This window comes from Cellulomonas sp., from assembly GCF_017744555.1.
Taxonomy (GTDB): Bacteria; Actinomycetota; Actinomycetes; order Actinomycetales; family Cellulomonadaceae; genus Cellulomonas.
In genome coordinates this window covers 1-57671 of record NZ_JAGIBD010000010.1, presented here as the reverse complement: position 1 = coordinate 57671, position 57671 = coordinate 1, and the positions used below count along the sequence as shown (strand labels likewise).

48 protein-coding genes (1 of these 48 running past the window's edge) are annotated in these 57671 nt (G+C 73.3%); 11 read left to right on the top strand and 37 right to left on the bottom strand.

The genetic code is table 11. The features are described 5' to 3' along the window. Positions 1 to 83, bottom strand: partial view of a peptidoglycan-binding protein gene (locus tag J7523_RS08705; RefSeq protein WP_291885005.1) — the beginning only. 1663 nt of this gene lie to the left of the window's left edge; the window shows 83 of its 1746 coding nt (coding positions 1-83); the start codon lies at positions 81 to 83; its stop codon lies off the left edge, out of view. A 208-nt stretch (positions 84 to 291) separates the two neighbouring features. Between J7523_RS08705 and J7523_RS08700 the strand changes: the two genes are divergently transcribed. Beyond that, positions 292 to 2691, top strand: a complete 2400-nt coding sequence (locus tag J7523_RS08700; protein WP_291885002.1) for a TIM-barrel domain-containing protein — start codon at positions 292 to 294, stop codon at positions 2689 to 2691. 9 nt (positions 2692 to 2700) lie between these two features. Here J7523_RS08700 and J7523_RS08695 read toward each other — a convergent pair whose 3' ends face one another. The 3 genes from J7523_RS08695 to J7523_RS08685 form a co-directional block, all read right to left on the bottom strand. Then, positions 2701 to 3267: a TetR/AcrR family transcriptional regulator gene (locus J7523_RS08695; RefSeq protein WP_291884999.1), complete on the bottom strand. Its 567-nt coding sequence runs from the start codon at positions 3265 to 3267 to the stop codon at positions 2701 to 2703. 35 nt (positions 3268 to 3302) lie between these two features. Continuing rightward, a complete protein-coding gene (locus J7523_RS08690) occupies positions 3303 to 4553 on the bottom strand; it encodes an MFS transporter (RefSeq protein ID WP_291884995.1) in 1251 nt (416 codons plus the stop codon). A gap of 318 nt (positions 4554 to 4871) precedes the next feature. Then, entirely contained in the window at positions 4872 to 6341 is a 1470-nt protein-coding gene (locus J7523_RS08685; RefSeq protein WP_291884992.1) for an NAD(P)H-quinone dehydrogenase, read from the bottom strand. Between the two features lie 53 nt (positions 6342 to 6394). Between J7523_RS08685 and J7523_RS08680 the strand changes: the two genes are divergently transcribed. Beyond that, a complete protein-coding gene (locus J7523_RS08680) occupies positions 6395 to 7231 on the top strand; it encodes a purine-nucleoside phosphorylase (protein WP_291884989.1) in 837 nt (278 codons plus the stop codon). A gap of 15 nt (positions 7232 to 7246) precedes the next feature. After that, positions 7247 to 9094, top strand: a complete 1848-nt coding sequence (locus J7523_RS08675; RefSeq protein WP_291884986.1) for a phospho-sugar mutase — start codon at positions 7247 to 7249, stop codon at positions 9092 to 9094. 143 nt (positions 9095 to 9237) lie between these two features. Here the strand turns inward: J7523_RS08675 and J7523_RS08670 are convergent, their stop codons facing one another. From J7523_RS08670 to J7523_RS08615, 12 genes are all read right to left on the bottom strand, one after another. After that, a complete protein-coding gene (locus J7523_RS08670; protein ID WP_291884983.1) occupies positions 9238 to 11523 on the bottom strand; it encodes a DUF6055 domain-containing protein in 2286 nt (761 codons plus the stop codon). Positions 11524 to 11755: 232 nt separating this feature from the next. Further along, positions 11756 to 12442, bottom strand: coding sequence for a deoxyribose-phosphate aldolase (gene deoC, locus J7523_RS08665; RefSeq protein WP_291884980.1), 687 nt, complete (start codon positions 12440 to 12442; stop codon positions 11756 to 11758). 33 nt (positions 12443 to 12475) lie between these two features. After that, positions 12476 to 13675, bottom strand: coding sequence for an adenosine deaminase (locus tag J7523_RS08660; RefSeq protein WP_291884978.1), 1200 nt, complete (start codon positions 13673 to 13675; stop codon positions 12476 to 12478). A gap of 76 nt (positions 13676 to 13751) precedes the next feature. Beyond that, positions 13752 to 13982, bottom strand: coding sequence for a hypothetical protein (locus J7523_RS08655; protein WP_291884976.1), 231 nt, complete (start codon positions 13980 to 13982; stop codon positions 13752 to 13754). A gap of 80 nt (positions 13983 to 14062) precedes the next feature. Further along, on the bottom strand, positions 14063 to 15355 hold the full coding sequence (locus J7523_RS08650; RefSeq protein ID WP_291884974.1) for a thymidine phosphorylase: 1293 nt from the start codon (positions 15353 to 15355) through the stop codon (positions 14063 to 14065). Further along, the gene (locus J7523_RS08645) at positions 15352 to 15750 is read right to left on the bottom strand and encodes a cytidine deaminase (protein ID WP_291884973.1); all 399 of its coding nucleotides are present in this window, start codon (positions 15748 to 15750) and stop codon (positions 15352 to 15354) included. Before J7523_RS08645 ends, J7523_RS08650 begins: the two co-directional genes overlap by 4 nt. A 1-nt stretch (position 15751) precedes the next feature. Continuing rightward, entirely contained in the window at positions 15752 to 17041 is a 1290-nt protein-coding gene (locus J7523_RS08640) for an ABC transporter permease (protein ID WP_291884971.1), read from the bottom strand. Then, entirely contained in the window at positions 17038 to 18246 is a 1209-nt protein-coding gene (locus tag J7523_RS08635; RefSeq protein ID WP_291885135.1) for an ABC transporter permease, read from the bottom strand. The genes J7523_RS08640 and J7523_RS08635 overlap by 4 nt, the downstream gene beginning before the upstream one ends. Positions 18247 to 18283: 37 nt before the next feature. Beyond that, on the bottom strand, positions 18284 to 19840 hold the full coding sequence (locus J7523_RS08630; RefSeq protein WP_291884967.1) for an ABC transporter ATP-binding protein: 1557 nt from the start codon (positions 19838 to 19840) through the stop codon (positions 18284 to 18286). Positions 19841 to 19945: 105 nt separating this feature from the next. Then, positions 19946 to 21058 (bottom strand): BMP family ABC transporter substrate-binding protein, encoded by a 1113-nt coding sequence (locus tag J7523_RS08625; RefSeq protein ID WP_291884963.1) that lies wholly within the window; start codon positions 21056 to 21058, stop codon positions 19946 to 19948. Positions 21059 to 21296: 238 nt separating this feature from the next. After that, positions 21297 to 22547 (bottom strand): amidohydrolase, encoded by a 1251-nt coding sequence (locus tag J7523_RS08620; protein WP_291884960.1) that lies wholly within the window; start codon positions 22545 to 22547, stop codon positions 21297 to 21299. 10 nt (positions 22548 to 22557) lie between these two features. Next, a complete protein-coding gene (locus J7523_RS08615) occupies positions 22558 to 23604 on the bottom strand; it encodes a PaaX family transcriptional regulator C-terminal domain-containing protein (protein WP_291884957.1) in 1047 nt (348 codons plus the stop codon). Between the two features lie 285 nt (positions 23605 to 23889). Here J7523_RS08615 and J7523_RS08610 point away from each other — a divergent pair, with 285 nt between their 5' ends. Then, entirely contained in the window at positions 23890 to 25224 is a 1335-nt protein-coding gene (locus tag J7523_RS08610) for a cellulose binding domain-containing protein (protein WP_291884954.1), read from the top strand. Between the two features lie 110 nt (positions 25225 to 25334). Here the strand turns inward: J7523_RS08610 and J7523_RS08605 are convergent, their stop codons facing one another. Then, positions 25335 to 26462: a mannose-1-phosphate guanylyltransferase gene (locus J7523_RS08605; RefSeq protein ID WP_291884950.1), complete on the bottom strand. Its 1128-nt coding sequence runs from the start codon at positions 26460 to 26462 to the stop codon at positions 25335 to 25337. 217 nt (positions 26463 to 26679) lie between these two features. On the opposite strand from J7523_RS08605, the gene sdhC reads away from it, so the two are divergent. From sdhC to J7523_RS08575, 6 genes are all read left to right on the top strand, one after another. After that, positions 26680 to 27072, top strand: coding sequence for a succinate dehydrogenase, cytochrome b556 subunit (sdhC, locus tag J7523_RS08600; RefSeq protein ID WP_291884948.1), 393 nt, complete (start codon positions 26680 to 26682; stop codon positions 27070 to 27072). Further along, the gene (locus tag J7523_RS08595; RefSeq protein WP_291884945.1) at positions 27072 to 27530 is read left to right on the top strand and encodes a succinate dehydrogenase hydrophobic membrane anchor subunit; all 459 of its coding nucleotides are present in this window, start codon (positions 27072 to 27074) and stop codon (positions 27528 to 27530) included. Before sdhC ends, J7523_RS08595 begins: the two co-directional genes overlap by 1 nt. A 23-nt stretch (positions 27531 to 27553) precedes the next feature. Next, positions 27554 to 29404 (top strand): succinate dehydrogenase flavoprotein subunit, encoded by a 1851-nt coding sequence (sdhA, locus tag J7523_RS08590; RefSeq protein WP_291884942.1) that lies wholly within the window; start codon positions 27554 to 27556, stop codon positions 29402 to 29404. Next, positions 29404 to 30165, top strand: coding sequence for a succinate dehydrogenase iron-sulfur subunit (locus J7523_RS08585; protein WP_291884939.1), 762 nt, complete (start codon positions 29404 to 29406; stop codon positions 30163 to 30165). The genes sdhA and J7523_RS08585 overlap by 1 nt, the downstream gene beginning before the upstream one ends. A gap of 135 nt (positions 30166 to 30300) precedes the next feature. Then, positions 30301 to 30486: a hypothetical protein gene (locus tag J7523_RS08580; protein ID WP_291884936.1), complete on the top strand. Its 186-nt coding sequence runs from the start codon at positions 30301 to 30303 to the stop codon at positions 30484 to 30486. 99 nt (positions 30487 to 30585) lie between these two features. Further along, positions 30586 to 31347: an aminoglycoside phosphotransferase family protein gene (locus tag J7523_RS08575; RefSeq protein WP_291884933.1), complete on the top strand. Its 762-nt coding sequence runs from the start codon at positions 30586 to 30588 to the stop codon at positions 31345 to 31347. A 12-nt stretch (positions 31348 to 31359) separates the two neighbouring features. Here the strand turns inward: J7523_RS08575 and J7523_RS08570 are convergent, their stop codons facing one another. The 18 genes from J7523_RS08570 to J7523_RS08485 all read right to left on the bottom strand — a co-directional run bounded on the left by J7523_RS08570 (position 31360) and on the right by J7523_RS08485 (position 52878). Beyond that, positions 31360 to 32733 carry an RDD family protein gene (locus J7523_RS08570; RefSeq protein WP_291884930.1) on the bottom strand — a complete coding sequence of 458 codons (1374 nt, stop codon included), beginning with the start codon at positions 32731 to 32733 and terminating at the stop codon, positions 31360 to 31362. 120 nt (positions 32734 to 32853) lie between these two features. Then, positions 32854 to 33861 carry a polyprenyl synthetase family protein gene (locus J7523_RS08565; protein WP_291884927.1) on the bottom strand — a complete coding sequence of 336 codons (1008 nt, stop codon included), beginning with the start codon at positions 33859 to 33861 and terminating at the stop codon, positions 32854 to 32856. A gap of 115 nt (positions 33862 to 33976) precedes the next feature. Continuing rightward, entirely contained in the window at positions 33977 to 35695 is a 1719-nt protein-coding gene (nuoN, locus tag J7523_RS08560; protein WP_291884924.1) for an NADH-quinone oxidoreductase subunit NuoN, read from the bottom strand. Further along, on the bottom strand, positions 35692 to 37236 hold the full coding sequence (locus J7523_RS08555; RefSeq protein WP_291884921.1) for an NADH-quinone oxidoreductase subunit M: 1545 nt from the start codon (positions 37234 to 37236) through the stop codon (positions 35692 to 35694). Before J7523_RS08555 ends, nuoN begins: the two co-directional genes overlap by 4 nt. 16 nt (positions 37237 to 37252) lie before the next feature. Then, positions 37253 to 39238: an NADH-quinone oxidoreductase subunit L gene (gene nuoL, locus J7523_RS08550; RefSeq protein WP_291884919.1), complete on the bottom strand. Its 1986-nt coding sequence runs from the start codon at positions 39236 to 39238 to the stop codon at positions 37253 to 37255. 11 nt (positions 39239 to 39249) lie between these two features. Continuing rightward, a complete protein-coding gene (nuoK, locus tag J7523_RS08545; protein ID WP_291884916.1) occupies positions 39250 to 39549 on the bottom strand; it encodes an NADH-quinone oxidoreductase subunit NuoK in 300 nt (99 codons plus the stop codon). Further along, positions 39546 to 40475, bottom strand: coding sequence for an NADH-quinone oxidoreductase subunit J (locus J7523_RS08540; protein ID WP_291884913.1), 930 nt, complete (start codon positions 40473 to 40475; stop codon positions 39546 to 39548). Before J7523_RS08540 ends, nuoK begins: the two co-directional genes overlap by 4 nt. Continuing rightward, the gene (gene nuoI, locus J7523_RS08535) at positions 40472 to 41149 is read right to left on the bottom strand and encodes an NADH-quinone oxidoreductase subunit NuoI (protein WP_291885132.1); all 678 of its coding nucleotides are present in this window, start codon (positions 41147 to 41149) and stop codon (positions 40472 to 40474) included. Before nuoI ends, J7523_RS08540 begins: the two co-directional genes overlap by 4 nt. A 157-nt stretch (positions 41150 to 41306) precedes the next feature. Next, positions 41307 to 42656, bottom strand: a complete 1350-nt coding sequence (gene nuoH / locus J7523_RS08530; RefSeq protein WP_291884910.1) for an NADH-quinone oxidoreductase subunit NuoH — start codon at positions 42654 to 42656, stop codon at positions 41307 to 41309. Further along, positions 42653 to 45310, bottom strand: a complete 2658-nt coding sequence (locus J7523_RS08525; protein WP_291884908.1) for an NADH-quinone oxidoreductase subunit G — start codon at positions 45308 to 45310, stop codon at positions 42653 to 42655. Before J7523_RS08525 ends, nuoH begins: the two co-directional genes overlap by 4 nt. Further along, entirely contained in the window at positions 45307 to 46647 is a 1341-nt protein-coding gene (gene nuoF, locus J7523_RS08520) for an NADH-quinone oxidoreductase subunit NuoF (RefSeq protein ID WP_291884905.1), read from the bottom strand. The genes J7523_RS08525 and nuoF overlap by 4 nt, the downstream gene beginning before the upstream one ends. Next, complete coding sequence (gene nuoE, locus J7523_RS08515) at positions 46647 to 47582, bottom strand: NADH-quinone oxidoreductase subunit NuoE (protein ID WP_291884902.1); 936 nt, start codon at positions 47580 to 47582, stop codon at positions 46647 to 46649. The genes nuoF and nuoE overlap by 1 nt, the downstream gene beginning before the upstream one ends. Then, positions 47582 to 48931 carry an NADH-quinone oxidoreductase subunit D gene (locus tag J7523_RS08510; RefSeq protein ID WP_291884898.1) on the bottom strand — a complete coding sequence of 450 codons (1350 nt, stop codon included), beginning with the start codon at positions 48929 to 48931 and terminating at the stop codon, positions 47582 to 47584. The genes nuoE and J7523_RS08510 overlap by 1 nt, the downstream gene beginning before the upstream one ends. After that, positions 48928 to 49722, bottom strand: coding sequence for an NADH-quinone oxidoreductase subunit C (locus J7523_RS08505; protein ID WP_291884895.1), 795 nt, complete (start codon positions 49720 to 49722; stop codon positions 48928 to 48930). The genes J7523_RS08510 and J7523_RS08505 overlap by 4 nt, the downstream gene beginning before the upstream one ends. Then, positions 49719 to 50270 carry an NADH-quinone oxidoreductase subunit B gene (locus tag J7523_RS08500; RefSeq protein WP_291884892.1) on the bottom strand — a complete coding sequence of 184 codons (552 nt, stop codon included), beginning with the start codon at positions 50268 to 50270 and terminating at the stop codon, positions 49719 to 49721. Before J7523_RS08500 ends, J7523_RS08505 begins: the two co-directional genes overlap by 4 nt. 45 nt (positions 50271 to 50315) lie before the next feature. Beyond that, on the bottom strand, positions 50316 to 50678 hold the full coding sequence (locus tag J7523_RS08495) for an NADH-quinone oxidoreductase subunit A (RefSeq protein ID WP_291884889.1): 363 nt from the start codon (positions 50676 to 50678) through the stop codon (positions 50316 to 50318). A gap of 46 nt (positions 50679 to 50724) precedes the next feature. Then, positions 50725 to 52020 (bottom strand): geranylgeranyl reductase family protein, encoded by a 1296-nt coding sequence (locus tag J7523_RS08490; protein WP_291884884.1) that lies wholly within the window; start codon positions 52018 to 52020, stop codon positions 50725 to 50727. A gap of 162 nt (positions 52021 to 52182) precedes the next feature. Next, positions 52183 to 52878 (bottom strand): demethylmenaquinone methyltransferase, encoded by a 696-nt coding sequence (locus J7523_RS08485; protein ID WP_291884881.1) that lies wholly within the window; start codon positions 52876 to 52878, stop codon positions 52183 to 52185. Between the two features lie 140 nt (positions 52879 to 53018). On the opposite strand from J7523_RS08485, the gene J7523_RS08480 reads away from it, so the two are divergent. After that, positions 53019 to 54365: an isochorismate synthase gene (locus J7523_RS08480; protein ID WP_291884878.1), complete on the top strand. Its 1347-nt coding sequence runs from the start codon at positions 53019 to 53021 to the stop codon at positions 54363 to 54365. A 138-nt stretch (positions 54366 to 54503) separates the two neighbouring features. On the opposite strand, the gene J7523_RS08475 is transcribed toward J7523_RS08480, so the two are convergent. Both J7523_RS08475 and J7523_RS08470 read right to left on the bottom strand, forming a co-directional pair. Next, complete coding sequence (locus J7523_RS08475; protein ID WP_291884875.1) at positions 54504 to 56147, bottom strand: trypsin-like peptidase domain-containing protein; 1644 nt, start codon at positions 56145 to 56147, stop codon at positions 54504 to 54506. Between the two features lie 130 nt (positions 56148 to 56277). After that, positions 56278 to 57671, bottom strand: a 1394-nt coding sequence (locus J7523_RS08470) for a thiamine pyrophosphate-dependent enzyme (RefSeq protein WP_291884871.1), incomplete at its 5' end; no start/stop codon positions are given.

Sequence of the window (57671 nt, the reverse complement as noted above, 5' to 3'; positions counted from 1 at the left end):
CCGGCAGCAGCCCCGCGCGACGCGCGCAGCGGCGCCTTGGCGGAGGGCTTGGCGTGACGGGGACGGGTGGTGCGTGCAGACATGCGGACTGCCTTCCTGTCGGGAGCCGTCGAGAGGGCTCGCACTGCGCCCATCGGCGGCGATCGCGGTGTCGTCAGCAGTCCAGGGAGTGACGTCACGCGCATTCGGGTGGTCCCGTCGAGTCCCTCGGGTGACACGGCAGGCACTCGGGCGGTCGTCGGGTGGTCCTCGGGTGGGCGGCCGTGCGTCCGGCGGGAGATGCTCGGAGCCATGGATGCCCGGTACCGCCTGCCGTCCCGCCCGGTCGCCGACCCGCGCGCCGTCGTCTCGGGCGACGGCTTCCGGGTCACGGTCCTCACCGACGGCCTGCTGCGCCTCGAGTGGTCGCCCGACGGCGGGTTCGAGGACCGCGCGTCGACGTTCGCGCTGAACCGCGAGCTGGCGGTGCCCGAGTTCCGGGTCGTGGAGACCGACCGGCACGTCGAGATCGTCACCGACCGCCTGCACCTGGTGTACGACCGGGGACCGTTCACCACGAGCGGGCTGTCGGTCGCCGTCCGCGGCGGGGTGAGCTCGTACCACTCGGTGTGGCGGTACGGCGACGACGGCGGCCTCGGTGGCGACGGCAACCTCGGCGGCACGGTCCGGACGCTCGACGGGGTCGACGGCGGGATCGACCTAGACCCCGGTGTCGTGTCCCGTGTCGGCTACGCGGTGCTCGACGACTCCCGGTCGTTCGTGTTCGACGGCGACTGGGTCGCACCCCGTGACGGCTCGCGCACGGACCTGTACGTCTTCGCGTACGGCCTGGACCACCGGGCGGCGCTCGACGCGTTCCACGCCGTCTCCGGCCCGGTGCCCGTGCTGCCGCGCTGGGCGCTCGGCAACTGGTGGAGCCGGTACCACCGGTACTCGGCCGACGAGTACACGGCGCTGCTGTCCCGCTTCGAGCGCGAGGGCGTGCCGTTCTCCGTCGCGGTCGTCGACATGGACTGGCACGTGGTCGACGTCGACCCGTCCGTCGGCAGCGGCTGGACGGGCTACACGTGGAACCGCGACCTGTTCCCCGACCCGCCGGCGTTCCTCGCGTGGCTGCACGCGCACGGTCTGCGGGTCACGCTCAACGTGCACCCCGCCGACGGCGTGCGCTCCCACGAGGACGCCTACCCGGAGATGGCTGCCGCACTCGGGCTGGACGCGTCGACGGGCGACCCGATCGCCTTCGACGTCACGGACCCCGACTTCCTCGCGGCCTACTTCGACGTGCTGCACCGCCGGCTCGAACGCGACGGCGTCGACTTCTGGTGGATCGACTGGCAGTCCGGCCCGCACAGCCGCGTCACCGGCATCGACCCGCTGTGGATGCTCAACCACTTCCACTTCCTCGACTCCGCACGCGACGGGCGACGGCCGCTGACGTTCTCCCGGTACGCGGGCCCTGGCAGCCACCGCTACCCCGTCGGGTTCTCCGGCGACACCGTGGTCTCGTGGGCGTCGCTCGACTTCCAGCCCTTCTTCACCGCGACGGCGGCGAACATCGGCTACGGCTGGTGGAGCCACGACATCGGCGGGCACTGGCACGGCAGCAAGGACGACGAGCTCGCGACCCGCTGGGTCCAGCTCGGTGTGTTCTCCCCCGTGCTGCGCCTGCACTCGTCGGCCAACGCGTTCATGACGAAGGAGCCGTGGGCGTTCGGGCCCGCCGCCCAGCAGGTCATGACCGACCACCTGCGGCTGCGGCACCGCCTCGTGCCGTACCTGCACGCCATGAACCACCGCGCCGCGCGCGAGAACCGCCCGCTCGTCGAGCCGATGTACCACGCGTGGCCCACCGACCCCGAGGCCTACGACGCACGGCAGCAGTTCCTGTTCGGCACCGAGCTGCTCGTCGCGCCCGTCACGTCGCCCGCCGACGCCCGCACCCGCACGGGCGCCGTGCGTGCGTGGCTGCCGCCGGGCACGTGGGTCGACGTCCTCACGGGGCTGGTCTACGACGGCGGCCGCGGGCTCGTGCTGCACCGCGACCTGTCGACGATCCCGGTGCTCGCCCGCAGCGGCGCGATCGTGCCGCTCGACGCCGACCCCGTGCCCGGCGCCGACCCCGTCAACCCCGTGTCGCTCGAGGTCCTCGTGGTCGTCGGCGCGGACGGTGCGTTCACGCTCGTCGAGGACGACGGCACGGGCGACGGGCTCGACGAGGCGCATGTCGTCCGCACCCCGTTGCGCCTCGACCAGGCGACCGGCACCGTCACCGTCGGGCCGGCCCTCGGCGACGTGTCCTGCGTCCCGGCGGAGCGCGCCTGGACGGTGACGTTCGTCGCGCTCGACGAGCCCGACGGGGAGATCGTCGCGCGCGTCGACGGCACCACCGTGGAGTGCCTCGTCGAACGGTCCGACGACCGCCTCCGGGTGCTCGTCGACGCCGTGCCCGTCGGGGCGACGCTGACGGTCGACGTCGGCCCGTGCCCGCGGCTCGCAGCGAACGACGTGGCCGCCCGGCTGTTCGCCGTGCTCGACCGCGCGCACACCGAGTACGACGTCAAGCCACGGGTGCACGCGATCGCGACGTCCGACGCCCCCCTGTCGGTCCGGGTGTCGCACCTCGTGGCCCTGGACCTGGAGCCTGCGCTCCTGACGGCGCTGCTCGAGGTCCTGCTCGCGCGAGCCTGAGCGGGCAGCTCAGACCCCGGCGGCGTCCAGCAGCACCTCGACCGTGCGCCGTGCGGCGCTCGCGACACCCGGGTCCCGGTCCATGCGGGCGCCCACCGCGGCACCGTCGTACAGGACGTGCAGCTGGTGCCCGAGCGACTCGGGGTCCGGCGCACCGCCCTCGCGTGCCAGCTCGGTGAGCAGGCCCCGCAGCCAGGCCCGGTACTCGTCGGAGCGCCGCTCGACCGTGCCGCCCGGCTCTGCCTCGGCGCTCGCCGCCATGAACGCGCACCCGCGGTACCCGGGACGGGAGAAGACCTCGGCCTGCGTGTCGAACACGCGGAGCAGACGCTCCCGGGGCGAGCCGCCGCGCGCCAGTGCCGTCTCGATGCGGGCCCGGATCCCGTCCTGACGGCGTGCGAGGTACTCGCCGACCAGCGCGTCCTTGCTCCCGAACGCGTTGTACAGCGACGCCTTGGCGACACCGGCCCGCTCGATCACGCGGTCGATGCCGACGGCGTGCACGCCTTCGGCGTAGAACAGCTCGTCCGCCGCGTCGAGCAGCCGGTCGCGCGCCGAGCCCTTGGTCGTCACCATCGGCCAGCCTCTCCCCTCCGTCGCACCGCGACCCATCATCGCGCACGCCGTCCTGCGGCCTCGGCGAGCTCGCCCGCAGGCTCGGGTGACAGCGCCGCTCGCTCCCCGGGACGCGACCGCACGAGCGCGACGAGCGCGACCCCGACGAGCAGCAGCACCACGAGGCCGTAGTCGCGGACCACGGTCGTGAGGTCGCCGACCCTGCCCACGAGCGCTCCCGCGACGACGGCAGGGACGCCCATCCCCAGGTAGGCGACGATGTAGAGGACCGACAGGACGCCCGCGCGCTCCTCGGGGCGAGCCTGCGGGACGACGAGCCGCACGGCCCCCTGGAAGCCCGCACCGAACCCGAGCCCGGCGACGGCCGTCCCCGCGAAGAACCCGACCGCCGAGCCGGTGCTCACCGCCACGAGCGTGCCGAGCACCCCGGCCGCGACGGCGACCACCGACACGAGCATGACGCGACGGGGCGCCACGTCCCGCAGCAGCGCCCCGGCGACGGCCGCGACACCGGCCAGCGTCGCGAGCGCGAGGCCCCCCAGCAGCACGCTGGGCGACCCCGTGAGCGCGCGCAGCACCGCGGGACCGAGTGCCCCGTACAGGCCCGCCAGCGCCCACACCGCGAACACGACGGGCACCGCGCCCAGCAGCGGGCCACGCACGGCCGCGGGCATCCGGACGTCCGGTCGCAGGCTGCCCGCCGCACGGGCCCGTGCCCCCGCGGTGCGCGGCGCCGTCTCGGGCAGCACGAGCAGCCCGACGAGCTCGATCACGAGCAGCGTGAGCAGCACCACGTAGATCGTGCGCGTCGGGGCCGGCAGGTACTGCACGACTAGTCCCGACGCGAGCGCGCCCGTCGCGGTGCCGGCACCGGTGGCGACGCTGTTCGCGAGCGCGCCCCGGCCCCGGTCCACGTCGAGCATCGCGGCGCCGAGCGCGCCCACGGCGGCGCCCGTCGCGAGGCCCTGCACCACGCGCGCGACGAGGAGCGCGTCGAAGCTGCCGGCGGTCGCGAGGAGTGTGACCGCGACGATCTGCCCGATCGCGCCCGCGACGAGCACGGGCCGCCGACCCAGGTGGTCGGACAGCCGGCCCAGCACCAGCAGCGCCGCGAGGACCGCGACGGCGTACACCGCGAACGCGAGCGTCACGCCGAGCGGCCCGAAGTGCCAGGTGGCCGCGTAGGTGGCGTACAGCGGGGTGGGGGCCGCGGAGGCGGCGAGGAACGTCACGACGACCGCGATCAGCAGGGCGAGGTGCGCGGCGGGAGCGGGACGACGGACCACGGCGACTCCTAGGTAGACCGGTCTGTCTAGCGAATGGTGTGACGGTAGACCGATCTGTCTAGGTGGTCAAGGCCCGGGCACGGCGAAGGCCGCCCTTCCCCGGGAACGAGGCAGAGCGGCCCCGTCGAGGAGCCGGTCCCTGTGCTCGTGGTCGGACTGAGGCTCCGGTCCGCTCCGGGCCCGTGCCACGCTCCGCGCGGCCCGGTCCTTCCGGCGACCTCCGCCTCAGTCCTCGTGCTTGAGGTCGGACTGAGGCTCCGGTCCGCTCCGGGCCCGTGCCACGCTCCGCGCGGCCCGGTCCCTCCGCGGACCTCCGCCTCAGTCCTCCGACCTGTGGTGGAGCATGCGCGCCACCTCGGCGATCGTTCCCGACATCGACGGGTAGACGGTCACGGCCTCGGCGACCTGGTCGGCCGTCATGCGATGGGTCACCGCGAGGGTCAGGGGGAACACGGACTCGCTCGCGCGCGGCCCGACGAGCACCGCACCGAGCACGGTCCCCGACGCCGGGTGGGCGAAGATCTTGATGAACCCGTCCCGCACGCCCAGCATCTTCGCGCGCGGGTTCCGCGCGAGCGGCAGCATGCTCACCGTGTAGTGCGTGCCCTGCGCCTGCAGCGCGGCCTCGCTCAACCCGACGGTCGCGATCTCGGGCGCCGTGAAGATGTTGGCCGACACCCCGCGCAGCGCGAGCGGCGTGACGGCGTCGCCGAGCGCGTGGGACATCGCGATGCGCCCCTGGGTGGCCGCGACGGACGCGAGCGGCAGCACGCCCGTGACGTCCCCGGCCGCGTAGATGTTGCGCACGCTCGTCCGCGACACCTTGTCGACCTCGATGTGCCCCGACGGCTTGAGCCGCACGCCGGCCTCCTCGAGGCCCAGCCCGGCGGTCGTCGGCACCGACCCGACGGCGAATAGCACGTGCGACCCCTGCACGACCCGGCCGTCGGCGAGCGTGACCTCGACCCCGTCGGCGGTCCGCCGCGCACCGGCGGCCCGGGACTGCGACATGACCGTCATGCCGCGCGACCGGAACACGCGCTCGAGAAGCTCGGCCGCGTCGGCGTCCTCACCGGGCAGCACCCGGTCGCGGCTCGACACGAGGACGACGTCCGCGCCGAGCGACGTGTACGCGCCGGCGAACTCGGCACCCGTGACCCCGGACCCGACGACGATGAGCCGCTCGGGCAGGGACTGCAGGTCGTACAGCTGCGTCCACGTGAGGATCCGCTCGCCGTCGGGCACCGCCTCGGCCAGCACCCGCGGGGTCGCGCCCGTGGCCACGAGCACCACGTCGGTGTCGAGCGTGAGCTCGTCCCCCGTCGCCGTGGTCACGAGGACGCGCTGCGGGCCGTCGAGCCGCCCGTGCCCGAGCACCGTCCGGACGCCCTCACGGTCCAGGCGGCCGCGGATGTCGGCGGACTGCGCGGCCGCGAGCGCCTTGACGCGCGTGTTGACGGCGGCGAGGTCGATCTTGTGCCGCACGAGCGTGCCCAGCCCGCCGCCGGCCTCGCCGGGGGCGCCGGCGAGCGGGAGCCCGTCGAGCTGGATGCCGAGCTCGGGCGCCCGGTCCGCGATCGTCATCCACTCGGCCGTCGCGATGAGCGTCTTCGAGGGGACCACGTCGGTGAGCACCGCCGCGCCGCCGAGGCCGGCCTGCTCGACGACGGTGACGTCCGCCCCGAGCCGCCGGGCGACGAGCGCCGCCTCGTACCCGCCGGGTCCACCGCCGACGATCACCACGCGGGTGGACTGGAGGTCCTGCTCGGGCGCGTTCGATGTCGTCACAAGCGACCATTCTGCCCCGGTCCGCATCCGGCACCCGGGCTAGCCTGTCGACCATGAGCGACGTCACACACGGCCCCGACCTCGACGACCCCGCGACCGACCCGTTCGACGTCGCGAAGCACGCGGCGATCCACCTCGCCGAGGCGACCGGGGTCGAGCGGCACGACATCGCGCTCGTGCTCGGCTCGGGCTGGGGCGGCGCCGCGGAGCTGCTCGGCGAGACGGTCGCCGAGGTGCCGAGCCACGACATCCCCGGGTTCGCCGCGCCGGCCGTCGTCGGGCACGTCGGCACGATCCGCTCGATCCGCCTGCCTGACGACCGGCACGCCCTCGTGCTCGGCTCGCGGACCCACCTGTACGAGGGCCGCGGGGTTCGCCGGGTGGTGCACGGCGTCCGGACGGCGGCTGCGGCGGGCTGCCGGGCGATCGTCCTCACCAACGGCTGCGGAGGCCTGAACCCGGCGTGGAGCGCGGGGACACCCGTGCTCATCAAGGACCACATCAACCTCACGGGGACGTCGCCCGTCGAGGGCGCGAACTTCGTCGACCTCACGGACCTGTACTCGGCCCGGCTGCGGGACGTCGCGCGCTCGGTCGACGCCGACCTCGACGAGGGCGTCTACGTGCAGTTCCCCGGGCCGCACTACGAGACGCCGGCCGAGGTGCAGATGGCGGGCCGGATCGGCGGCGACCTCGTCGGCATGTCGACCACGCTCGAGGCGATCGCGGCGCGCCAGGCCAAGCTCGAGGTGCTCGGCATCTCGCTCGTGACGAACCTCGCGGCCGGCATCAGCCCGGTGCCGCTGTCGCACCAGGAGGTCATCGAGGCGGGCATCGCTGCGGGACCGCGGATCAGCGCCCTCCTCGCCGAGGTGGTTCGCCGCATCTGACAGTACGTTGGGCCCATGACCGGCGAGGACGCGTGGACCGCGCTCGAAGCGCGGGTGCAGACCTGGATCGACGACGACCCGGACCCGCAGACGGCCGAGGAGCTGCGGCGCCTGCTGGCCCAGGGCGGCCGGGGCCCCGCCGGCCTCACGCCGGGCCGGGAGCCCGACCCGACGCAGCAGCAGGCGATCGACGCCCAGGCGGCCGCCCGGGCCGAGCTCGCCGACCGGTTCAGCGGCTTGCTCCAGTTCGGCACCGCGGGGCTGCGCGGCCGGCTCGGGGGCGGGCCGCACCGGATGAACCGAGCCGTGGTGATCCGGGCGGCGTCCGGGCTCGCGGACTACCTCCTCGGTGAGCTCGACGGGATCACCCCGCCGCCCCGCGTCGTCGTCGGGTTCGACGCGCGGCACAACTCGGCGCAGTTCGCCCGCGACTCGGCCGCGGTCCTCACGGCTGTCGGCATCGAGGTGCTCGTGCTGCCGTGGGCCCTCCCGACGCCCGTCCTGGCCTTCGCGGTCCGGCACCTGGGCGCCGACGCCGGGGTCATGGTCACCGCGTCGCACAACCCGCCGCAGGACAACGGGTACAAGGTCTACCTCGGTGGCCGGGTCGTCACCGACGCCGGTCAGGGCTCGCAGATCGTCCCCCCGGCCGACGCGGCGATCGCCGCCGAGATCGCGCGCGTGCCGTCGGTCGCGTCCGTCCCGCGGGCGGAGTCCGGGTGGACCGTGCTCGGCCCCGAGATCGTCGACGCGTACGTCGAGTCCGTGCTCTCGCTGGCCGACCGCAGCCCGGAGGCCCTCGAGGCCGCGCGGCGCGTGCGCATCGTCCTGACACCGCTGCACGGCGTCGGCGGCGAGGTCGCCGCGCGTGTGCTGGCCGGCGCGGGGTTCACGGACGTCCTCGTCGTCCCGGAGCAGGAGGCACCCGACCCCGACTTCCCCTCGGTGGCGTTCCCCAACCCCGAGGAGCCGGGCGCGATCGACCTCGCGCTCGGCCTCGCCGCCGACGAGCGCGCCGACGTGGTCCTGGCGCTCGACCCCGACGCGGACCGGTGCGCCGTCGCGACGGTGGACCCCCGCGCCCGGCAGCACCGGGGTCCCGACACCGCGGGCGCCGACGGCTGGCGCATGCTGCACGGCGACGAGACCGGTGCGCTGCTCGGCGCGGCGGCGGTCGACCGGCTCGCAGGCCAGACGCAGGGTGCCGTGCTCGCGAGCTCGATCGTGTCCTCGCGGCTGCTCGGGCGGATCGCGGAGCACGCGGGCGTCGGCTACGCCCAGACGCTCACCGGGTTCAAGTGGATCAGCCGCGTCGACGGCCTCGTGTTCGGCTACGAGGAGGCCCTCGGCTACTGCGTCGACCCGGAGCACGTGCACGACAAGGACGGCATCTCGGCGTCGCTCGTCGTCGCGACCATGGTCGCCCGGCTCAAGGCCGGCGGGCACACCCTCATGGACCGGCTCGACGACCTGGCCCGGACGCACGGGCTGCACCTCACCGACCAGGTGTCCGCGCGGTTCGTCGACCTCGCGGACATCGCCGCTGCCGTGCACCGCATCACCGCGACCCCGCCGCGCACGCTCGGCGGCTCGCCCGTCACGTCCGTGGTCGACCTCGCCGCGGGCACGGACGACGACCGCGACGGTCTGCCCGCGACGCCCGGCCTGCGGATGTTCACGGCCGACGGGACGCGCGTCGTGGTGCGGCCGAGCGGCACCGAGCCGAAGGTGAAGTGCTACCTCGAGGTCGTCGAGCCGGTCGCGCCCGACGCGGACCACGCCGCCGTCGGCCACGCACGGTCGGCGGCCCGGCACCGGCTGGACGCGGTGGCCGCGGACGTCCGGGCGGCGCTGGGCATCTGACGGCGCTGGGCATCTGACGGCGAAGGGCATCTGACGGCGCGGGGCATCTGACGGCGCAGGGCTCGAGCGCCTCGGCGTGTCCGCTGCGGCGGTCGGCTGCGCGACGTGCCGAGGCGGAGCACCCGCCCTCCGGGGTGGGGCGCTCAGCGCGTGCGCGTGCAGGTGAGCTGCGCGACGTTGCGCGCGACGGCCTCCGGCCCGGCCCCCTGCAGCCCGAACACCGCCTTCTCGCCGGATCTCAGGGTCCCGTTGTACGACATGTTCTCGGCCGTCACCGTGGAGCCGCTCGTGCCGAGCTGGGCGTTCCACACGGCCGTGATCTGCTGCCCGGCGGGCAGCTGCCAGGACACGGCCCACCCCTGCACGCCGCCGCTGCCGGCGGTGACCTCGAGCTGCGCCTGGAACGCGGTCGACCCGTCGCCGGCGGGCCAGGTGTTGGTCACGACGTAGGTCGCCGAGCACGCCCCGGCGGGCACGGGTTCGGGTGGTTCGACGACGCCGGACGTGGGGCTCGGCGACGTGGTCGGGGTGCCGGGCGACGCGCCAGGGGACGTGGCCGTGGCACCCGGGCGCGGGGTCCCGCCGCCCGTCGTCCCGCCGGGGGCCACGCCGGGGCCGGCGGTCGGCGCCGCCGGGTCGGCCGGCCCGGGCGGGTCGGTCGAGAGCGCCGTCGGGGAGCCGAACGCGACGTCGGCCGCCGGGAACGGCGCGACGGCGGTGTTGACGTCGACGGGACCCGGCAGGCCGTCGCACACGCGCTCGGGCGCGAACGTCGCGTACGTGCCCGCCGCGCACTGGAAGTCGACGACCGCGTCACCGCCCACGACGACCGTGCCGCCGAGCCGCGCACCGCTGCGCACCACGGCCATGTCGCGCACGACGGCCTGGTCGGTGACGACGGCGCCGTCGCCGACCCACGCGGCGCCCTCGATGCGCGCGGAACCGTGCACCTGCGCGTCGCCGCGGACCACGGCGTACGGGCCGACGTAGGCGGTGTCGTCGACCGTGGCGTCGTCGTCGACCCAGCCGCCGCCGTTGGGGTGCGCGTGGCCGCCCTCGACCGGCTCCGCGGCGCCCGGCGACACGGTCGCCCCGGCGACCCGGAACTCGTACGGGTACCGCGCGGTCGATCCGAACCCGCCGCCGCCGGTCACCGTGTGCGTCACGGACGGCGTCCCGACGACCACGAGGTACGCCTCGTCCTCTCCCTCGCGCAGCGCGAACTGCACCTCCTCGTCCTGCCCCTCGACCACCGGGCTGTACCGCGGGATGCCGTCGCGCAGCGCGACGATCCCGAGGCTCCAGCCGGAGTCCGGCGCGCCGGTGTGGCCGCGCAGCCGGACGTGGATCGTCGACAGGGGTGCGTCGGGGACCAGCCGCACGAGGTTGAAGCCGTAGTCGGACGGCGCGAACCCGTCGAGCACGGTGTACCGGCCCGGGTCGTCCGGGACGGGCGTCACCGGGGTCGACCTGCCCGCCAGAAGCACCGGGTCGAGACCGGCGACGCCCTCGAGGATCTGCCCCTGGTGGGTGAAGTCCCACGTGAGGGTCCGCAGCGCGTACTCGGCGACCCGCCGGTTGAGGCTCGCCTGGTCGATCTTGGCCAGCCGCCGGTACGTCTCGATCGGCGACTCCCCGTCACGCGCGCCGCGCCACAGCCGTCCGAGCAGCTCGCCGCCGTCGCGGTCCGCGAGGTACTGCAGCAGCAGCCAGCCGCCGTCGCCGGCCCGGGCGCTCGACCAGGGCAGCGACGGCGACCGGACGAGGTCGGACGGGTCGCCGATGCCCGAGTCCGACGACGCGGTCGCGAGGAACGCCGCGCTCGCCGCCCGGAACGGGTCGTCGGCGTCCGCCGCGAAGCCCTGCCCGCCGTCCGCGGCGAAGCCCAGCACGGTCTCGGCGAACCCCCGGGCCAGGTCCCACGACGCCGTGGACACCCCGCGCAGCGCGGAGACCTCGGCGCGGACCAGGCCGACACCGTCGTCGACGGTCCCGGTCGCCGCACGCCCCTGGGTGGACACGCCGCCGGCCTGCGTGATCTCGGGGTCGTCGGGCACGGTGCCGGACCAGGTCCCGTCGGCGAGGACGACGATCTTGTGCCGACCCGCCGGGCCGCGCTCGTCGGCGACCTGCAGGTCGCGCACGTCGAGCGCGTACAGGGCGTCGAGGTCGGCGACGGTGGCCGCCGGGTCGAAGCGCAGCTCGGGCGGTGCGTTCCGTGGGTCCTCACCCGCCAGGTCGCCCCAGGCGAGCACGACGTCGTCGCCCTCGAGGGTGTGGCTGCGCTGCCACACGGCCGACCACGAGGACGGCACGCGGACGTCCTTCGTGCGGTCGTCGGCGCGGCTCAGGGTCGTCACGACGAGGACCGCCGCCACGACGGGCACGAGGACGGCGGCCACGAGCGTGCCGCGTCGGATCCGGCCCATGCGGCGTGCGTCTCCTCCCGTCGGGTCCTGCGCACGCCGCGGTCGAGCTCGGGTCGAGGTCGGTCGGGGGTCGGGGTGCTGGTTTTCGCGCCCCACTGTCGTCCGGGCGGGGTGCCTGCGTCAATCGTCGCGGGAGTGACCGAACGGGTGACACGTGACGCCGCCCCCGGCGTATGAGAACCCGATGAGAGCCGCAGCCCGTGCCGGGGCCGCTCGGCCGTCGCTCAGGCCGTCAGTACCCTTCCGCCGCCTCGAGCCCGGACAGCACCGCCGCCGTGCCGGACAGTCCGAGCCGGGTCGCGCCGGCCTCGATCATCGACAGCGCGTCGGCCGCCGTGCGCACGCCACCCGACGCCTTGACGCCGAGCCGCCCGCCGACCGTCTTGGACATGAGCCGCACGGCGTGCACGCTCGCCCCGCCCGCCGGGTGGAACCCCGTCGACGTCTTCACGAAGTCCGCGCCCGCGGCCTCGGCGGCCCGGCACACCGCGACGATCTGCTCGTCGGACAGCGCGGCCGACTCGATGATGACCTTGAGCACCACGGGCTTCGGCGTCGCGGCGCGCACGGCCGTGATGTCCGCCTCGACGTCCCCGTACCGGCCCTCGATCGCCGCACCGACGTCGATCACCATGTCGACCTCGTCGGCCCCGTCGCGCACCGACCGGGCGGCCTCGGTCGCCTTGACGTCGCTGTGGTGCTTGCCCGACGGGAAGCCGCACACCGTCGCGACCTTGAGCCCGGGCGCCTGCGAGAGGTCGAGCGGCAGGAACGACGGCGACACGCACACGGAGTACACGCCGAGCCGGTGCCCCTCCGCCACGAGCGCCTCGACGTCCGCCGTCGTCGCCTCCGGCTTGAGGAGCGTGTGGTCGACGTACTGCGCCAGGGCCGCCGCGTCGAAGGGGGTGGTGGTCATCGTTCTGCCTCTCAGGTTCTTCCCGGCCCGGGCTCAGGCCCGGTGCCGGCTGCCGCGCACCGCCGCGTAGGCCGGGCGGATCACGGTGTCGATCAGGATCGTGCGCTCGTCGTGGTGGAGGAACGTGTTCGCCGCCGCGGCCACCGTGACGTCCTGCAGGTCGTCGAGCGTCCAGCCGGCCTGCTCGACGAGCAGCGTGAGCTCGCGCGTGAGCGTCGTGCCGGACTGCAGGCGGTTGTCGGTGTTGACGGTCACCGTGAAGCCGAGGTTCTTGAGCCGCGTGACGGGGTGCTCCGCGACCGAGGCCGCCGCACCCGTCTGCACGTTGGACGACGGGCACAGCTCGAGCGGCACGCGCCGGTCCCGCACCCAGTGCGCGACCCGGCCGAGCTTGTCGCCGAGCTCGTCGACCGTGATGTCGTCGACGATCCGCACGCCGTGCCCGAGCCGGCACGCACCGGCGACGTGCAGCGCCTCGGAGATCGAGTCGAGGCCGGCTGCCTCGCCCGCGTGCACGGTGGCCGGCACGTGCGCGGCGGCCAGGGTCCGGAACGCCGCCTCGTGCCGCGACGGCGGGAAGCCGTCCTCGGCGCCGGCGATGTCGAACCCCACGACGCCCTCGTCCCGGTTCTCGATCGTGAGCGCCGCGATCTCCTCGCCCCGGTCGGCGTGCCGCATCGCGGTGAGCAGCGTGCCGATCCGGATCGAACGGCCCTGCGCGGCCGCCTCCGCGATGCCCTCGGCGAACCCGGCCTGCACGGCGTCCACGACCTGCTGCAGCGTCAGGCCGCGCTGCAGGTGCTGCTCGGGCGCGTACCGCTGCTCGGCGTACACGACGCCGTCCGCGGCGAGGTCGAGCACCGACTCGCGGGCGACGCGGCGCAGGCCCTCCTCCGTCTGCATCACGGCGACGGTGTGGTCGAACGTCTCGAGGTAGCGCACCAGCGTGCCCGACGAGGCGGCCTCGACGAACCAGCGGCCCAGCTCGTCCGGGTCCGTGGTCGGCAGCTCGTGGCCGATCTCGGCCGCCAGCTCGACGATCGTCGCGGGTCGCAGGCCGCCGTCGAGGTGGTCGTGCAGCACGACCTTCGGGAGCGTGGGGATGAGCGCGACGAGCGCGCCCGTCCCGGCCTCCCGCGGGGTGTCGGTCGCGCCGTCGGCCGGCGTGTCCTGCGGCGTCTGCGGTGCGGCGTCTGCCGGGTTCGCCGGTTCCGTCGGTTCTGGGTGGGTCATGCGGACACCGTACCTGCGGCCCTGCGGCGGGTCCTGCAGCAGGTCCCGCCTGCAGCCTCGGCGGTGCGGGGCACGGTCATGCGACGTCGCCCGGGTCGTCGTCCTCGACCGGGACCTCGGTGTCCTGCTCCACCACGTCGGCCTCGTCGGCCGTCCCCTCGCGGTCGGCTCGGGCGAACCCGGGCTCGTACTCCTCGGGGTCGGTCGGGGTGTCGTCGGGCTCGTCCGTGAGCCGCAGCGGCTGCTCGGGGACGGCGGGCTCCAGGCCCGCGTCCTGCCATGCGCCGGATCCGGGGACGGTGCTCATGGCTCCTCCTGCCGCGTCGTGGGTGTGGCCGGTCCTGACCATCGTGCTCTGTGCCGGTACGGGTCGCCAGGTGGGCGCCGTCACGCGTCGACGCGGTCGATGACCAGCGGCCCGACCTCCACGGCCGTCCCCGCCGGCGCCACGACGACACCGCCGTCGAGGGCCTCCCGGGCACGCGCGAACTTCTCCGGCGTGTCCGTGTGCAGGGTGAGAATCGGCTGCCCGGCACGGACCGGCTCGCCCGGCTTGACGTGGAGCTCGACGCCCGCACCCGCCTGCACCGGGTCCTCCTTGCGCGCACGACCGGCGCCGAGCCGCCACGCCGCGACACCGACCGCGTACGCGTCCAGGGTCGCGAGCACGCCGTCGCTCGTCGCGAGCACCTGGTCGGTCTCCTTCGCGACGGGCAGCGTCGCGTCGGCGTCGCCGCCCTGCGCCTCGATCATCCGGCGCCACGCGTCCATCGCGCGCCCGTCGGCGAGGGCCGCCGCCGGGTCCGCGTCGGGCCGGCCGGCCGCGTCGAGCATCTCGCGCGCGAGCGCGACCGTGAGCTCGACGATGTCCGCGGGCCCGCCGCCCGCGAGCACCTCGACGGACTCGCGGACCTCGAGCGCGTTGCCGGCCGTCAGCCCGAGCGGCGTCGCCATGTCGGTGAGCAGCGCGACCGTCTTCACGCCGGCGTCCGTGCCGAGCTCGACCATCGTGCGCGCGAGCTCGCGGGCGCGGTCGAGGTCCTTCATGAACGCCCCCGACCCGACCTTGACGTCGAGCACGAGCGCGCCCGTGCCCTCCGCGATCTTCTTGCTCATGATCGAGCTCGCGATGAGCGGGATGGCCTCGACCGTCCCCGTGACGTCGCGCAGCGAGTACAGCTTGCGGTCGGCGGGCGCGAGCCCCGACCCGGCCTGGCAGATCACCGCACCGACGTCGTCGAGCTGGCGCATCATCTCGTCGTTCGACAGCGCGGCCCGCCAGCCCGGGATCGACTCGAGCTTGTCGAGCGTGCCGCCCGTGTGGCCCAGCCCCCGGCCGGACAGCTGCGGCACGGCCACGCCGAACACCGCGACGAGCGGGGCGAGCGGCAGCGTGATCTTGTCGCCGACGCCACCCGTCGAGTGCTTGTCGGCCGTCGGGCGCGACAGGCCCGAGAAGTCCATCCGCTCGCCGCTCGCGATCATCGCGGCCGTCCAGCGGGCGATCTCCGCGCGGTCCATCCCGTTGAGCAGGATCGCCATCGCGAGCGCGGACATCTGCTCGTCGGCGACCACGCCCCGCGTGTACGCGTCGATGACCCAGTCGATCTGGCCGTCCGTCAGGCGCCGCCCGTCCCGCTTGGCGACGATGACGTCGACGGCGTCGAACTGCTCGCTCACTTCCGCTCCTCCAGGTCCGCCGGCCCGAACGCGTCGGGCAGCACCTCGGTCATCGGCTTGACGCCGCTCACGGTCTCGACGAGCAGGCGCGGTCCGCCGTGCTCGAACAGCAGCTGGCGGCACCGCCCGCACGGCATGAGCACGTTGCCGTGCCCGTCCACGCACGTGAACGCGACGAGCCGGCCACCGCCCGAGACGTGCAGCCCCGACACCAGCGCGCACTCGGCGCACAGCGTCAGGCCGTACGACGCGTTCTCGACGTTGCACCCCACGACGACACGGCCGTCGTCCACGAGGGCGGCCGCCCCCACGGGGAACTTCGAGTACGGCACGTACGCCCGCTGCATCACGTCCGTCGCGGCCGCCCGCAGGGCGTCCCAGTCGACGTCGGTCATGTCACTCCTTGACGTAGGGCTCCCCCGCCGCCGCCGGGCCGCGGACGCGACCGACGAGCCCGGCGACCGCCACGATCGTCACGAGGTACGGGAGCATGAGCATGAACTGGTTCGGGACGGGCGTCTGCAGGACGCCGAGGACCTGCTGCAGCTTGTCCGAGAAGCCGAACAGCAGGGCCGCCGCGAGGGCGCCGACGGGTGTCCACCGGCCGAGGATCATGGCGGCGAGGGCGATGTAGCCCTTGCCGGCCGTCATCTCCTGGCTGAACGCCCCGACGGACCCGATCGTGAAGAACGCCCCACCGAGGCCGGCGACCATGGAGCCGAGCAGCACGTTGCGCCACCGGGTCGCCTGCACGTCGATGCCGACGGTGTCGGCCGCGAGCGGGTGCTCGCCGACCGCCCGGACCCGCAGGCCCCACCGGGTGCGGAACAGGGCGATCGTGATGACGACCACCGCGACGTACAGCAGGTAGACGAGCAGCGTCTGCCGGAACAGCACCGGGCCGATGATCGGGATGCCCGACAGCACGGGGATGTCGATCACGGGCATGCGCGGCGGCGAGTTGAGCGTCGCGGCGTTCGGCTTGAGCACCGACGAGAACAGGAAGCTCGTCAGGCCGACCGCGAACACGTTGAGCACCACGCCGACGATGATCTGGTTCACCTTGTACTTGACGGTGAACAGCGCGAGCAGGGACCCGATGACCAGGCCCGCGACCGGCGCGGCGATGAGCCCGGCGTACACGGAGTGCGTGACGGACGCGACGACGGCTGCGCCGAACGCGCCGGTGAGCAGCTGGCCCTCGATCGCGATGTTGACGACGCCGGCCCGCTCGTTGAGCAGACCGCCCATGGCGCCGAACGCGAGCGGCACCGCGAGGATCAGCGACCCCTGCAGCAGGCCGACGAGCGACATCGACTTGCCCGCGACGGCCCAGCAGAGGAACGACAGCACCCACAGGACGCCGAACACCGCGCCGACCCAGCGGCCGAGCGGCTTGCGGTCCCACGCACGCCACGCGGCGTACGCGGCGAGCAGCAGCATGAGGACGCCGAGCAGGATCGCGGTGGCCTTGGACGGCACCGCGACGGGCCCGATCTGCACCCAGTCGTTGTCCGTCGAGATGACGAACGTCGTGTCCTCGCCGCTCTTGCCGAGGAAGCCGAACAGCACCAGCGCCGCGAGGCCGAGCACGCCGAACGCGATCGGCGCTTTCCAGGACCTGCGGGTGAGCGGCTCGGTGCGCTCGGGCGTCGCCGCGGGTGCCTGCGTGTCGAGGGCGGTCACGCTGCCGCTCCCTTCGCGACGGCCGTCCTCGGTGTCGGAAGACGGAAGATGGCCCGCACGAGCGGTGGTGCGGCGATGAACAGGACGACGAGCGCCTGGATGACCAGCACGATGTCGATCGGCGTGCCCGTCGCCGCCTCCATGACGCGCCCGCCGACGTTGAGACCGCCGTACAGCAGACCGGCGAAGAAGATGCCGAGCGGCCGGGACCGCCCGAGCAGCGCGACCGTGATGGCGTCGAACCCGAGCGACCCGGCGATGCCGCCGGTGAGCTGGTGCTCGGTGCCCAAGATGTGCACGCCGCCTGCGAGACCGGCGAGCGCACCGGACACGAGCATCACGAGGACGATCGTCGTGGGGATCCCGATGCCCGCGGTGCGCGACGCGTGCGGGTTGGACCCGACGGCCCGGAACCGGAACCCGAGGACCGACCGCGTCATGAGCCACCAGACGAAGATCGAGGCGAGGATCGCGACGATGAAGCCGGCGTGCAGTCGCGACCAGTCACCGAGCAGGAGCGGCAGCTGCGCCGTCTCCTTCACGCCCGGGCTCGTCGGCTGGTTGGACCCCGCGCGCGTGAACTTGTCGGTCGTGAGCAGGTACGCCAGCAGGTACAGGGCGACGTAGTTGAGCATGATCGTGACGATCACCTCGTGGGCGCCCGTCCGGGCCTTGAGCACGCCCGCGATGCCGGCCCAGATCGCGCCGCCGAGGACGCCGCCGAGCAGGGCGAGGAGCAGGTGCACGCCGGCCGGGAGGCTGTACGTGAAGCCGATGTACCCGCCGACCGTCGCGCCGAGGATGATCTGGCCCTGGGCACCGATGTTGAACAGCCCGGCCCGGAAGCCCACGGCGACGCCGAGCGCCGCGATGATGAGCGGCGTCGCGACCGTCATGGTCTCGGTGAGCGGCCGGATCGCCTTCTGGAAGGTGTCGGCCTGGCCGTTGTAGACCGCGCCGCGGAACATCGCCGCGTACGCGTCCCACACCGCGTTCCACGCCGCCGTGATGGTGTCCATCGGCTTCGCGAAGAAGTAGTGGGCGGCCGCGGTGACGTCGGGGTTCGTGAACGCGATGAGCAGCCCGCCGATCAGCAGCGCGAGCACGAACGCGAGCACGCTCACGCCGATGTCGCCGCTCACGATCTCGCGCAGCGCCCGCTCGCCGCGGTCCTCCGGCGCCTTCGTCTTCTCCGGCTCGGGCATCCCGCTCGTCGGGGACGCCTTCTCGCCGACGATCTCGTCACTCATTCCCGGCCTCCGTGGGGTGCGCCGCGGCCTGCGCGATCGCCTCGTCGTGCGGGACGCCGGCCATCATCAGGCCGAGCACGTCACGCGGCGTGTCCGACGGGACGATGCCCACCAGGCGGCCGCGGTACATCACCGCGATGCGGTCGGCGAGCTCGACGACCTCGTCGAGCTCGGTCGAGACGATCAGCACCGGGGTGCCGCCGTCGCGCTCCGCCACGATCCGGCGGTGCAGGAACTCGATCGAGCCGACGTCCACGCCGCGCGTGGGCTGGCTCGCGATGAACAGCTTGAGCGGTCGCGACAGCTCGCGCGCGAGGACGACCTTCTGCTGGTTGCCGCCCGAGAGCCGGCCGGCGGCCTGCGTCGCGGACTGCGTGCGGATGTCGTACTCCTCGATCCGGTGGTCCGCGTTCTTGCGGATCGCCGCCAGGTCGAGCGCGCCGCCCCGCGAGAACTCCTTGGTGTGGACCAGGTCGAGCACGAGGTTCTCGGCGACCGAGAAGTCGCCCACGAGCCCGTCGACGGACCGGTCCTCGGGCACGAAGCCGACACCGGCGTCGAGGACCTGCTTGGGAGACAGGCCGACGAGCTCGCGCCCCTCGAGCAGGATCGACCCGGCCGCGGGCCGCTCGAGGCCGAGCAGCGCCTCGCACAGCTCCGTCTGGCCGTTGCCCTGCACGCCGGCGAGCGTGAGGATCTCGCCCTTGGCGAGATCGAACGACACGCCGTCGACGACCGCGGCGCCGTTCGCGTCGAGCACCGTGAGGTCCTTGACCTGCACGGTCGTCTCGCCGGGCACCGCGGGCGCCTTGCCGAGCGACAGGGACACCGCGCGACCGACCATCATCGACGCGAGGTCCGTCTCGCTCGCCTCCGGCGACGCGGACCCGACGACGGCACCGCGACGGATCACCGTGATGCGGTCGGCGACCGCGCGCACCTCGCGCAGCTTGTGGGTGATGAAGACGATCGACGTCCCCGACTCCTTGAGCTGGCGCATGATCCCGATGAGCTCGTCGGTCTCCTGCGGCGTCAGCACGGCGGTCGGCTCGTCGAGGATGAGCACCTTCGCGTCGCGGGCGAGCGCCTTGACGATCTCGACCCGCTGCTGGACGCCGACGGGGAGCTCCTCGACGACCGCGTCGGGGTCGAGCTCGAACCCGAACCGGTCGGCAAGCTCGCGGACACGCTGGCGGGCCACGTCGAGGTCGAGCATCCCGACGCCGCCCGGCTTGGTGGACTCGTGGCCGAGCATGACGTTCTCGGCGACCGTGAAGACCGGGACCAGCATGAAGTGCTGATGGACCATGCCGATGCCCGCGGCGAGCGCGTCGCGGGGCCCGGAGAACGTGCGCGGCTCGTCGTCGAGCAGGATCTCGCCGGAGTCCGCGTCGTACAGGCCGAACAGGACGTTCATCAACGTCGACTTGCCGGCCCCGTTCTCGCCGAGGAGCGCGTGGATCTCCCCCGGCTCGATCACGAGGTCGATGTGGTCGTTGGCCACGAGCGGGCCGAAGGACTTGGTGATCCCGCGCAGCTCGAGCTTCACAGCGGCGACTCCTTCATCGCAGTGACAAGGCCGACATTAGCCCTGGTGGGACGTGCGTGGGGGTCGGCCCGGACCGCGAGTCCGGACCGACCCCCTGGCGTCACGTCAGGACTGCGGCGAGCTGGGCGAGGTCACCTTCACCGTGCCGTCGATGATGTCCTGCTTGAGCTTGTCGACCTCCGCCTTGAGGTCCGCGGGGACCTTCGAGTCGAAGTCGTGGAACGGCGCCAGGCCGACGCCCTCGTTCTTCAGCGTGCCGACGTAGGCCGTGTTGTCGAACTCGTCCTTCGACGCGGCGGTGACGACGTCGTTGACGGCCGTGCCGATCTCCTTGAGGACCGACGTGAGGATGATGTCGGAGGAGTCGGGGTTGGTCTCGACACCGTCGGAGTCGACCCAGATGACGGCCACGGACTTGCCGGCCGTGTTCGCGTCGTGCGCCGCGGCGAGCGTGCCGCCGCCGACCGGGCCCGCGACGGGCAGGATGATGTCCGCGCCCTGGTCGATGAACGTGTTGGTCAGCTGCTGGCCCTTGGACTGGTCCTCGAAGTCACCCGTGAACGAGCCGTTCTGGGCCTTGCTGTCCCAGCCGAGCGTCTTGACCGAGGTGCCGTGCACCTCGTTGTACTTCGCGACGCCGTCCACGAAGCCGTCCATGAAGATCGTGACGGTCGGGATCTGGATGCCGCCGTACGTGGCGACCGTGCCGGTCTTGCTCATGCCCGCGGCGAGGTAGCCCGCGAGGTAGGACGCCTCGACCGTGTTGAAGCTCAGCGGCTTGACGTTCGGGAGCTCGATCGTGTTGCCGTCCGCGTCCTGCGCGGTCGAGTCGACGATCGCGAAGTTCGTGTCCGTGTTGGCCTGGGCGGCGTCGCCCGTGGCCGTCGCGAGCAGGAAGCCGACCGTGATGATGAGGTTGCAGTTCTGGCCGACCATCGTGTCGATGTTCGGCGCGAAGTCGGACTCCTGCTTCGACTCCGCCGTGGCGGTCTTGATGCCGAGGTCGGACTCCGCCTGCTTCAGGCCGTTGTAGCCCGACTCGTTGAACGACTTGTCGTTGAAGCCGCCCGAGTCGGAGACCATGCAGGCCTTGAAGTCGGACGCGCCGGCGTCGCCGGTCGCTCCGGACGTGGCCTCGTCCTCGGGGGCGCTGCCACACGCCGCGAGCGCGAGGGCGACCGCCCCGCTGAGCGCGGCCACACGAATGATGTTCTTCACGCGGATCTCCTGGATCTCGTCGGCACGCCTGCGCAGTGCATGACGGACGGCGCAGCAGCACCTCGTCGCGCAGGCGGCTCGTCCGGCTTCGATGCTCCGGACACTACTGAGCCGCGCGTGGCGTGCATGTTACCGGGCGGTATCCGCCAGGCTTCGTTACCTAGTTGGAATGTCCTCCCAGGTGACGGACGTGTCTTCCCACCATCCGAGATCGGACGTTCAGGGGCAGGACGCCCGTTCAGGCCCGCCCCGCGAGCACGGCGACGCGCGCGAGCAGCAGCGCACCGGCCTCGACCGCGCGCTCGTCGACCCGCAGGTCGCCCTGGTGGATGTCGTACGTGTGGCCCCCGGGCGTGCGCGTGCCGAGCCGCGCCATCGACCCCGGCACCTTGGTCAGGTACCAGGCGAAGTCCTCGCCGCCGAGCGACTGCTCCGTCAGCAGCACCGAGCCGGGCCCGAGCACGTCGCGCGCCGCGGCCTCCAGCACGCCCGTCGCGCGCTCGTCGTTCTCCACGGGCGGCACGCCCCGCTGGTGTCGCACCTCCACCTCGACGCCGAGCGGCGCGACCACCTGCTCGACGGCCGCGTGGAACACCTCCGACGCCTTCTCCCACGCCCGCACGTCGAGGCACCGCAGCGTGCCCTTCACGGTTCCCGTCGACGGGATCGCGTTGTGCGCCGACCCCGCCTTGACGGCGCCCCACGTGAGGTTGACGCCCGAGCGAGGGTCGAGCCGACGGCCCAGGATCGCGGGCACCTGCGTGATCACCTGGCCCAGCGCGAACACCACGTCGCCCGTGAGGTGCGGGCGCGACGTGTGCCCGCCCGCACCCGTGACGATCACCGTGACCTCGTCGCTCGCCGACGTGATCGGGCCGATGCGGGTGCCGACGTGGCCGACGTCGACTTTCGGGTCGCAGTGCACGCCGAAGATCTGCCCGACGCCGTCGAGCGCGCCCGCGGCGATCAGGTCGAGCGCACCGCCGGGCTGCACCTCCTCCGCGGGCTGGAACACCAGCCGCACCCCCGTCGCGAGCTCCCCCGCCGCCGCGAGCTCCGCGAGCGCCAGACCCGCACCGAGCACCGCGGTGGTGTGCACGTCGTGCCCGCACGCGTGCGCGACGCCCCGCACGGTCGACGCCCACGGCAGGCCGCACGTGTCCTGCACCGGCAGCGCGTCGAGGTCGGCGCGCAGGGCGATCCGCCGGCGGCCCGAGACCGCCGGGCCGGGCCCGAGGTCGCACACCAGGCCGGTGCCCGGCATGAGGTGCGGCGTCAGGCCCGCGAGCCGGAGACGGTCCGCGACGACCCGGGTGGTCCGCTCCTCGGTCCGGCCGAGCTCGGGGTGCGCGTGCAGGTCGCGCCGCACCTCGACGAGCTCGTCCCGCAGGGACCCGACGAGCTGCACCAGCCGTCGGACGTCCGCGTCGTCGGGGTCGAACCGCTGCGTGTCGAGCGGCGGGACGGTCGAGGCGGTGAGGTCGGGCACGTCGTCGACCTTAGTCGCGGACGAGCTCACGCCCCCGGGCGGTCCGGCCCGGAGCCGGGTCCGCCGCGCCTCGTCGTGCGTGCTCGCCGACCGTCACCGGCTCGGTGGTGACCCCACCCGCCGCGAGCTCGGCCGTGGTGTGCACCCTCAGGTCCGGGACGGCGACACCCCTGGCCTGCGCGACGGCGCGCACGTGCGCGAGCACCGGCTCGGCCGTGCCGTCGTGGACGGCGGCGAACACGTCCCGGACGCGCGGGCGCAGCCATCCCGGCGGCATCGCGCCCATCGGCAGCCGCGGGTCGAGCACGACGAACCTGCGGTACTCGTCGGCGACGCGGGTCCGAGCGCGCAACGCGTCCTCGCCGGTCAAGTCGCCGGCCGCGACGCGCTCGCCGACCGGGACCCACTCGTCGAGGAACAGCTCGTGGCGCTCCCGGACCGCGTCGAGGTCCCACAGGGTCGCGGGGTCCAGCACGGCCGCGCCGTCGACGGGGAGCTGTTCCGCCCGGAACACCGTGACGCTCGTCCGGCTCGCCTCGGCGAGGACCGGGCCGAGCGCGTCGCCGGGCAGGTCGGGCGCGACCCACAGCCCGTCGTACAGCGGCACGTACCCGCGCCACCGCAGGCGGCTGCGCAGCACGGCCCGCTCGGAGTCGGCGTGCTTGGGCGCCGAGAACGCGACGAGGCTCCACCGGCCGTCCCAGTCCTCGGCATCCTGCGCGAACGTCGCGAGCGACCGTCCGCCCCGGGCGAGCGCGTCCGCCGCGGGGACGGTCAGCCGGTACGCCGTCTCGCGTCCGTCCCGACGGACCTCGAGCACACCGCCGCGGCTCAGCCGCTGCACGACCGCGCGCGCCCCGCCGGGCGTGGTGCCGAGGTCCGCCACGAGCGCGACCAGGAGCCCCGACGGGAACCACACCCGCGGCGCGAGCCCGAGCTCGGCGAGCAGCATCACGGCCGCGGTGCGCGGCGAGCTGCCCGCGCGCGGGCGCGGCAGGCGCACGTCGACGACCGCGTCGTCCGGCAGGAGGTCCTGCCGGTGCAGAGGCTGTGCCACGTGTGTCTCCCCGCGTGCGACGACCCGGCGTCCGGCGACGGGACGTCCGGCGGTCCGGCGGGCGGACCCGGGATGCGGTCACCCGGCGTCCGGACTCCCACCGGCCGCCACTGTAGGGCTGCGGTCCCGGACGCGGCCCCTCCCGCCCGCGGCACCGCGGCGAAAGCATTCGGTCGCGTGACACTTCTGCGCCCGACCGGGAAGCGTTGCGTCGCGTAACGGCCCACCGCACGCAGCAGAGGGAGTGCCATGTCGTCGAGATCGCGCAGGTCGTGGTGGGTCGGGGTGAGCAGCCTCGCGCTGGTCGCCGCCGGCCTCGTCGTCAGCACGTCGCAGAGCCCGGCGTACGCCGCGCAGACCGTGTCGAACATCGCCTACGCCCCCGCGCAGCCCGCGGGCAGCCGGGGGCACCTGCTCGACCTCTACCTCCCCGGCGGCACCGCCAGGACCCCGCTCGCGATCTGGACCAGCGGGTCGGCGTGGACGTCCGACGACGGCAAGTCCGGTGCGAGCGCGATCGCGTCCGCGTTCAACGCGCGCGGGTACGCCGTCGCGGGCGTGAGCGTCCGGTCCAGCTCGCAGGCGAAGTTCCCCGCCCAGGTCCACGACATCAAGGCCGCGATCCGCTGGCTGCGGGCCAACGCCGACCGGTACAACCTCGACCCCACCCGGTTCGCGGTCCTCGGCGACTCGTCCGGTGGCTGGGAGGCCGACATGGCCACCCTCACGGGCGGCGTCGCCTCGCTCGAGGGCACGCTGGGCACCACGGGCGTCTCGAGCACGGTGCAGGCCGGCGTGAGCTTCTTCGGGCCGACCGACTTCCTCCAGATGAACGCACAACGCGTCGACAACACGTTCGACCACGACGCGGCGTCGTCGCCCGCCTCGCAGATCATGGGGTGCGCGATCCAGACGTGCCCCGAGCAGGTGCGCCTCGCGAACCCGATCACGTACGTCGACCGGGCCGACCCGCCGATGCTGCTGCTGCACGGCACCGCCGACCAGATCGTGCCGCACGGCCAGAGCGTGCTGCTCTACGACGCTCTCAAGGCCGCCTGCGTGAGCACGCGGTTCTTCTCGGTGCCGGGTGCGAACCACGGCACCAACGACGTGATGAGCCCGTCGCGCTACGGGCAGCAGACCGTGCGCACGTCGACGTCGTGCGGTGAGACGACGAGCGTCGGCTCGCCGAACCCGTCGTGGGACACCGTCATCTCGTGGCTCGACGACGCGCTCAAGGCCGGAGGCCCGAACCCGACCCCCACGCCGACGAGCCCGACGCCCACACCGACCACGCCGACACCCACGCCCACCTCGAACCCGGGTGCCGGATGCACGGCGAGCGTCCGGATCACGAGCTCGTGGCCGGGCGGCTGGGTCGCGGACGTCTCGGTCACGGCCGGCTCGGCGCGGATCGACGGCTGGACGGTGTCGCTCACCCTGCCGGGCGGCTCGAGCGTCACGAACCTCTGGAACGGCGTCGTGACCGGCACCAGCGGCACCGTCACCGTCCGCAACCAGACGTGGAACGGCCACGTCGACGCGGGCCGGTCGACGACCTTCGGTTTCCAGGGTGCGGGGAGCAGTCCCTCGGCGGGAGCCACCTGCGTCCCCGCCTGACGGCGCACCGCGCGCGGCGGACCGCACGGCGTCCCGTTCCCCCGGACCCGTGCAGTCCGCCGTCGCGGCCGCCTGCCGCCGGTCGTCGCGCTCGTCGGCGCCGAGACCGGCTAGAGCAGGTCCTCCCGCCCGTGCGCACGCCAGCCGTCGACCGCGGCCTTGACCTGCTGCGCGTGCTCGCGCGTGGTCACGAGGACCGCGTCCGGGGTGTCGACGACGACCGCGCCCGGCACGCCGACCACGGTCACCGTGCGCCCGCCGGCCGGGACGGCGAGCGCGTCCGGGGCGCCGACCCGCAGCACCGCGGCGTCGTCGCCGAGCGTCGCGCCGTCGCCGAGGAGCGTGCCCAGGGACGCGAAGTCGCCCACGTCGTCCCAGGTGAAGTCGCCGGGCACGACGGCGACGCCGCCGGCCGCCGCGACCGGCTCCGCGATGGCGTGGTCGATCGCGATCTTCGTCAGGCCCGGCCAGACCGCGGCGAGCGTCGCGTCCCGCTCCGGGCCGTCCCACGCCGCCGCGATGGTCCGCAGCCCGTCGTGCAGCGCGGGCAGCTGCGCTGCGAGGTGGTCGAGCAGCACGCGCGCCCGCACGATGAACATGCCGGCGTTCCACCGGTACTCCCCCGTCGCGAGGTACGCGGCGGCCGTCTCCTCGTCGGGCTTCTCCGTGAACCCGGCCGCGACCCGCACGCGCGGTGCGTCGTCGAGGCCCAGGGCGTTGCCCGCCCGCACGTAGCCGAACGCGGTCGACGGGCCGGTCGCCGCGATGCCGATCGTCACGACGTAGCCCGCGCGTGCCGCCGCGACACCCTCGCGCACCGTCCGGGCGAACTCCTCGGCGCCGTCGATCACGTGGTCGGCGGCGAACGACCCCAGCACGACGTCGTCGCCGTGCCGCTCGAGCAGCACCGCGGCGGCGAGGCCGATCGCGGCCATCGAGTCGCGCGGCGACGGCTCGGCGAGCACCCGCTCCGGACCGTCCCCGCCGGCGACCTCGGGCAGCTGCGCACCCACCGCGGCCGCGTGCCGGGCACCGGTGACGACGAGCACGCGGTCCGGTCCCGTGAGGGGCACGAGCCGGTCCACCGTCGCCTGCAGCAGCGTGCGGCCCGAGCCGGTGAGGTCGAGCAGGAACTTGGGGTGACCGGACCGCGACAGCGGCCACAGACGCGTCCCGGCGCCGCCGGCGGGGATGACCGCGTGGAAGTCGGGGACCTGACCGTCGAGGGAGGCGTCCATGGTCGGCAAGGCTAGCGGGGGCGCGCGTTGTGGAGTTCCTCACAAATGGCCCCGGAGATGGGACCGAAGGCCCTGGCGCGCACGGTGTGACAGCACTGTGTCTATACAGTGAGACGGACGCGCACTCCGACTGCTCTCGCAACCGGCCGCCGGTGCGCGCGTCGCTCGACAGGGACGACGACGTCCTCACACCCTGACTCGCCAGGAGGCCCCTCCAGTGCCCGCAGCGCCCGCCAAAGCGCCCGCCGGAACTCTCTACCGAGGGCGGGAAGGCATGTGGTCGTGGGTCGCGCACCGCGTGACCGGCGTCCTGATCTTCTTCTTCCTGCTGGTGCACGTGCTCGACACCGCGCTCGTGCGCGTCTCGCCCGAGGCGTACAACGACGTCATCGGCACGTACAAGAACCCGATCATGGGACTCGGTGAGGCCGGCCTCGTCGCCGCCATCGTGTTCCACGCGTTCAACGGCCTCCGGATCATCCTCGTGGACTTCTGGGCCAAGGGCCCGAAGTACCAGAAGGTCATGCTCTGGGTCGTCGTCGGCCTGTTCGTCGTCACCATGGCCGGGTTCCTACCGCGCCACCTCATGCACGTGTTCGGAGGTGAGTGATGACCCTCGTCGCGGACCCCAAGGCGCCCCGCCCCCCGAAGGGCGGCCCCGGCCGGCGCACCACGCGCGGCAACACCGAGCTGTACGGCTGGGTGTTCATGCGCGCGTCCGGCGTGCTGCTGCTCGTGCTGATCTTCGGCCACCTGTTCGTCAACCTCGTGGCGGGCGAGGGCGTCAAGGCGATCGACTTCGGCTTCGTCGCCGGCAAGTGGGCGTCGCCGTTCTGGCAGGTCTGGGACCTGCTGATGCTGTGGCTCGCGATGATCCACGGCACCAACGGCGTGCGCACGATCATCAACGACTACGCGGAGCGCGACACCACGCGCCTGGTCCTCAAGGGCCTGCTGTACCTCGCGTTCGCGGTCGTCGTGATCCTCGGGACGCTCGTCATCTTCACGTTCGACCCGTGCCCGTCGGGCTCGCCGGCCGACCTGCTGCCGTCGTTCTGCACGGCCTGATCTCGGTAAGGACCTGACACCTGATGCAGACCCACCAGTACGACGTCGTCATCGTCGGCGCCGGCGGCGCCGGGATGCGCGCGGCGCTCGAGTCGTCGACCCGCGTGCGCACGGCCGTCATCTCCAAGCTCTACCCCACGCGTTCCCACACGGGCGCCGCGCAGGGCGGCATGTGCGCCGCGCTCGCGAACGTCGAGGAGGACAACTGGGAGTGGCACACGTTCGACACCGTCAAGGGCGGTGACTACCTGGTCGACCAGGACGCCGCCGAGGTCATGGCCAAGGAGGCCATCGACGCGGTGCTCGACCTCGAGAAGATGGGCCTGCCGTTCAACCGGACGCCCGAGGGCCGCATCGACCAGCGCCGGTTCGGCGGCCACACCCGCAACCACGGCGAGGCCGCCGTGCGCCGCTCGTGCTACGCCGCGGACCGCACCGGCCACATGATCCTGCAGACGCTCTACCAGCAGTGCGTGAAGAACGAGGTCGAGTTCTTCAACGAGTTCTACGTGCTCGACCTGCTGGTGGACCACGACCTCGCCGCCGGCCACGTGCCGGACGGCGAGGAGGTGCACGTCTCGGGCGTCGTCGCGTACGAGCTCGCGACGGGCGAGATCCACGTGTTCCAGGCGAAGTCCGTGGTCCTGGCCACGGGAGGCGCCGGCAAGATCTTCAAGACGACGTCGAACGCGCACACCCTCACCGGCGACGGCATGGCGCTGGCCTACCGCCGGGGCATCCCGCTCGAGGACATGGAGTTCTTCCAGTTCCACCCGACGGGTCTCGCGGGACTCGGCATCCTCCTGTCGGAGGCGGCACGCGGCGAGGGCGCGATCCTGCGCAACTCCGAGGGCGAGCGCTTCATGGAGCGGTACGCCCCCACCATCAAGGACCTCGCGCCGCGCGACATCGTCGCCCGGTCGATGGCCAACGAGGTCCGCGAGGGCCGCGGCGCCGGCCCGAACAAGGACTACGTGCTGCTCGACCTCACGCACCTGGAGCCCGCGCACATCGACGCCAAGCTCCCGGACATCACGGAGTTCGCCCGGACCTACCTCGGCATCGAGCCGTACACCGAGCCGGTGCCCGTCTACCCGACTGCGCACTACGCGATGGGCGGCATCCCGACCAACATCGAGGGCGAGGTGCTGCGGAACTCGACCGACGTGATCCGCGGCCTGTACGCCGCCGGCGAGGTCGCGTGCGTCTCGGTGCACGGGTCGAACCGCCTCGGCACGAACTCGCTGCTCGACATCAACGTGTTCGGCAAGCGGTCCGGCATCTCGGCCGCGCAGTACGCGTCGACCGCGTCGTTCGTGGAGCTGCCGGAGAACCCCGCCGCGACCGTCGTCGCGGGCCTCGAGGAGATCCGGACGCGCCCCGACGGCGAGCGCGTGGCGGACATCCGCAAGGCGCTGCAGGAGACGATGGACAAGAACGCGCAGGTGTTCCGCACCAAGGAGTCGCTGACGCAGGCGCTCGACGACCTCAAGGCGCTGCAGAAGCGGTTCCGTGCGGTGAGCGTGCAGGACAAGAGCCGGATGTTCAACACCGACCTCCTCGAGGCGGTCGAGCTCGGCTTCCTGCTCGACATCGCCGAGACGGTCGTCGTCGGCGCCCTCAACCGCGACGAGTCGCGCGGCGGGCACTTCCGTGAGGACTTCCCCGACCGCGACGACAAGAACTACATGCGGCACACGATGGCCTACCGGCGGCCGCTGCCCAGCGAGGGCCACCGCCGCTGGGGCACGGACCAGGACGGCGACCGCAAGGGACCGTTCGCGCACACCACCGTGTTCGACGGCTACCAGCTCGTGCTGGGCTCCAAGCCCGTCACCATGACCCGCTACCAGCCGATGGAGCGCAAGTACTGATGACTGCTGTCGCCGAAGCCCCCACGAAGGTGGGCGAGGTCCCCTCGTTCGAGGTGACCCTCAAGGTCCTGCGCTACCTGCCCGACGACACCGGGTCGCCCACGGTCGCGCACTGGGACGAGTTCCGCGTGCAGGCCCACGGCACCGACCGCGTGCTCGACGCCCTGCACCAGGTCAAGTGGCAGCAGGACGGGTCGCTGACGTTCCGCCGCTCGTGCGCGCACGGCGTGTGCGGGTCCGACGCGATGCGCATCAACGGCCGCAACCGGCTCGCGTGCAAGACGCTGCTCAAGGACCTGGACATCTCCAAGCCGATCACCGTCGAGCCCATCAAGGGCCTCCCGGTGATCAAGGACCTCGTGGTCGACATGGAGCCCTTCTTCGCGTCGTACCGCGAGATCATGCCGTTCCTCATCACCACGGGGAACGAGCCGACCAAGGAGCGCCTGCAGTCGGCCGCGCAGCGCGAGCGGTTCGACGACACCACGAAGTGCATCCTGTGCGCCGCGTGCACGTCGTCGTGCCCCGTGTTCTGGACCGACGGGCAGTACTTCGGCCCGGCCGCGATCGTCAACGCGCACCGGTTCATCTTCGACAGCCGCGACGAGGGCGGCGCGCAGCGCCTCGAGATCCTCAACGACAAGGAGGGCGTGTGGCGCTGCCGCACGACCTTCAACTGCACCGAGGCGTGCCCGCGTGGCATCGAGGTGACGAAGGCGATCCAAGAAGTGAAGCGGGCGATGATCACGCGCGCCTTCTGAGGCGGATCACCGCGGCGGCCGCGTGAGGCGAGTGAAGCGGGCGATGATCACGCGCACCTTCTGACCTCGTGGTTCTCGGCATCCGGCCCGGCTCCCTGCTCGACGGGGAGGCCGGGCCGGTGCTGTCATGGGGCTATGAACGCCGAGTGGCATGACGAGCACGTGCTGGGTCAGGGTGCGTCGATGGACCGCCGCGTCGAGTGGCACCTCGAGCACGCCCACGAGTGCGGCTGCCGGGCCGTCCCCCGGACCGTCGTCGAGGAGCTGGGGCGCCGCGGGATCCCCGTGCCCGAGCGGGCCGGTTCGCCTGAGCCGGGCTGACGTCGCGGACCGTCGGGATCGAGGCGTGGCCGTGCCGGCCGACGGCCCGGCGGTGAAACTCCTGGGGACGCGGAGGCCGCAGGCCCTACGGTGGCTCGCATGTCCGAGGTCGAGATCCCGCTCGAGGGCGGCAACGTCGGTGGTGCCGTCCGTGTCGGGGACACCGTCCGGCGTCCGACCGGCCCCTGGACGCCCGCCGTGCACGAGCTGCTCGAGTTCCTCGCCCACGCCGGGCTCGCGCACGTGCCGCGTGTCCTCGGTACGGACGACCAGGGCCGCGAGGTGCTCACGTACCTGCCCGGCCGGGTCGTCCCGATCGGCACCGAGGACCTGACCGACGAGCAGGTGCGCTCGGCGATGAGCTGGCTGCGGGAGTACCACGCGGTCGTCACGGGCTTCCCGCGGGACCGGCGCCGGTGGCGGTTCGCCGACCGGGCCCTCGAGGACGGCGAGATCGTGTGCCACCACGACACCGCGATGTACAACATGGCGTTCGACGGCGACACGCTCGCGGGCGTCTTCGACTGGGACGTCGCCGGCCCAGGGATCCCGCTCGACGACGTCGCGATCTTCGCGTGGAACTCTCCCCTGCTGCGGCTGGGCGAGGACCCGGGGGCGGCGGCGCACGGTCTGCAGGTGGTCGCCGACGCCTACGGTGGCATCGACCCCGCCGATCTGCTCGACCACGTGACGCGGCGGATGACCGACGCGTGCGACCGCATCGAGGAGGGGCAGCACGCCGGTGACCCAGGGATGCTGCGGCTCGGCGAGATCGGTGAGCCGGCGAGCACCCGCGCCCGGCTGGCCGTCCTCACCGACCGCGTGCCGGCGATCCGCGACGCGCTGACGTCCCGCGGCTGAGCGTCGAGCCGGTCAGACCCGCTCGACGCGGACGCTGCGCTGACCGAACCGGATCGTCGAGCCCACGGGCGCCCCGACGCGCGCGCCGGCGGGCAGCACCACGCCCGAGCCGCCGGGCGCCACGAGCACGGTCCCGTTCGTCGACCCGCGGTCCGTGACCCACAGCCCGCCGTCGGGCGTCGGGCCGAACGCCAGGTGCACCTTCGAGATCGACCGCTCGGGGTCGTCGATCGCGACCACGTGCTCGACACCGGCCTCGGCCGACGGGCTGCGACCCACGAGGCCGTCCCCGACCACGTCGACCCGCTCGCCTGTGTCGAACACCAGCCGTACGCCGGGAGCGGCCACCGCCGACCCTCCGGCTCTGCGGGGCGCCGGCTCGTCCCGCAGCCGGGTCAGCTCGAGGTCGCCGAGGTCAGGCAGCGGCGACGTGGGCACGCGCGGCTCCTGTTCAGGGGCGCGACGCTCGTCGAGGCGCAGCTCGCGCCGGCTCCGCACCGCCGAGGGTGGCCCCTCGATGAGCGGGGCACGCTCCTGCGCCGACTCGACGGGGTTGGGGGTCGAGACGGGCGGCGCCCCGATCACGTCGGGCGCCACGGGCGCCACCGCGACCGCCGGGCGGACCTCTGCGGGCACGTCGATCATCGGCACCGGGTCGGCCGCGGCGGGCTCGGGCTCCGGCGACGACGGGAGCGGCGTGCCAGGCACGACCGAGATCGGCACGAGCGGCCCCGGGGCCGCCGGGGCGAGCCCGGCACCTGCACCGCCCGTCCACGCCGGACCCGACGGCGCGCGTCCCGCACTCGGGGTGTCGGTCCGTCCGACCGCCCGAGCCACGGCGTCGTCCCACGCGGCCGGCCCCGCGACCACGCGGGCCGCGGTCGACACCGAGGCCGCCCGCAGCACGAGCGTGCCCGCGGCCTTGTCGTGCCAGCCCCGTTGCGCCGGCGTCGTGTCCCACACGCCCGACGCGACCACGACCCACTGCCCCACGAGGCACACGAGCGAGCCCGCACCGACGACGAGGTCGCGGAGCAGGATCGCGAGGAGCCCGGCGGGCCGGCCGGTGCGTGCCGACATCGTCCGGATGCCCAGCAGGGCGTTGCCCGCCGTGGCGCCCGAGACCGACTCGGCGACCCACTGCACGGCGCCGACGACGACGCAGAGCACGGCGGGGATCAGGATCGGGACGGGTGCGCCCTCGGCCACACCGCCGCGGGCGATCAGGTAGCCGATCACCGACGCGAGCAGCAGCAGGACCATGTCCACCGCGTACGCCGCGACCCGCCGGCCCACGGGCGCGACCGACCCGGGGGCGACCACGACGGAGCGCCCTGCGGCGCGCGAGGACGTCGCGCGACGTGCGTCCGTCGGACGGTTGCTCACGGGGCCTCCCGGTCACGGTTCACGGGTGGTCCCGCGCCGTCATCGTGCCAGAGTCACGGGCACGACGCCTCACTCTCGTACGCCCACCGTGCGGTCAGGACGCGCGGTCAGGAGGCGCGGTCAGGAGGCGCGGTCCACCAGGGCGTCGGCGAACGACACGAGCGCGTCCTTCACCGGGCCGTCCGGCAGCCCGTCGAGCTCGTGGACGGCTGCCCGGGCCAGCTCGACCGCCCGCGTGCGCGTCTCGTCGACCACCGGGTGCGCCCGCAGCGCGGCGACCGCCCGGGCGAGCGCCGCGTCGTCCGTCAGGTCGGCGTCGAGGAGCTCGACCACGGCCAGGTCCTCGGCAGACGCGTCGGGCGAGGCGGCGCGGGCACGCAGCAGCAGCGTGGGCATGGTCGGCACCCGGTCGCGCAGGTCGGTGCCCGGCGTCTTGCCGGAGACGTCGCCGTCCGACGTCAGGTCGAGCACGTCGTCGGCGAGCTGGAACGCGACGCCGATCCGCTCGCCGAAGCTCGTCACGGTCGCGACGGCCTCGGGGCGGCAGCCCGCGAACATGGCACCGAACCGCGCCGACGTCGAGATCAGGGACGCCGTCTTGTCGGACAGCACCTGCAGGTAGTGCGCCACCGGGTCGTCGCCCGGGCGGGGCCCGACCGTCTCGTGCAGCTGGCCGAGGCACAGCCGCTCGAACGTCGCGGCCTGGATGCGGACTGCCTCGGGCCCGAGCCCGGCGACCGTGGCGGACGCGCGCGCGAACAGCAGGTCCCCCGTGAGGATCGCGACGGAGTTGCCCCAGACCTCCTGCGCCGCCGGGGCACCGCGTCGCAGCGGCGCGGAGTCCATGACGTCGTCGTGGTACAGCGTCGCGAGGTGGGTCAGCTCGACGACGACTGCCGCGTCGAGGACCTCCCGGCGGTCGCCGTCGCCCAGCTCGGCCGCCAGCAGCGTGAGGAGCGGGCGCAGGCGCTTGCCCCCGGCGTTGACCAGGTGCCGGGACGCGTCGTGCGCGAGCGGGTCCGCGTGCGTCACCGCGTCGCGCAGCCGCTCCTCGACGAGGGCGAGCCGGGCCGTCAGCCGTTCCGCGAGGACAGGGTCGCCGAGCGGGATGGCGGTCGTCGTTGTCACGGGACGAACCTATCTTCCCGGCACGGCCTCCACGGACACGAGGGCCGGTGCGCCCCCTGTGAGCCTGCGCGGCGACCGGCCACCCGGGCGGTCCGCCGGGTGGCCGATCCGCTTGTCACGGGAGGAACTGGGCGACGCCGCCGATGAGCTCGAGCAGCCAGGACGGCGCGACACCGAGGATCACGGTCGTGGCAGCACAGACCGCGATCGCGACCGCGGCAAAGCCCTCGGTGCCGACGACCGTCGTGGTCGTCGTCGCCGCGGCACGCACCTCGACCGCCAGGCCGGTTGCCGACCCCTCGAGCGCGGCGCCGGACGCGGGCACGTCGAGCGGGAGGCCCGCCGCGCCGTCCTCCGACGCGGCGACGGCACCGCCCTCGGCCTCGGTCGACCCCGACGGCTCCGTGAAGAACATCAGCACGATGATCCGCACGTAGAAGAACGCGGCCGCGGACGACGACAGGACGCCGATGAGCGCGAGCGGCCACGCGCCGCCCTCGATCGCCGCGGAGAACACCGCGAACTTCCCGGCGAAGCCCGCGGTGAGCGGGATCCCCGCGAACGACAGCAGGAACAGCGCGAACACGAGCGCGAGCGCCGGGTTCGACCGGCCGAGGCCCGCCCACTGCGACAGGTGCGTGGCCTCGCCGAGGACCGCTCCGGCCGAGCCGTCCGACTGGACGCTGCGCTCACGCACGAGCCACACGACGCCGAACGCGCCGACCGTGGCCGCGCCGTACACCAGCAGGTAGAACAGCACCGCGGTCACGCCGGCCTGGTTGAGCGCGACGACGCCCGTGAGGATGAACCCGGCGTGCGCGATCGACGAGTAGCCGAGCACGCGCTTCATGTCGGTCTGCACCAGGGCGCCGACGGTGCCGACGACCATCGTGAGGATCGTGACGGTCCAGAGCACCACGCTGAGGTCCCAGTCGAGGCCCGGGAGCACCACGTAGACGATCCGGAGCAGGGCACCGAACGCGGCGACCTTGGTGCACGCCGCCATGAACCCGGTGATGGGCGTCGGCGCACCCTGGTAGACGTCCGGCGTCCAGGTGTGGAACGGCGCCGCACCGACCTTGAACAGCAGACCGGCCAGGATCAGCACGGAGCCGACGAGCAGCAGCCCGTCGAGCCCGCTCGCCTCCTTGGTCGCGTCGGCGATCACCGAGTAGCGCAGCGAGCCGCTGTAGCCGTAGACGAGCGCGATGCCGAAGAGCATGAGCGCGGAGGTGAACGCACCGAGCAGGAAGTACTTCATCGACGCCTCCTGCGACAGCAGGCGACGACGACGCGCCATGCCCGTCAGCAGGTAGAGCGGGAGCGAGAGCACCTCGAGCGCCACGAACAGGGTCAGCAGGTCGCCCGCCGCGGGGAAGATCAGCATGCCGCCGGTCGCGAAGAGCAGCAGCGGGTAGATCTCCGTCTGCTGCACGCCCTTGCGCCGCGCGAGCTCCTCGTAGTCGGAGCCCGGGATGGACGCCGCCGACGGGGCGAACGCGTCCTCGCCCGTCTCGGTGCGGTCGACGACCACGAGCAGCGCCAGCAGCGCCAGCAGCGCGAGCGTCGCCTGCAGCACGAGGGTCGGCCCGTCGACGACGAGCGAGCCGCCGAGCACCGCCGTGCCGCCGTCCTCGCTCACGCCGCTCCACAGCGCCGCGACCGCGACGAGCGCGCCACCGAGCGCCACGACGGACAGCGCGAGCTGCACGACGCGCCGGCGCGCGGCCGGGACGAACGCCTCGACGAGCACGCCGACCACCGCCGCGAGCAGCACGATGATCACGGGGCTCAGCGGCCCCCACGCGATCGTCGGTGCGGTGAAGTCGCTCACCGGTCACTCCCTTCCGCGGCCGTGGCGGACGCCGGGACGTCCGTCACGCCGACCTGCTCGAGCGTGACCTGCGCGGGCGGCCGGACGAGGTCCAGCGCCGGGCCGGGCAGGAAGCCGAAGACGATCATCAGGGCCAGCAACGGGGCGACCGCCCACTTCTCGCGCCCGACCAGGTCGGGCGTGGTCGCGAGCTCGTCGCGCACCGGGCCGGTGAAGACCCGCTGGTAGGTCCACAGCACGTAGATCGCGGCCAGCACCACGCCGAGGCTCGCCACGATCGACGCCGCCGGGTGCCGGGCGAACGTGCCGACGAGCACCAGGATCTCGCTCACGAACGTCGAGAGGCCGGGCAGCGACAGCGCGGACAGGCCCGCGACGAGGAACGTGCCGGCCAGCACCGGCACGACCTTCTGGAGCCCGCCGAAGTCGGCGATCTGCTGCGAGCCGCGCCGGGCCACCAGGTACCCCGCGACGAGGAACAGCGCCCCGGTCGAGAGCCCGTGGTTGACCATGTAGAACGACGAGCCCGCGATCGACGTCGACGTGAACGCGAAGATGCCGAGCACGATGAACCCGAAGTGCGACACCGACGTGTACGCGATGAGCCGCATGAGGTCCTTCTGCCCGATCGCGAGCAGCGCCCCGTACAGGATCGAGACCACGGCCAGCACGATCACCACGGGCGCGGCCCAGCGGGACGCCGACGGGAACAGCGGCAGGCACAGCGTGAGCATCCCGAACGTGCCGACCTTGTCGAGCACACCGACCAGCAGCGTCGAGGTGCCGACGGGCGCCTGCTCGGCCGCGTCGGGCAGCCACGTGTGCACCGGGAACATCGGCGCCTTGATCGCGAACGCCAGGAAGAACGCGAGGAACAGCCACTTCTCGAGCGTCGGGTCGAGCGTGAGGCCCGTGAGGTTCTCGGTGAGGAAGCCCTGCGGCCCACGCGGGCCCTGCAGATACACGCCGATGACCGCGACGAGCATGATGAGCCCGCCCGCGAGACCGAACAGCAGGAACTTCACGGCCGCGTACCGCCGCTGCGCGCCGCCGAACCCGCCGATCATGAAGTAGACGGGGATGAGCATCGCCTCGAACAGCACGTAGAAGAAGAACACGTCCCGCGCGGAGAACACCGCGACGATGAACGCCTCGAGGACGAGCACCAGGGCGAGGTAGCGGCGCAGCCGGTCGGTGGCCTCCGCGACCGAGCCCTGCTCACGCCAGGCGGCCAGGATCACGAGCGGCACGAGCAGCACCGACATGAGGATCAGCGACAGCCCGACGCCGTCGACGCCGACGGCATACGAGACGCCGAACGCGGGGATCCAGCCGTGCGTCTCGACGAGCTGGTACGTCTGCGCGGCGGACGTGTCGAACGCGAGCAGCGCACCGACGGCGAGCGCGAGCTCGACCACGCCGACGCCGAGCGCGATCTCGCGCGTGCGGTTGCGGCCGGGCGACGGCAGGACCCAGAGCCCGACGGCGCCGAGCAGCGGCAGCACGATCAGGGCGGTCAGCCAGGGGAAGGAGGACGACATCGTGAGCTCTGCTCCTTCAGCTCTGGGTGGCCAGGACGACGACGACGAGGACGACGAGCCCGAGCAGCATGGTCGCCGCGTACGACCGGACGAACCCGGTCTGCACCCGACGGGTGATCTCGCCGAGCCCGATCTGCGACCGGGCGATCGACGTGACGGCACCGTCGACGACGGCCCGGTCGGCGAACACGAGCGACCGGGTCAGCGCCTGGCCGGGCTCGACGAGCGCCACGTCGTTCACGGTGTCCTGGTACAGGTCGACGCGGGCGGCCCGCGTGAGGGCCGTCCCGAGCGGCGGGACGACGGGGACCGTGGCGGCGGCGTAACGGCGGTACGCGATGACCGTGCCGACGACCACGACACCGAGCGTGAGCGTGATGAGCAGCCACTCCGGCAGCACCGGCTCCTCGTGCAGCGGGGTGCCCGTGACCGGCTCGAGCCACTCGACGAACTTGCCGCCGAGCGCCAGGTACAGGCCGAGGCCCACGGACCCGACCGCGAGGACGATCATCGGCCACGTCATGAGCCGCGGCGCCTCGTGCGGGTGCTGCGCCGACCCGTCCCGCTTCGTCGACCACCGGCGCTCGCCCTCGAACGTCATGAAGAACAGGCGCGACATGTAGAACGCGGTGATGCCCGCGCCGACGAGCGTGACCGTGCCGAACACCCACGCGCGCCACTCGGCACCCTCGACCGGCACGAACGCCGCCTCGATGATCTTGTCCTTGCTCCAGAACCCCGAGAACGGCGGGATGCCGAGGATCGCGAGCCACCCGGCCATGAACGTGAGCCAGGTGATCTTCATGTACCGGGCCAGCCCGCCGAACCGGCGCATGTCGACCTGGTCGTCCATGCCGTGCATCACGGACCCGGCGCCGAGGAACATGCCGGCCTTGAAGAACCCGTGCGTGACGAGGTGGAAGATCGCGAACGCGTAGCCGACCGGACCGAGGCCGGCCGCCAGGATCATGTAGCCGATCTGCGACATCGTCGACGCCGCCAAGGCCTTCTTGATGTCGTCCTTCGCACAGCCGACGATCGCCCCGAACAGCAGGGTGATCGCGCCGACGATCACGACGACGAGCTGCGCGGTGGGCGCCTCGTTCATGATCGGCGCGCTGCGCACGATGAGGTACACGCCCGCGGTCACCATCGTGGCGGCGTGGATGAGCGCCGACACGGGCGTCGGACCGGCCATCGCGTCGCCGAGCCAGGACTGCAGCGGGAACTGCGCCGACTTGCCGCACGCGGCAAGCAGCAGCATGAGCCCGATGGCGGTCGCGACGCCCTCGCTGACCTGCCCGGACCGCTCGCCGAGCACGTCGAGGAAGCCGACCGAGCCGAAATTCGCGAACATCAGGCCCAGCGCGATGATCAGGCCCAGGTCACCGATGCGGTTCGCGACGAACGCCTTCTTCGCGGCGACCGCGTAGTCGGTGCGGTAGTTCCAGAACCCGATGAGCAGGTACGACGCGAGACCGACGCCCTCCCAGCCGACGAACAGCAGCAGGTAGCTGTTGGCCAGGACGAGCGTGAGCATCGCCGCGACGAACAGATTGAGGTACGCGAAGAACCGGCGGCGGTCCACGTCGTGCTCCATGTACGCCACGGAGTAGATGTGGATGAGCGTGCCGACGAACGTCACGAGCAGCACGAACGTCAGCGACAGCGGGTCGAGGCGGATGCCCGCGTCCACCTGGAACGCGCCCGCGTCGATCCAGCTCCGCACGCTCAGGTCGAGGACCCGCTGGTCCGCCGGCCGGCCGAGCAGCGCGACGAACACCGCCGCGCCGAACACGAACGAGAGCGACGACGCGGCGACGCCGAGCCAGTGGCCCCAGCGGTCGGTGCGCCGCCCGCCGAGCAGCAGGATCGCGGCGCTCAGCACCGGGATGCCGACCAGGGCGGGTGCGACGAGGTAGATCCCGCCGCTCACCGGCTCCGGGGCGGGGCCGATGGTGGCGGCGGGCAGGCTCGCAGCCAGGGTGGTCAGGGTGTGCACGGGGCCGCCCCTCAGCTCTTCAGGAGGTTCACGTCGTCGACCGAGGCCGACCGGCGGGTACGGAAGATCGCCACGATGATCGCGAGACCGACGACGACCTCGGCGGCCGCCACGACCATGACGAAGAACGCGAGCACCTGGCCGGTGAGCGTCCCGTGGATCCGGGAGAACGTCACGAGCAGCAGGTTCGTGGCGTTGAGCATGAGCTCGACACCCATGAACACGATGATCGCGTTCCGGCGCAGCAGCACCGTCGTCGCGCCGATCGCGAACAGGATCGTCGCGAGCACGAGGTAGTGGGTCAGGCTCATGCGTGCTCCTCCTGCTGCTCCGCACCGGCCTGCGCGGCACCCGGCAGCGGCGCGCCGTGGCTCGCCGTCTCCGGGTGGGCCGTGGGCGGTGGGGTCGGTTCGCCACCGGGCTCCGTCACGAGCACCGGCCGGTCGGCACCGCCGCCGGCCAGCACGCGGTCGATGCGGGCCGCGTACTCGCGGGCGTCCGCCTCCTGGCCGCGGATGCGCAGCACGCGCGGCACCGAGTGCTCCAGCGGGCGCCCGTCGGGCCCGAGCGCGGGCACGTCCATCGCGTTGTGCTTGGCGTACACGCCCGGCGCCGGGAGCGGCGTGAGCACGCCACCCGCCGCGACGCGCGCGTCCGCCCGCTCCTTCTGACCGACACGCGGCGTCAGGCGTGCCCGGTGCGTGAGGACGAGCGCGCCCAGCGCCGCCGTCACGAGCAGCGCGCCGACCACCTCGAACGCGAACACGTAGCTGCCGAACACGAGGTGCGCGATCGCCGTCGGGTTGTTCCCGCCGTTCGCCTGCTCCAGCCCGGTGGGCCGCCCGTACGTCGCCCGGCCGACGACGCCGACGAGCACGACCGCGAGGCCGACCCCCGCGAGCAGACCGATCCAGCGCTGGCCGCGGATCGTCTCGACGAGCGAGTCCGACGCGTCGACACCGACGAGCATGAGCACGAACAGGAAGAGCATCATCACGGCGCCGGTGTAGACGACCACCTGGACGACCCCGAGGAACACCGCGTCCTGCGCGACGTACATGAACGCCAGCGAGATCATCACGACCACGACGGCGAGGGCCGCATGCACGGCCTTGCGCGCGAACAGCAGGCCCAGCGCGGCGAGCACCATGATCGGCCCCAGGGTCCAGAACAGCGCCGCCTCGGCGGTCGTCGTGGTCCCGGCGTCGGTGAGCGACGTCAGCACGGCGGCGCTCACCTCGAGCCCTGCTTGGTCGCAGCGGCCACCGTCGCGGCCATCGCAGCCGCGGTCGGGGCGAGCTCGTTCGCCACGTCCAGCCCGGCACCGCCCGGCAGCGTCGGGTCGTCGGGACGGTGCTCCGCGACCCAGGCACGCTGCGCGTCCGTGGCGTGCGTGATCTCGCCCCGGTAGTAGTCCGTGTGCGTGGTGCCCTCGACCATCGGGTGCGGGGCGGCGAGCATGCCCTCCCGCAGCGGTGCGAGCAGGTCCTCCTTCTCCCAGATCATCCCCGCGCGGGTCGGACCGGCGAGCTCGTACTCGTTCGTCATCGTGAGCGCCCGGGTGGGGCACGCCTCGATGCACAGGCCGCAGAAGATGCAGCGCAGGTAGTTGATCTGGTAGACGCGGCCGTACCGCTCCCCCGGGCTGAACTGCGCGTCCGGGGTGTTGTCGCCGCCCTCGACGTAGATCGCGTCCGCCGGGCACGCCCACGCGCACAGCTCGCAGCCGATGCACTTCTCGAGGCCGTCCGCGTACCGGTTGAGCTGGTGGCGGCCGTGGTACCGGGGCTTGGCCGGCACCTTCTCCGACGGGTACTGCTCGGTGACGGTCTTGCGGAACATGTTCGACAGCGTCACGCCGAACCCGCCCACCGGGGCGAGCAGCTCCGCGAGGCCCGTGCGGGGCTCGATGAGCGACTGGTAGCCCTCGGGGGCCGGGGTCGCGACCTCGCCGCCCTTCGGGCGAGCGGCGACGGCCTTCGACGGCTGGCCGGCGGCTGCGGGCTTGCGGGCCTGCTGGCCGGCGGGCTTGCCCGTGGGCGCAGCCTTGCGGGCGGGCTTCGGCTTGTCAGCCACCGTGCACCTCCTGGGTGACCTGGGGGACGTCGGTCGTCGGGCTCGAGGCCGCGGAAGCGGCCTGGCGCTGCTTGCGCGGCGACGGCGGCAGCACCTGCCCGGGCAGCGGGGGCACGGGGTAGCCGCCCGCGAACGGATCGATGACCTCGGGCCCGGGTGGCCGCTTCGGGCCGGCCGGCGTCTTCTTCTCGGGGATCGCGAACGACACGAGCAGGCCGAGCAGCACGACTCCCGCGAGCACGAACAGCGTGGTCCGCAGGTCCAGCCCGGAGAACTGGCGCACGCCCTGCACGACCGCGACGCACACGACCCAGACGAGTGCGGCCGGGATGAGCACCTTCCACCCGAGCCGCATGAACTGGTCGTACCGGAAGCGGAGCACCGACCCACGGATCCAGACGAACAGGAACATGAAGAACCAGAGCTTCGCGAGGAACCACAGCACCGGCCACCAGCCGGTCTGCAGGAAGCTGTCCGCCGGGATGAACGGCGCCCGCCAGCCGCCGAAGAACAGCGTGGTCGCGACCGCCGAGACGTTGAGCATGTTGATGTACTCGGCGAGGAAGAACCACGCGAACTTCATCGACGAGTACTCGGTCATGTACCCGGAGACGAGCTCGCCCTCGGCCTCGGGGAGGTCGAACGGGAGCCGGTTCGTCTCGCCGACCATCGACATGAGATAGATGACGAACGCGGGCAGCAGCGGCAGGAACCACCAGACCTGCGTCTGGGAGTCCACGATCTGCGACGTCGACATCGACCCGGCCAGGATGAACACGCTGACCAGCGACAGGCCCATCGCGAGCTCGTACGAGATGACCTGCGCCGTGGAGCGCACCCCGCCCAGCAGCGGGTACGTCGAGTTCGACGACCAGCCGCCGAGCACGATGCCGTACACGCCGACCGACGCGCACGCGAGGATGTAGAGCACCGCGACCGGGAAGTCCGTCAGCTGCAGGGGCGTGACGTGCCCGAACATGTCGACGGCCGGCCCGAGCGGGATGACCGCGAACGTGAGCAGCGAGCAGAACACCGCGATCATCGGCGCGACGATGTAGACGAGCTTGTCGGCCGCCTTGACCGTGACGTCCTCCTTGACCAGGAGCTTCATCGCGTCGGCGAGCGACTGCAGGAGGCCGAACGGGCCGTGCACGTTGGGTCCGGGGCGGACCTGCATGCGGGCGACGACCTTGCGCTCGAACCAGATGGCGATGAGCACGCTCGTCAGCAGGAACACGATGATGCCGACGGCCTTGATGACCCAGATCCACCACGTGTCGTCGCTGAAGTCGGCCGTCACGGGTGCGACGGCGCCGCTCTCGGCGAACAGCAGGTGCCTCATGCCCCGACCTCCTCGTCACGACCAGGTGCATCGTCCTCGTCGCTGGTCCCCGCGGTGGCGACCTCGTGCGGCGCGGCGGCGATCCGCACCAGGTCCCCGGCGTCCGCGTGCAGCACGTCACGCACGTGGCTGCCGACCGAGTTCGTCGGGAGCCAGACCACGAGGTCGGGCATGTCCGTGAGGACCGCGGGCAGCGTGATGGTCCCGGCGTCGGTCGACACCGCCACGCGGTCGCCGTCGCGCAGCCCGAGCTGTTCGGCCGTGCCGGCGGACAGGCGCGCGACGGGCCGCTTCGCGGTGCCCGCGAGGAACGGCTCGCCGGACTGCAGCCGGCCCGCGTCGAGCAGCTGGTGCCACGTCGCGAGGACCGCGTGCCCGGGCTCCACGGCGGGCGGCTCGGGGGCGTCGACCGCGGGCGCCGCGATGCGGGCTCCGTCCCAGCCGCCGAGCTGGTCGAGCTCGGCGTGCACGGCCGCGAGCGACCCGAGCCCGAGCTCGACACCGAGCGCGTCGGCCAGCCGGTCGAGCACACGATGGTCGGCGAGCTCGTGCGAGACGAGCGCCTGCGGGAACGGCCGCGGCCGCCCCTCCCACGTGACGAACGTGCCGCCCTTCTCGACGGGCGGCGCGACCGGGAAGACGACGTCCGCGCGGTCGGTGACCTCCGAGCGGCGGACCTCGAGCGAGACGACGAACGGCACGCGGTCGAGCGCGGCCCGCGCGAGCGCGGGGTCGGGCAGGTCCGCGAGCTCCAGGCCGCCGACCACGAGTCCGCCGAGGCGACCGGCCGCGGCGTCGGCGAGGATCTCGCCCGTCGACCGTCCCGGGGTCTCCGGCAGGTGCTCGACGCCCCAGACCGCGGCGACGTCGACGCGCGCGGCGGAGTCGGCGACCGGGCGGCCGCCGGGCAGCAGCGTCGGCAGCAGGCCCACCTCGACGGCGGACCGCTCACCCACCCGGCGCGGCACCCACGCGAGGCGGGCACCGGTGCGGGCGGCGAGCCGCAGCGCGGCGGAGAACCCGCCCGCCACGGCGGCGAGCCGCTCGCCGACCAGGATCACGGCGCCGTCGGCCCCGAGCGCGTCGGCGGCGTCCGCGAGCACGTCGTCAGACGCACCGGCGACGATGCCGTCGAGCACCTCCGCCTCCGTGCCCGGCGCCGCCGCGAGCAGCGTGCCGGACAGCCGCTGCAAGCCACGGCTCTCGAGCGCGGCGACGGACAGCACGCGCGTCCGCTTCTTGACGACCGCGGTGCGCAGCCGCAGGAACGCGATCCCCGCCTCCTCCTCGGCCTCGAGGCCGACGAGCAGCACCGCTGGGGCCCGGTCGAGGTCGGCGAACGTCACCTCGAGCGTGCGGCCCGCGACGTGGTGGCCGAGGAAGGCCTCCTCCTCGGCCGAGTGCGGGCGCGCACGCCCGTCGACGTCGTTGGTGTCGAGCGCGACGCGCGCGAGCTTGGAGTACGCGTACGCGTCCTCCAGCGTGAGCCGGCCACCGGCCAGCACCGCGACGCCGACGGCCTCCTCGCGCGGGTCGACGGGCGCCTGCGCGGCGAGCAGCCCCGCGGCCGCGACGTCCAGGGCCTCGACCCAGCTGGCGGGCTCGAGCTCCCCGCGCGTGCCGTCGGCGTTGCGCGCGCGGACGAGGGGCGTGCGGATGCGGTCCGGCGCGGACTGCCACGCGAACGCGAAGCGGTCCTTGTCGGTGATCCACTCCTGGTTGACCGTGGGGTCGTCGCCCGCGAGGCGGCGCAGCACGACGCCGCGCCGGTGGTCGACCCGGATCGCCGAGCCCTGCGAGTCGTGCTCCGCGATGCTCGGGGTCGACACCAGGTCGAACGGGCGGGACCGGAACCGGTACGCGGCGCTCGTGAGGGCGCCGACCGGGCAGATCTGCACGGTGTTCCCGGAGAAGTACGACGCGAACGGGCGGCCGGCCGTGTCCTGCGTCGCCGCGCCGACCGGGGTCTCCCCCGCGAAGCCGAGCACGTCGGTGTCGAACGTGCCGATCTGCTGGTGCGCGCCGCGCTTCTGCAGGTCGATCCAGACGTCGCCTGCGACCTCCTCGGAGAACCGCGTGCAGCGCTGGCACAGCACGCACCGCTCGCGGTCGAGCAGGATCTGCGTCGAGATCGAGATCGGCTTGGGGAACGTGCGCTTGACGTCGACGAACCGGCTGGTCGCGCGGCCGTTCGACATGGCCTGGTTCTGCAGCGGGCACTCGCCGCCCTTGTCGCACACCGGGCAGTCGAGCGGGTGGTTGACGAGCAGCAGCTCCATGACGCCGTGCTGGGCCTTGTCGGCCTCCGCGGACGTGTGCTGCGTGCGCACCTCCATGCCTGGGGTGGCCTCGAGCGTGCAGGACGCCTGCGGCTTGGGCATCTTGGCGAGCTTGCCGTCGCGGCCCGGTGCCCAGACCTCGACGAGGCACTGGCGGCACGCGCCGGCCGGGGCCAGCAGCGGGTGGTCGCAGAACCGGGGGATCTGGATGCCCAGCTGCTCGGCGGCGCGGATGACGAGCGTGCCCTTGGCCACGGACGTCTCGATGCCGTCGATGCTGAACGTCACCGCGTCGGTGACCTCGGGCCGCGGCTCGACCGGCGCCGCGGGGACGAGCGGCGTGGAGGTGGCCGGCTGGGGCGACGTGATGGTCATGCGTGGACCCCCGCGAGCTGCGCGCCGCTGCGGCGCGGCGTGTAGGCGAACAACGAGCTGCGCTCGGGCGGGAAGAGCACGTCGGCGGGCGTGTGGGTGCCCGCCTCGAACTCGTCCCGGAAGTACTGGATGGCCGACGTGATCGGGCTCGTCGCGCCGTCGCCGAGCGCGCAGAACGCGCGGCCGAGGATGTTGTCGCAGAGGTCGAGCAGCAGGTCGATGTCGGCGCTCGTGCCGCGACCGGCCTCGAGCCGCTGCAGCACCTGGAGCAGCCAGTACGTGCCCTCGCGGCACGGCGTGCACTTGCCGCACGACTCGTGCTTGTAGAACTCGGTCCACCGCGTGACCGCACGGACCACCGACGTGGTCTCGTCGAAGATCTGCAGCGCGCGCGTGCCGAGCATGGACCCGGCGGCGCCGACCGACTCGTAGTCGAGCGGGACGTCGAGGTGCTCGGCCGTGAAGATCGGCGTCGACGAGCCGCCCGGCGTCCAGAACTTCAGCTCGTGCCCCTCGCGGATGCCGCCCGCCATGTCGAGCAGCTCGCGCAGCGTGATGCCGAGCGGCGCCTCGTACTGGCCGGGACGCGTCACGTGGCCGGACAGGCTGAACAGGCCGTGGCCGGTGGACCGCTCGGTGCCCATCTGCTTGAACCAGTCGGCACCGCCGACGACGATGCCGGGCACCGACGCGATCGACTCGACGTTGTTCACGACGGTCGGCCGCGCGTACAGGCCCGCGACGGCGGGGAACGGGGGCTTGAGCCGCGGCTGGCCGCGCAGGCCCTCGAGCGAGTCGAGCAGCGCGGTCTCCTCGCCGCAGATGTACGCGCCCGCACCGGAGTGCAGCGTGATGTCGAGGTCGAAGCCCGAGCCGAGGATGTTCGTGCCGAGGTACCCGGCCGCGTACGCCTCCTCGATGGACTTCAGCAGGCGGCGGTACACGTGCAGCACCTCGCCGCGCACGTAGACGAACGCGTGCCGGCAGCCGATCGCGTAGGACGTGATGATCATGCCCTCGATGAGGTGCTGCGGGCTGGCTATCATGAGCGGGATGTCCTTGCAGGTCCCCGGCTCGGACTCGTCGGCGTTGACGACGAGGTAGCGCGGGCCGCCGTCCGGCGCGGGCAGGAAGCCCCACTTCATGCCCGTCGGGAAGCCGGCGCCGCCACGACCGCGCAGGCCGGAGTCCTTGACCATCGTGACGACGTCGCCGGCCTGCATCGCCAGCGCGCGGCGCAGCCCCCGGTAGCCGCCGTTCGCCTCGTAGGTGCGAAGCGTCCAGGACCGGTCCTTGTCCCAGATGTCCGTGAGGACGGGGGTCAGGGTCGTCGCCATCACGACTCCTTCGCGTCGTCGGACTGCTGCTTGGTCTGCTGCTGCTCGGGCGACACGTCACCCGCGGTCGTCGCCGGCCGCTCGGCGCTCGACTGCTCGGCGCCCGGCTTCGGCGCGTGCGAGCCGCCCACCGCCTTCGTCGTGCGCGTCCCGCGCGCGGGCGTCGTGGTCGACGCCTCCGAGGCGACCGGGCGCTCCGCGACGGGCTTGCCCGCCTCGGCACCGCCGGGGAACGGCGGCGCCTCCCAGCCTTCCTGACGCGCCAGCGCGATGCCGCGCAGCGTCGGCTCGCCCGCCCCGACGCCCTCGTCGGCACGGCCGTCGCCGAATCCCGCGAGCACGCGGGACATCTCCTTGAACGTGCACACGCTGTCCGCGCCGCGCGTGGGCGTCACGGGCCGGCCCGCCTGGAGCTCGTCGGCGAGCGCGACGGCGGAGTCGGGCGTCTGGTTGTCGAAGAACTCCCAGTTGACCATCACGACCGGCGCGTAGTCGCACGCGGCGTTGCACTCGACGCGCTCGAGCGTGATCGCGCCGTCGTCGGTCGTCTCGTCGTGCCCGACGCCCAGGTGGTCGGACAGCTCCTCCCAGATGGCGTCGCCGCCCATGATCGCGCACAGCGTGTTGGTGCAGACACCGACCGTGTACGTGCCGTTGGGGTGGCGCTTGTACTGCGTGTAGAACGTCGCGACGGCCGACACCTCGGCGGTCGTCAGGCCCAGCTCGGCGGCGCAGAACGCGATGCCGCGCGGGCTGACGTAGCCGTCCTCCGACTGCACGAGGTGCAGCATCGGGAGCAGCGCCGACCGCTCCTGCGGGTAGCGCGCGCGGATCTGCGCCGCGTCGGCGGCCAGCCGCGCGCGCGTCTCGTCGTCGTACCCCGTCCGGTGGGTCTGCCCGGGCGTGCGGGCCTCCGGAACCTGCTCGACCGACATCAGCGGTCCACCCCTCCCAGCACCGGGTCGAGCGACGCGACGGCGACGACGACGTCGGCCACCTGCCCGCCCTCGCACATGATCGACGTGGCCTGCAGGTTGTTGAACGACGGGTCCCGGAAGTGCGCACGGTAGGGGCGCGTGCCGCCGTCCGACACGAGGTGCACACCGAGCTCGCCGCGCGGGTGCTCCACCGACTGGAACACCTGGCCGGCCGGCACCCGGAAGCCCTCCGTCACCAGCTTGAAGTGGTGGATCAGGGCCTCCATGGACGTGCCCATGATCTCGCGGATGTGGTCGAGCGAGTTGCCCATGCCGTCCGCGCCGATCGCGAGCTGCGCGGGCCACGCGACCTTCTTGTCGGCCACCATGACCGGCTGGCCCGCCGTCCGCTGCAGGCGTTCGAGCGTCTGCTCGACGATGTGCATGGACTGGTAGCACTCCTCGAGCCGCAGCACGACGCGCGACCACGAGTCGGCCTCCTGCGACACCGGGACCTCGAAGTCGTACGTCTCGTACCCGCAGTACGGCGCGGCCTTGCGCACGTCGTACGGCAGGCCCGCCGAGCGCAGCACCGGGCCGGTGATGCCGAGCGCCATGCAGCCCGACAGCCCGAGGTACCCGACGTTCTTGAGGCGCAGGTGCAGGATCGGGTTGGCCAGCATGAGGTCCTCGAGCTGGCGCAGGTAGTGCCGCACCGAGGCGAGGGCCTCCCGGATCGTGTCGATCGACCCGGGAGGGATGTCCTGGGCGACGCCGCCGGGGCGGATGAACGCGTGGTTCATGCGCAGGCCCGTGATGAGCTCGAAGACCTTGAGGATCTCCTCGCGGGCCGTGAAGCCCACGGTCATGATCGTCGTCGCGCCGAGCTCGTTGCCGCCCGTCGCCAGGCACACCAGGTGCGACGTGATGCGGTTGAGCTCCATGAGCAGCACCCGAATGACGCTCGCACGCTCGGGGACGTCGTCCGTGATGCCGAGCAGCTTCTCGACGGCGAGGCAGTACGCCGCCTCCTGGAACAGCGGCGCGACGTAGTCCATGCGGGTGCAGAACGTCACGCCCTGGGTCCAGGTGCGGAACTCCATGTTCTTCTCGATGCCGGTGTGCAGGTAGCCGATGCCCGCGCGGGCCTCGGTCACCGTCTCGCCGTCGATCTCGAGCATGAGCCGGAGCACGCCGTGCGTCGACGGGTGCTGCGGGCCCATGTTGACGACGATGCGCTCCTCGCCGAGCCGGGCCGCCTCCTCGGCGATGTCCGACCAGTCGCCGCCGGACGCCTCGAACATCGGGACGCCCGTCGTCTCGTCGTCGTGCACCGGACGCGTGGCGTGGGGGGTGGTGGTGCTCATGAGTAGGACCTCCGCTGGTCCGGGGGCGGCACGGTGGCGCCCTTGTACTCGACCGGGATGCCGCCGAGGGGGTAGTCCTTGCGCTGCGGGTGACCCGGCCAGTCGTCGGGCATCTCGATGCGTGCCAGACCGGGGTGGCCGTCGAACACGAGCCCGAAGAAGTCGAACACCTCGCGCTCGTGCCAGTCGTTCGCCGGGTACACCGACGTGGTCGACGGGATGTGCGGGTCGCCGTCGGGAGCCGTGACCTCGAACCTCAGCCGGCGGCCGTGCGTCACCGAGACCACGTGGTAGACGGCGTGCAGCTCCTTGCCGGTCTCGTGGGGGTAGTGCACGCCGCTGACGCCGAGGCTCAGCTCGAACCGCAGGTCGGGGTCGTCACGCAGCGCCTGGGCGACGGCCACCACGTGCTCGCGTGCGACGTGCAGCGTGAGCTCCTCGCGGTCGACGACGACCGACTCGACGGCCGCCGCGAAGCCCGTGCCGTTCTCGTCGAGCACCTCGGCGAGCACGTCGACGACCTCGTCGAACCAGCCGCCGTACGGCCGCTCGCTCGGCCCGGGCAGCACCACGGGGACGACGAGCCCGCCGAAGCCCGACGTGTCGCCCGTGCCGTGCGCGCCGAACATGCCGCTGCGGACGTCGACGACCTCCAGGGGCGTGCGCGCCGCCGGGACGTGCTGGCCGCCGGCCTCGAGCGCGGTCGCCGTCGTCCGCTGGGCGCCCGTCGTGGCCTCGCCCGGCTTGACCGCGTCCGCGGCGTCCTTCTTCAGGTCCTTGTCCTCGCTCATCGCAGCAGCCCCGTCATGTGCGACGTCGGCGTGGCCTCGAGCGCGGCTGCCTCCGCCGCCGCGGCCGCCTCGGCCCGGTTCACGCCCAGCGGGCTGTTCTGGATCTGGTCGTGCAGCGCGAGGATCGCGTTGATGAGCATCTCGGGCCGCGGCGGGCAGCCGGGCAGGTAGATGTCGACCGGGACGACGTGGTCGACGCCCTGCACGATCGCGTAGTTGTTGAACATGCCGCCGCTGCTCGCGCAGACGCCCATCGACAGGACCCACTTGGGCTCGGACATCTGGTCGTAGACCTGGCGGACGACGGGGGCCATCTTCTGGCTCACCCGGCCGGCCACGATCATCAGGTCGGCCTGACGCGGCGACGCGCGAAAGACCTCCATGCCGAACCGCGACAGGTCGTACCGCGGCGCGCCGGCGGCCATCATCTCGATCGCGCAGCACGCCAGGCCGAACGTGACCGGCCACAGCGAACCCTTGCGGAAGTAGCCGACCAGGTCCTCGATCGTCGTCAGCAGGAAACCCGAGGGTGCTTCCTCGATCCCCATGTCAGTCCTCCCCTCGTGCGCGGCCGGTGCGTGTGCTCGTCGACCTCAGTCCCACTCGAAGCCACCCCGCCGCCACTCGTAGACGAACGGCACCGTGATGAGCACCAGGAACCCGAGCATCGCGACGAGCCCGAACACCGCCAGGTCGGCGAAGCTCACGGCCCACGGGTAGAGGAAGACGACCTCGATGTCGAAGACGATGAACGTCATCGCGACCAGGTAGTACTTGATCGGGAACCGGCCGCCGCCGACGGCGTGCGGCGTCGGCTGGATGCCGCACTCGTAGGCCTCGAGCTTCGCGCGGTTGTACCGCTTCGGGCCGATGAGCGCGCTCGCGCCGACCCCGCCGAGAGCGAGCACGGCGGCGATGCCCATCAGCACGAGCAGCGGCACGTACGGGTTCGTCATCGCGCGTCATCTCCTCTTCGTCGAGGTGGCCGGAGGGCCAGGTGGGTCAGGCGTCGGGGGCGATACGGGACAGGCCGGCGATGACCCGGTCGATCGCGTCCCCGCCGCGCGGTTCGTAACAGTCGGACAGGAGCTTGAGCACGAACCGCATGATCAGCGGTCTCGGCAGCCCGTGCTTGGTGAGGAGCCGCATGACCTGCGGGTGCTCGATGATCTTCACGAACTGGCGGCCGAGCGTGTAGTAGCCGCCGAGGTCGTCCTTCATGCGGCGCTGGTAGGTCGCGAACGCCCGCTCGCGTCCCGCGGCCGTCCCGCGTGCGAGGCCCTGGCTGATCGCGTCGGCGGCGACCCGGCCGGCCTGCAGGCCGTACGCGATGCCCTCGCCGTTGAACGGGCTCACCATCCCCGCGCTGTCGCCCGCGAGCATGAGCCCGTTGCCGTACAGGGGACCGCGGTTGAACCCCATCGGGAGCGCGGCGCCGCGCACCGGTCCGAGCTGGTTGTCGTCGGTGAACTGCCACTCGGCGGGGGCGTTGCGCATCCACGCGGCGAACAGCGACTTGTAGTCGACCTTGGTCGCGGCGGCCGTCGAGCTCACCGAGCCCAGGCCGACGTTCACGGTGCCGTCGCCCAGCGAGAAGATCCAGCCGTACCCCGGCATGAGGTTGCTGCGGCCGGGCTCGCCGTCCCACAGCTCCAGGTGGCTCTCCATCCACGGGTCGTCGTGCCGCGGCGAGCGGAAGTACGTGCGGACCGCGACGCCCATGGGACGGTCGTCGCGCTTCTGCAGGCCCATCCCCGTGGCCAGCCGGGCGGACACGCCGTCGGCCGCGATCACGACGGGCGCGCGGTAGGTGACCTCGTCGCCTGCGCGGCGACCGTCGTCGTCCACCGGCCGGGCCGTGACGCCGACGACGCGTCCCGTGCGCTCGTCGCGCACCGGGCCCGTGACGTTGGTGTGCTCGAGCAGCTTGGCGCCCGCCGCACGAGCGTGCGACGCGAGCGTGTGGTCGAACGACGTGCGGGCCTTCGCCAGGCCGTACGACGGATAGCTCGACAGCTCGGGCCACGGCAGCTCGAGCCGGTGGCCGCCGCCCAGGACCCGCAGGCCCCGGTTGCGGATCCAGCCGTCCTGCTCGCGGATCGGCACGCCCATGCGGACGAGCTCGGCGACCGCGCGGGGCGTCAGGCCGTCGCCGCAGATCTTGTCGCGCGGGAACGACGCCTTCTCCAGGAGCAGCACGTCGAGGCCCGCCGAGGCGCAGTGGAACGCGGCAGAGGACCCTGCGGGGCCCGCGCCCACGACGATGACGTCGGCGTCATCGGTCGTCGGGTTTTCCACGGTCGGCTCCACTTGTGACGTTGTTCACGTGCGGCTCTGGGCGAGTGTAATCACGGTCACTGAGCATGTCTGCGAAGGCAATCCTTACCCGCGACCCGAGCCTGCCGCACGGCCCGTGATCTCGCGGTTCACGATCTCTTCACAGCATGTGCGGCCCGCGCGTCAGGCCGGCTTGGTGCCCCGGTGCAGTGCGACCACGCCGCCCGTGAGATTCCGGTACGCGACGTGCGTCCAGCCGACCGCCTTGATCTGCAGACCCAGCTGGTGCTGGTCCGGCCACTCCCGGATCGACTCCGCGAGGTACACGTACGCCTCCGGCTCCTTGGACACCGCGCGGGCCACCGGCGGCAGCGCCCTCATGAGGTAGTTCGTGTAGACCATCCGGAACGGCTTGAACGTCGGGCGCGAGAACTCGCACACCACGAGGCGCCCGCCCGGCTTCGTCACGCGCAGCAGCTCCTCGAGCGCGCGCCGCACGTCGGTGACGTTGCGCAGGCCGAACGACATCGTCACCGCGTCGAACGACTCGTCCGCGAACGGCAGGTGCAGCGCGTCGCCCGCCACGAACGGCAGGTCAGGACGGCGCTCCTTGCCGACGCCCAGCATGCCGAGGGACAGGTCGCACGGGATCGCGCGCACGCCCTTGTCGGCCAGCGGCTCGGTCGACGTGCCCGTCCCGGCGGCCAGGTCGAGCACCGTCTCGCCCGGGCGCGCGTCGAGCGCGGCGAGCGTCGCCTTGCGCCACGCGCGGTCCTGGCCGAGCGAGATCACGTCGTTGGTGCGGTCGTAGCGCGGCGCGACGGCGTCGAACATCTTCGCGACGTCGTGGGGTTCCTTGTCCAGGTCGGCACGGGGCATGGGGCCCATCGTCGCAGGTCCCGCTCCCCCGCCGCACGGGCGCGCGGACGGGTGACGTCCCTGTGAGCGTGCTGAGGACGTCGTGCACGCCACACCCCGCCCGGCGGGCGGCACCCGGCGCGAGGCATACGCTGGAAGCGATGAGCTCGCTGACCTCCGCCCCCACGGACGCGGTCCCGCAGCCTCTGGTGGTCCGGACGGTCGCGCTCGACGACCTCGCGGGCGGCCAGGGTGCGCCCGACCCGGCCGATCTTCTCGACCTCCTGCCGTCCGACGCGCCCCTCGCCTGGGTGCGTCGCGGCGACGGCCTCGTCGCCTGGGGCGAGACGCTCCGGATCCCCGTGTCCGGCCCCCACCGGTTCGCCGCCGCCGAGCGCGCCTGGCAGGACGTGCTGCGGCACGCGGTCGTGCGCGACGAGGTGCGCGTGCCCGGCACCGGGCCCGTGGCGTTCGGGTCGTTCGCGTTCGACGAGACGTCGCCCGTCGGCGGGGTCGTCGTCGTGCCGCGCGTCGTGGTCGGCCGGCGCGGCGGGCGGTCGTGGCTCACGACCATCACGTCGGGCGCCCACCTGTCGCCCGCCCCGACGCTCGCCGACGTCGTCGGTCCGCGCGTCCCGCCGATCGACCCCGGCGACGTCGTCTACGGCGACGGCGCCGTGAGCGCGGACGGGTGGCGCGACGTCGTCGCGCAGGGCATCGCGGCCATCAAGGCCGGCGAGGTCGACAAGGTCGTCCTGGCGCGCGACGTGCACGCCCGGACCGAGCACCCCCTCGACGTGCGGTGGGCGCTCGACCGGCTCGCGGAGCGCTACCCCTCGTGCTGGACGTTCAGCGTCGACGGCCTGGTCGGTGCGACCCCGGAGCTGCTCGTCCGGTCCGAGAAGGGCCTCGTCACGTCGCGCGTGCTCGCGGGCACGATCCGCCGGACCGGCGACGACGACGCCGACGTCGCGCACGCGGCGATCCTCGCCCACTCGTCGAAGGACCTCGAGGAGCACGAGTACGCGGTGCAGTCCGTCGCGCGCGCGCTCGAGCCGTTCTGCTCGTCGACCAACGTGCCCGACGTGCCGTTCGTCCTGCACCTGCCGAACGTGCTCCACCTCGCGTCCGACGTCACGGGTGTGCTCGCGGCGCCGGGCGGCACCGCCGCGCACCCGTCGTCGCTCGCGCTCGCCGCCGCGCTCCACCCGACCGCCGCCGTGTGCGGCACGCCCACGCAGGCCGCCCGCGAGCTCATCCGCCGCGTCGAGGGCATGGACCGTGGCCGCTACGCCGGCCCCGTGGGCTGGTTCGGGGCCGACGGCGACGGCGAGTGGGGCATCGCGCTGCGCTCCGCCCAGCTCGACCCGGACGACCCGCGCCAGGTCCGGCTGTTCGCCGGCTGCGGCATCGTCGCCGCGTCCGACCCCGCCGCCGAGCTCGCGGAGTCCGAGGCGAAGCTCGTCCCCATGCGGCACGCGCTCGGCCGGGACGCCAGCGACAGCTGACCCGGCCGAGCGCGGTGCGTGTCGGTGCCCGAAGGGGAGCGGGCGCCGACGGGGTGCGGCCCGGGGATGTGAGCCGCTGGTCGAGCCCGGTGACCGGTCGGCGCGTCGGGGCGCGGACCGGTCACCGGGTGTCGGGGATCAGCCCTGGCCCTGCTCCTGGTACCACTTCCAGAGCTGCTCGGGGTCGAGCCCGCCGGGCAGGCCGCTCGGGCCGCCGTCCTGGCCCTGCTGACCCTGCTGGCCCTGGCCCTGCGGCGCCTGCTGGGCGGTCTCCTTCTTGACGGCGAGCGTCACGTCGACGTCGCTCGCCTTGCCGTCGCGGACGATCGTCAGCTTCGCCTCCGCGCCGGACGCGAGCGCCCGGACGTAGGCCGTGAGCGACTCCGCGCCGCCGACCGGCTTGCCGTCGATCGCGACGATGACGTCGTCGGCCTGCACACCGGCCTTGGCGGCGGGCGAGCCGTCCGTCACCTCCTGGACGACCGCGCCACGGCGCGTCACGCCGTCGGCCGTCGCCGTGCCGTCCGTCAGGCTCACGCCGAGGAACGCGTGCTCGGCCGAGCCGTCGTCGACGAGCTGCGACGCGATGTTCTTCACCAGGTCGACGGGGATCGCGAAGCCGAGGCCGATCGAGCCGGACTGCTGCGACAGCGTCGCGATCGACGAGTTGATGCCGATGACCCGGCCCTGCGCGTCGAACAGCGGACCGCCCGAGTTGCCGGGGTTCACCGCGGCGTCGATCTGGATCGCGTTCGTCACGGTCGCCTCGCCGCCGTTCTCGCCCGTGGTCGACACGGGACGGTCGACCGCGGACACGATGCCGGTCGTGACCGTGTTGGCCAGGCCGAGCGGGTTGCCGACCGCCATGACGGGCTGACCGACGACGACCTTGGCCGAGTCGCCGAGCGCGGCCGGCTTGAGGTCCGACGGCGGGTCGGTGAGCTTGATGACCGCGAGGTCCGTGGTCGGGTCCGTGCCGACGACCGTCGCCTTGAACAGGCGGCCGTCCGTGAGCGTCACCTGGACGTCGCCCTGCGCACCGGCGACCACGTGGTTGTTGGTGACGACGTGGCCATGGTCGTCGATGATGACGCCCGAGCCCTGCGCGCCGCCCTGGTCCGTCGTGACCTCGATCGCGACGACCGCCGGGGCGACGGCCTTCGAGACCGCCTCCCAGTCCGGGTTGTCGTTCGTCGAGCCCGACACCGGGACCGCGTCGTTCGAGGACTGGCCGATCGTCGCGAGCGACGCCGGGTGCGAGCCGCTGGCGGTGTCGCCGTCGGCGAGCGCGTGCGTCACGCCCGCGGTCAGGCCCGCCGCAAGGATCGCCGCGGCGGCCGCGGCACCCGTCACGGGGAGCCAGACGCTGCGCTTGCGCGGCTGCGTGGCGGTCGGGGCGGCGTACGGGCCGAAGGCCGCGCCGGTGTGGCCCGGCTGGCCGGGCTGGCGGGGGTGCTGCGGCTGGCCCTGCGCCTGGTGCTGGCCCGCGGCCCACTGGGCGTACGCCGCGCGGCGCTGGGCGTCCTGCGCGGCCTCGTAGGCGGCGCGCTGGTCCGCCGGCGCGGCGGGGTGCGGCGGCTGGAACGGGTTGGTCGGGTGCTGCGCCTGCGCGACCGGCTGCGCGGGCTGCTGGGGAGCCTGCTGCGGTGCCGGGGTCGCGGGAAGCGGCTGCGTCGCGCCGACCGGGGCGGTCGGCAGCGGCTGCGTCGCCTCGACCGGCGGGATCGGCTGGGTCGGGTTCGCCTGCGGGTGCTGCGGGCCGTGCTCGGGGGTGCTGGTCATCGTGGGTGCCCTCCTTGGTCGTGGACCATCACACCCGAGCGCGCTGGAGGGAGCCTTCAGGGAACCTGGGAATCACCTGCGAGTTCTGCATGAGTCCCGGCGAGCCCGCATCGGCTCGCCGAGACGGGACTCAGGACAGCGCGCGGTCCACCGCCGACGCGACGGCGCCCTGCAGCCGCTCACCCAGCTCGCGCCGGCCCGCCCGGTCCACACGCACCTCGACGAGGCTGAGACCGGGGCCCGTCGTCGTGAGGGCGGGCAGCAGGCCGTCGACGTCGCCGACGCGCGTGTGCCGCACGCCGTACGCCGCGCACAGCGCCGCGAGGTCCACGCCGTGCGGCGTGCCGAACACCCGCTCGAAGTGCTCGGCGCGCGACGGCTCGCCCGGCTCGAGCGTCGAGAAGATCGACCCGCCGTCGTCGTTCGCGACGACGAGCTGAAGGTCCACCACGCGCTCCAGCGGGCCGCGCAGCAGGCCGCCGACGTCGTGCAGGAACGTGAGGTCCCCGAGCAGCGCGCGCACCCGGCGGTGCGGCAGCCCGAGTGCGACGCCCGCCGCGGTCGACACCGTGCCGTCGATCCCGGCCAGGCCGCGGTTCGCGAGCACGAGCGGCGGGGTCGTCCAGCGTGCCGTGAGGTCCAGGTCGCGCACCGGGTTCGACGAGCCCACGACGAGCGCGTCCGTCGGGAGGCTCACCCGGGCGACCGCGCGCGCGAGCGCGGGGCCGGTGACGCGCGGGCCGCTGCGTGAGCGGGGTCCGTGCTCGCCGGCGTCGAGGACCTCGTCGATCGCGGCCGCGGCCGCGGCGTCGGCGGCCTGCCACTGCTCGAGCCACCCCTCGGGCGCGCCCATCCGGCCCTGACGCATCCGGGGCGGCACGTCGAGCAGCACCTCGGAGGCGTTGCGGGCCGCGTCGGTCCAGTCGGCGCCGCGGGGCGCGAGGACGACGACCTCGACGTCCGCCCGCCCGAGCAGCCGCTGCACCGGGCGCGACAGGGTCGGCCGCCCGACGACCACCGCTCGGCGGACCGCCCCGCCGAGCCGCTCGTCGGCGAGCAGCAGCCGGTAGGCCGCGATGGCGTTCGCCCCACCCCGCACGCCCGACGACGGCTCGGCGAGCAGCGGCCAGCCGTTCACCTCGGCGAGGCGGCGGGCCCACGGTCCGGCGCCGTCACCCGCCACCAGCACGGTCGGCACGCCGCGGCGCCGGGTCCGCGTGGGTGCGGGGTCGTCGGCGTCCGCTGACGTGCGCGCCGGGTCGACGACAGCCGGCAGGGCGCCCGTCGCGGGCCCGCCGGACGCCGGCCCGCGGCCGTGCACGTGCGACAGCCCGGACGTGCCGGCGGGCGGCCACGGCTCGTCGCCGGGGACGAGCGGCTCGCGGAACGCGAGGTTGAGGTGCACGGGCCCCGGGTCGGCGCCGGTCGCCGCGTTCACGTCGTCGGCGCAGTTCTTGGTCGCCAGCTTCGACGGTTCGACGTCTTCGGATGCCGAGGGTCCGATCGCCTCGTACGGCTGGGACT

Excerpts from the sequence above, each read along its gene's own strand:
- J7523_RS08700 (WP_291885002.1), top strand. The coding sequence starts at position 292 with ATGGATGCCCGGTACCGCCTGCCGTCCCGCCCGGTCGCCGACCCGCGC.
- J7523_RS08695 (WP_291884999.1), bottom strand. The coding sequence starts at position 3,267 with ATGGTGACGACCAAGGGCTCGGCGCGCGACCGGCTGCTCGACGCGGCG.
- J7523_RS08680 (WP_291884989.1), top strand. The coding sequence starts at position 6,395 with ATGAGCGACGTCACACACGGCCCCGACCTCGACGACCCCGCGACCGAC.
- J7523_RS08675 (WP_291884986.1), top strand. The coding sequence starts at position 7,247 with ATGACCGGCGAGGACGCGTGGACCGCGCTCGAAGCGCGGGTGCAGACC.
- J7523_RS08670 (WP_291884983.1), bottom strand. The coding sequence starts at position 11,523 with ATGGGCCGGATCCGACGCGGCACGCTCGTGGCCGCCGTCCTCGTGCCC.
- deoC (WP_291884980.1), bottom strand. The coding sequence starts at position 12,442 with ATGACCACCACCCCCTTCGACGCGGCGGCCCTGGCGCAGTACGTCGAC.
- J7523_RS08660 (WP_291884978.1), bottom strand. The coding sequence starts at position 13,675 with ATGACCCACCCAGAACCGACGGAACCGGCGAACCCGGCAGACGCCGCA.
- J7523_RS08655 (WP_291884976.1), bottom strand. The coding sequence starts at position 13,982 with ATGAGCACCGTCCCCGGATCCGGCGCATGGCAGGACGCGGGCCTGGAG.
- J7523_RS08645 (WP_291884973.1), bottom strand. The coding sequence starts at position 15,750 with ATGACCGACGTCGACTGGGACGCCCTGCGGGCGGCCGCGACGGACGTG.
- J7523_RS08635 (WP_291885135.1), bottom strand. The coding sequence starts at position 18,246 with ATGCCCGAGCCGGAGAAGACGAAGGCGCCGGAGGACCGCGGCGAGCGG.
- J7523_RS08605 (WP_291884950.1), bottom strand. The coding sequence starts at position 26,462 with ATGGACGCCTCCCTCGACGGTCAGGTCCCCGACTTCCACGCGGTCATC.
- J7523_RS08595 (WP_291884945.1), top strand. The coding sequence starts at position 27,072 with ATGACCCTCGTCGCGGACCCCAAGGCGCCCCGCCCCCCGAAGGGCGGC.
- sdhA (WP_291884942.1), top strand. The coding sequence starts at position 27,554 with ATGCAGACCCACCAGTACGACGTCGTCATCGTCGGCGCCGGCGGCGCC.
- J7523_RS08585 (WP_291884939.1), top strand. The coding sequence starts at position 29,404 with ATGACTGCTGTCGCCGAAGCCCCCACGAAGGTGGGCGAGGTCCCCTCG.
- J7523_RS08580 (WP_291884936.1), top strand. The coding sequence starts at position 30,301 with ATGAACGCCGAGTGGCATGACGAGCACGTGCTGGGTCAGGGTGCGTCG.
- J7523_RS08575 (WP_291884933.1), top strand. The coding sequence starts at position 30,586 with ATGTCCGAGGTCGAGATCCCGCTCGAGGGCGGCAACGTCGGTGGTGCC.
- J7523_RS08555 (WP_291884921.1), bottom strand. The coding sequence starts at position 37,236 with ATGTCGTCCTCCTTCCCCTGGCTGACCGCCCTGATCGTGCTGCCGCTG.
- nuoK (WP_291884916.1), bottom strand. The coding sequence starts at position 39,549 with ATGAGCCTGACCCACTACCTCGTGCTCGCGACGATCCTGTTCGCGATC.
- nuoH (WP_291884910.1), bottom strand. The coding sequence starts at position 42,656 with ATGAGGCACCTGCTGTTCGCCGAGAGCGGCGCCGTCGCACCCGTGACG.
- J7523_RS08525 (WP_291884908.1), bottom strand. The coding sequence starts at position 45,310 with ATGACCATCACGTCGCCCCAGCCGGCCACCTCCACGCCGCTCGTCCCC.
- nuoF (WP_291884905.1), bottom strand. The coding sequence starts at position 46,647 with ATGGCGACGACCCTGACCCCCGTCCTCACGGACATCTGGGACAAGGAC.
- nuoE (WP_291884902.1), bottom strand. The coding sequence starts at position 47,582 with ATGTCGGTCGAGCAGGTTCCGGAGGCCCGCACGCCCGGGCAGACCCAC.
- J7523_RS08510 (WP_291884898.1), bottom strand. The coding sequence starts at position 48,931 with ATGAGCACCACCACCCCCCACGCCACGCGTCCGGTGCACGACGACGAG.
- J7523_RS08505 (WP_291884895.1), bottom strand. The coding sequence starts at position 49,722 with ATGAGCGAGGACAAGGACCTGAAGAAGGACGCCGCGGACGCGGTCAAG.
- J7523_RS08500 (WP_291884892.1), bottom strand. The coding sequence starts at position 50,270 with ATGGGGATCGAGGAAGCACCCTCGGGTTTCCTGCTGACGACGATCGAG.
- J7523_RS08495 (WP_291884889.1), bottom strand. The coding sequence starts at position 50,678 with ATGACGAACCCGTACGTGCCGCTGCTCGTGCTGATGGGCATCGCCGCC.
- J7523_RS08485 (WP_291884881.1), bottom strand. The coding sequence starts at position 52,878 with ATGCCCCGTGCCGACCTGGACAAGGAACCCCACGACGTCGCGAAGATG.
- J7523_RS08480 (WP_291884878.1), top strand. The coding sequence starts at position 53,019 with ATGAGCTCGCTGACCTCCGCCCCCACGGACGCGGTCCCGCAGCCTCTG.
- J7523_RS08475 (WP_291884875.1), bottom strand. The coding sequence starts at position 56,147 with ATGACCAGCACCCCCGAGCACGGCCCGCAGCACCCGCAGGCGAACCCG.